This is a genomic window from Nocardioides hankookensis (genome assembly GCF_042658885.1).
Classification (GTDB): Bacteria; Actinomycetota; Actinomycetes; order Propionibacteriales; family Nocardioidaceae; genus Nocardioides; species Nocardioides hankookensis.
The window spans coordinates 110,275-166,173 of record NZ_JBHSRJ010000003.1 but is presented as its reverse complement, the minus strand read 5'-3'; the positions used below and the strand labels follow the sequence as shown (position 1 = coordinate 166,173).

The window sequence follows — 55,899 nt, the reverse complement described above, 5'->3', positions numbered from 1 at the left end:
CGGCGGCGAGGAAGCCGGCCCCGCTGCGCGGGAGCCCGACGTGGAGGTAGACCTTGCGTTTCGCCATGCCAGCACGGTGGCAGCCGTCAGCGGCCGATGGGTGAACGCAGGGTGTCGCGCGTCGACACTAGAACGTGTTCCAGTTCACGCCTAGGATGCCCGCATGATCACCTCCGACGCCATCACCTGGACCGCGCCGAACGACGACCACCCGGCGCGCGCGGCCTCGCAGCGGTCCTACTCCGCCGTCGCCAAGGGCGACCTGGCCGAGTGGCTCACGGTGTACGCCGAGGATGCCGTGCTCGAGGACCCGGTCGGCCCGTCGATGTTCGACCCGGAGGGCAAGGGGCACCGCGGGCACGAGGGCATCGCGGCCTTCTGGGAGAAGGCGATCGCACCGATCGACACGTTCGAGTTCGAGATCTACGAGTCGTTCGCCAACCCGGGCAGCAACACCTGCGCCAACATCGGCCGGATCAAGACGTCCTTCCCGGACGGCAGCTACACGATCACCGAGCTGATCATGGTCTACGTCATCCACGACGACGGCCGGGTCGCCTCGATGAAGGCGTTCTGGGAGCCGGACCGCACGATGGCGTCGTTCACGAAGGCTTAAAGCCTGGCCGCCCGGCTCATACTCCCGAGTATGGCGACGGAGGAGGAGCCCGGGCGGGCGACCGACTGGCGCGAGCTCGTCGCGGTCGTGCTGCTCTCGGTGACCGCGATCGCCACGGCCTGGACGGGCTTCCAGGCGAGCAAGTGGGGCGGTGCCATGTCGATCTCCTTCAGCCAGGCCTCCTCGGCGCGGATCGAGGCCAACCGCCAGCAGACGATCGCCAACCGGATGCAGACGATCCAGGTCGGTGTCTTCGGGCAGTGGCTCCAGGCCTACTCGTCGGGCGACGACCAGCTGGCCGACTTCCTCGAGGCACGCTTCCCCGCGCCCCTGGATGCCGCGTTCCCGGTCTGGCTGGACAGCAAGCCGCTGAAGAACCCGGATGCGGCACCGACGCCGTTCGACCTGCCGGAGTATCGCCTGGAGCCGGTGGACAAGGCCGCGGCCGCCGATGCCCGGGCCGACGCCAAGTTCGCGGAGGCGTTGCGCAACAACCAGCGCGGCGACAACTACACGGTCCTGACCATCGCGTTCGCGACGGTCCTCTTCTTCGCCGCGCTCTCGGGTCGGATGCGATCGATCCGGGCCCAGTGGGGCCTGCTGGCGATCGGCGGCGCGGGGTTCATCGCTTCCGCGATCGTGCTGCTGACACTGCCCAAGCTGGTCTGAGGGCCGGTCGGTCGTCAGGCCGGCCAGCTGCGCAGGGTGGCGTCGAGGGCGTCGAGGATCGCCCCCCAGCTCTCGTCGGCCGGCGGCTGGCTGTGGGCGAAGCCGCCGCTCTGCTCGAGGTCGGCGAAGCCGTGGAACACGCTGCCCAGCAGGCGTACGGCGTGCACGGACGTCGTCTCGTCGAGGTCGTAGCCGCGCAGGATCGAGCGGGTGAGGGCCGCGTGCCGGCGACCCGACTCGACCGCGGGGGAGTCCGCGGCGAGCGGGATCCGGGTGGCGGCGTACCGACCCGGGTGCTCGCGCGCGTAGTCGCGGTAGGTGGTCGCGAAGGCAACCAGTGCGTCTCTGCCGGACCGGCCGGCCAGCGCGTCGGACGCGAGGTCGGCGAGCTCGTCGAGCGCGAGCCGGGCGATCCCCTCGCGCAGGTCGGCGGAGCCCGCGACGTGGGAGTAGAGGCTGGCGACCTTGACGTCGAAGCCGCGCGCCACGGCGGAGAGGGTCACGGCGTCCAGCCCGGCCTCGTCGGCGAGCTCGGCGCCGGCCCGCACGACCCGCTCCGTCGTCAGTCCCGCTCGTGGCACGGCACTCCTTGATCAATAGGGATTTGCCTAAAGGTTATAGGAAACGTACCGTCGGTGCACGTGGAGCCGCTGACCGAGACCCAGATCCGCGCCGCCTTCGTGAACTGCTCGAAGGGCGAGGCGCAGCGGCTGAACCTGCCCCGCGACCTCGCCGACGTGGCGTGGGACGACCTGGACTACCTCGGCTGGCGCGACCCGCAGGCGCCGGCGCGCGGCTACCTCGTCGCCGAGCACGACGGACGCCCGCTCGGCCTGGTGCTGCGGGCTCCCGGGGTCGGCGTCGGGCGCCGCGCGAGCATGTGCTCGCTCTGCATGACCGTGCGCTCCGGCGGCGTCGCGCTGATGGTGGCCCCGCGGGCCGGGAAGGCGGGCCAGCGCGGCCACTCCGTCGGCACGCCGATGTGCTCGGACCTGGCCTGCTCGGCGTACGTGCGCGGCCGGGCCTCGGCCTCGAGCCCGGTGCTCCAGGAGACGCTGACGACCGAGCAGCGGATCGAGCGACTGGTCGCGAACGTCGAGGTCTTCGTGGGGCGGGTGCTGCGCGAGGAGTAAGACCCCGCTCACATGCTCGCGTGGGTCGCGCACCACTCGACGAGCGGCCGCATCGCCCGCCAATCGGCGCGGACCAGGTCGAGGACGTCGGGCGTGTGGATCACCGGCTCGAAGCCGAGCGGGTGGCCGACCGTGAGCGACCGGTGCCGCAGCAGCTCGATGCGCGGGTGGTCGGCGGCGTACCCGCGCGGGCTGGTCTTGAGGGTGTCCCCGCCGACCTCGAAGCCCTTCCTGCGCAGGGACTTCAGGATCTTCTCGAGCTCCGGCCCGAAGCGGTCGTGGGCGACCGCCTCCCGGAAGGCCGCCAGTCGCGGTCCGCTCGCCTCGTAGAAGCCGGCGCCGGTGCGCAGGCCGCGCGGCGAGAGCTCGACGTACCACCCGGTGGACTCGCCGACCCGCACGAACGCTCCCTGGTGGGTCTTGTACGGCGTCTTGTCCTTCGCGAACCGGACGTCGCGGTAGGGCCGGAAGATCTTCGCCGCGCCGAACTCGGGCTCGAGCTCGGCGCACAGCGCGGTCATCGGCGCCTTGACCGCGTCGGCGTACACCGCCTTGTGCTTCTCCCAGTAGGACTTGGTGTTGTCGACCTCGAGGTCGTCGTAGAAGTCGAGGGCCGCTGACGGGAAACCGGTGAAGCTCACCGGCTCAGCCTAGGTCGGCGGTCACCTGCTGGTCGCCGGAGGAGGTGCGGGCGGTCAGCGTCATCGTGTCGCCGCCGCAGCGGGGCGCCTCGACGAACGCCTGGCCCTTCGGCGACTCGTAGACGACGCTCAGGCCGTCGTCGCTCGTCCACCGCATCAGGGCTGCCGGGCCGCCCTTCACCTCCGGGTCGCGCACGAAGTACGCCGCGCCGTCGCACTCGGTGAGGCTGCCGGCGACGCCGGGGCCGAGGTCGAAGTAGCCGTCGCCGACGCGCGCGACGTACTCCGCCTCCTCGATCCGCTGCTCGCGCGGGATCGTCGACCAGACGGCACCGTCGTCGGTGACCAGGCCCTCCCAGGCCTTGCAGTCGGCGGGGCCGGTGAACGGGACGGCGTCGCCGCCGTCGATGGTGACGACCGTGCGGCACGAGGGCTGGGAGTCGTCGAAGCTCAGCACGGAGATTCCGGCGTCGGTGACGTGGGCGGCGTTGAAGCCCTGCCGCTTGGGTGCGCACCAGGCGACGGTCGACTTCTGTGACGCGAGGTCGACCTCGGCGAGGCAGTAGGCGCCCCGGTCGTACGTCGCGTGCACGAGACGGTCGTCGCCGAGGGCCCAGGTGCCGCCGTTGGTGGTGGGGACGTCGGAGCGGCCGTTCAGCTCGTAGGCCTTGCCCGACTCGAGGTTGGTGACCGTGGCGCGACCGGGCCGCTGCTCCTGCTCGTCCTGGAGGACGACGACCGCCCAGTCGTCGTCGAGCAGCGTGTCGCTGACCTGCCAGCCCGGGGTGGCCGTCGCCGTGCCGGAGCTGGTGACGCCGGCCGACTTCTGCAGTCGCCAGGTCGAGCCGTCGTCGGCGACCGTGAGCGTCCAGTCGTCGCCGCGGGTCACGGTGTCGTCGACGGAGCCGTCGACCGGCTGCCAGTCGAGGAGGTCCGTCCGCGGCGTCGCCGGTGCCGGGGCGTCGGCCGTGCCGCCCGGCTGGCTGGTCCCGGTGGGGGTGGGTGAGGCGGACGAGGACGACGTCGACGGGGCCGAGGTGCTGGCGCTCGGCGTCGTACCCGCGTCGGGCTCGTCGTCGGAGCCGTCGGACGCGCCGCACCCGGTCAGGGCGAGCACCAGTGCCGCTGCGCCGGCGGCGTACGGCAGGGTCCGAGAGGTGCGCATCAGACGCCGACGTTGTGGAGGAAGTGGTCCTCGTTGGCGCGGTAGCTCTTGTAGGCGCTGCGCCACTGGACGCGGTCGATGTAGGGCTCCGAGGGGTCGAAGCGCTGCTGGTTCCACGGCTCGAAGTAGCCGAGCATGGCCGGCTTCTTGCCGTTCTTGTCGAAGCCGCGGCCCACTTGGTAGTGGCCGGAGGCGTCGTCGTCGAGGTAGGGGTAGTAGCGCTTGAGCAGGATCGGGTGCAGCACGACGGGGGCGTGGTAGTCCGCGACGTGCCGCATCATCAGCAGCATCCACTGCTTGTAGGACCAGCCGCCGATGTCGAGCGTGACGTACTTGCCGGCGTACGACTTGCGGTCCCAGCCGGTCGCACGGTTGACGACGCGCACCATGTCGGTCATGCCGGTGCCGCTCGTCGTCGTGCCGAGCCGGTGCGCCCAGTAGTCCTGGCTGCGGGCCTTGCCGGCCCAGCCCCAGGTGATCATCTGCATCGAGGTCGGGCCGCAGTAGTAGGTGCGGGTCTGCTCCGAGGTCTGGTTGGTCTTCAGGATCTCGACGCGGCGCGGGTAGTCGCGGCCGGTCTTGGCGACGACCGTCGGGGCGGCGGTCGGGGTCGCGGTGGCGCTGGCCGTGGCGGCGGCGTTGGCCGTCGGCACCGCGGCGGTGGTCGGGCTGGCGGACGCGGTGGGCGTGGCCGTCGGGGTCGGGGTGGGGGTCGGCTTCTTCGTGGCCGCTGGCGCCGCCCGCCGGGCCTCGGGGTGCTCCGCGAGGAAGTCGTCGGGCAGCGGGACGCCTTGGATCTCGTGGCGGAGGAGCCAGACCTTGGCGACCGCGGTCGCTGCCGACTCGAGCTCGGCGCGGTCGGCCGCCGCGCGGGCCTTCGGGGTCATCCGGGCGGAGCGGGCCAGGACGGCGGGCGCGTCCAGGTCGCCGGTGCTGATCTGGCCGGTACGCCGCTCGGCGGCGCGGGCGGCGGAGGCGACCCGGGCGCGGACCTCGGCCTCGGTGTCGTCGGTCCAGCCGACGCCCAGGCAGTAACGCTGGCCGTCGAGGTCGGCGCAGCGGACCAGGTGGGAGTCACTGCGGGCGAGGGCGGCCTTGGAGCCGGTGCGCCCGATCGATCGGCCCTCGGCGACGACGCGGTCGATCTCGGACTGCATCGCCGGCGAGATCCGCGACGGGCCGACGGCGTTCGCGCTCCGCAGCATCGCGGCCTTGCCGGGGCGGTCGCCCGAGGGGCGCAGCGCGCCGTCCTCGTCGCCGCCGCGCGGGATGAAGGGGGTGAGGGCGAGCAGGACGGCCAGGACGCCGATGGCTACGACGAGGGCGCGGGGGCGGGACATCAGGACCTCGAGTCCGAACGGGGAAGGGGACGCGGCCCGACCACTGTCACCCCGGTCACTTGAATAGTCAAGCGCACCACAAGTCACAACAGTCACAGACCACCAGGCACATCGGCCGGAAGGGTGGCGTGCCTGAGCGCGGCCTCCCGTCAATCGTCGAGAGACATGAAAATGCCCTCTGGAGGTGATCCAGAGGGCGATCTTGCGTCACTCGACAACGACGTGGAGCGGATGACGAGATTCGAACTCGCGACATCGACCTTGGGAAGGTCGCGCTCTACCAACTGAGCTACATCCGCACGACCGGGGCCTGCGCCTCGGTCGCGGCGATACTAGTCGATGGGCGCGAGCGTCGGACGCTTCGGGTCGAGTCCGTCACCGGAGGAGCGGCCGGTCAGCCGCCGGTGCACCCAGGGGATCGCCATCTCGCGGACCCAGGTCAGGTTCTCGCGGCGCTGCTCGGCCCGGGTGGCCGCCGGACGGTCGACCAGGGGGAGCGGCGCCAGGTCGTGGGGTACGCCGAGGGTGTCCAGCACCTCGATGGCCATCCGCTGGTGGCCGGCAGGCCCGAGGTGCATCCGGTCCGGGTCCCAGTAGCGCCAGTCGCGGTACTCCCGCATCGTCCAGAAGTCGACAACGGTGGCCCCGTGGGCGCGGGCGCTGGTGCGCACGAGCTCGTTGTAGAGCGCGAACCGGCCGCGCAGCGGGCGGTAGATGGCGGAGCCGCCGGGGTCGAACGCCGTGAACACCACGAGCCGGGCCCCGGTGGCCGCGAGCCGGCCGAGCGCCACGTCGTACCTCTCCACGATCGTGTCGATGTCGACGCGCGGTCGCAGGATGTCGTTGGCGCCGGCGTAGACGGTGACGAGGTCGGGGGCGAGCGCGATCGCCGGCTCGAGCTGCTCGTCCAGGATGGCGGGGAGCTTGCGGCCGCGGATCGCGAGGTTGGCGTAGCCGAAGTCGCCGCCGGCCGAGCCGAGCACCTCGGCCACCCGGTCGGCCCAGCCGCGCAGGCCGTTGGGGCGGGCGGGGTCGGGATCGCCGACGCCCTCGGTGAAGGAGTCGCCGATCGCGACGTACCGCTCGAAGCTCACGGTCTCATTGTCCGGGTGCCTCGGCGGCGCCCACCGGTAGGGTGCCAGCGTGCTGCTGTCAGACCGCGACATCCTGGCCCAGATCGACGACGGCCGGATCGCGATGGACCCCTGGGACCCGGCCATGCTCCAGCCGTCGTCGATCGACGTGCGCCTGGACCGGTTCTTCCGGGTCTTCGAGAACCACAAGTACCCGCACATCGACCCCGCCGCGGACCAGTCCGACCTCACCCGCGAGGTCGAGCCGGAGGGTGACGAGCCGTTCATCCTGCACCCGGGGGAGTTCGTGCTCGGCTCGACGTACGAGGTCGTGACGCTGCCCGACGACATCGCCGCGCGTGTCGAGGGCAAGTCCTCGCTGGGGCGCCTCGGGCTGCTGACCCACGCGACCGCGGGCTTCGTGGACCCGGGCTTCTCGGGACACGTCACCCTCGAGCTGGCCAACGTGGCGACGCTGCCGATCAAGCTCTACCCGGGCATGAAGATCGGCCAGTTCTGCTTCTTCCGGCTGACGTCGGCGAGCGAGCACCCCTACGGCTCGGAGAAGTACGGGTCGCGCTACCAGGGCCAGCGCGGGCCGACGCCGTCGCGTTCGTTCCAGAACTTCCACCGCACCCACATCTAGGTCGCGACCGGCTGGTCCGGCCACGCGAACGCGTACGCCGGGTCGCGGCCGGTGGCGATCCGGTCGTGGCGGAGCAGCTCGCGGACGATGCCCGCGTTGCCCATCGCCCAGCCCGGCTGGGGCGGCAGGTCGGGCTCGGCCGCGCGGTGCTCGCGGTTCGACCACCGGGCGCCGGCTGCGTCGATCGTCGCCCGGTCCGTCAGGTCGGCGACCAGGCGGTCCGCGAAGCTCGCGTCGTCGCCGCGTTCGACCTGCCGGTCGCTCGCGAGCGCCAGCACGCCCGCCGTACCGCAGCAGCGGCCGTTGTTGTCCCAGAAGCCGGGGCGCAGGCGCTCCGGCAGGCCCGACGTGACGACCGTGTGCCAGCAGCGGTCCTGGAGCTCGAGCCACCGGGCCTGGCCGGTGACCTCGTGCAGGAGCCGGAAGACCTGGGCATCGCCGGTCGGACCGTGGCACCAGCCCAGGCTGTAGCGCTCGAGCAGCGGGTGCACCTGGGCCGGGTCGGAGTGCGGCACCAGGAACCCGTCGGGCTCCTCGTTGCGCGCCACGACGTCGGCGACCGCTTCGAGACCGAGGTCGACGAGGTCGGACCGGCCGGTGGCGCCCCCGACGGCGACCAGCCCGTAGGCGATGCCGAGGGTGCCGTGCGAGATGTGGTGGCGACGAGCGGTGAGGCCGACGCGGTTCTCCCACGTGATCCCGTACGCCGTGCGCTCGGACGTGTGCAGGTAGGGCTCGACCGCGAGCAGGGCCAGCTCGGGGTCGCCGAGCCGGAGGGCGCCCAGGCCGATGCCGGCGTTGCCGCCCATCAGGTCGTAGGCCTCGCCCCAGCGCTCGCCGTCGAAGGCGGCGCGCACGACGTCCCGGCCGCGGTCCGCGGCGGCGACCAGGGGCGCGTCGTCGTACCGCTCGCCGATCTCGCGCAGCACGACCGCGATCCCCGTCGTGCCGAAGTAGAGCGAGTGGTGGTCGAGCGCGTCGACCCGCATGGCCAGGGACCGGGCGCCAGCAACGGCGAGGTCGGCCCAGCGGTCGTCGGCGGTGTGCGTGTGGGCCTCGACGAAGGACACGACGATGCCGGCGGTCCCGCTGTAGAGGTCCGGGTCGTCGGACAGCGGCTGGGCCGCGAGCCAGGCGAGTGCGGCCTCGGCGAGCTCCTCGGTCGTCACGGACCCCACTCTGCCCTGCCAGGGAAGTTAGGTTAGCCTAACTTCATGACCACGACCCAGCAGCCGCTGCCGATGATCCTCGACGAGGTCGAGGTGGTGCGCGTCGACCGGCTCTCGCCCGCCTTCGTCCGGGCCGAGCTCGGTGGAGCCTGCCTCGCCGAGTACGGCGTCGACGGACCGTCGTACGACCAGCGGATCAAGCTCGTCTTCCCGGGCGTGCCCGGTGGCCCCGCCCCGTCGTTCGAGGGCGCCGACGACTCCTGGTACGACACCTGGCTGAAGCGTCCGGCCGAGGAGCGCGGCCACATGCGCACCTACACGATCCGCGACGTGCGCGGCGAGGGTGCGGACACGCGGCTGGTGGTCGACATCGTCGTCCACCCCGACGACCACGGCGAGCCCGGCCCGGGTTGTGCCTGGGCCGCGCGCGCTGCGGTCGGCGACCGGCTCGTGGTGATCGCTCCCCGGCGTGGTCAGTTCTACGGCGGCATCGAGTTCGAGCCGGGCACGGCGCGACGGCTGCTGCTCGTCGGCGACGAGACCGCCGTGCCGGCGGTCTGCGCGATCCTCGGCCAGCTGCGCCACGACGCCGTCGGCGCGGCCTTCCTCGAGGTCCCGACCGCGGCGGACATCCTCACCGTCCAGCACCCCGAGGGCGTCGAGGTGGTCTGGCTGGCCCGCGACGAGGACGACCACGGCGCCCGCCTGCACCAGGCGGTGCTCGACCACCTCGGTGTCGGCGGTGCGCCCGTCGAGGAGGTCGAGGAGGTCGACCCGGACCTGTGGGAGACCCCGACGTACTCCTCCTCGGGCGAGGACGTCGACGCCGCGACCTCGGTGGTCGGCCACGACCTGGACGACGTCTACGCCTGGATCGCCGGGGAGTCCGCCGTCGTCACCGGCCTGCGCCGGGTCCTGGTGAAGGACCTCGGTGTCGACCGCCGCCAGGTCGCCTTCATGGGTTACTGGCGCCGCGGCGTCGCGATGCAGTCCTGACCGCGGCTGCCGTGGTTTCGAGGCTCAGGCCTGGCGGCCTTCGCGCCTCAACCACCGATGGCGGTGGTTGAGGTGCGAGGAGCGCTAGCTCCGAGCCTCGAAACCACCACCTCGTCGCTCAGTTGTCGACGCGGTCGGCGAGGCGGCGCAGCCGCTGGGCGAGCAGGTGCCGGTGCGAGGTGGACGAGATGCGCGGGGTGGCGGCGCGGGCGATCCGCTCCGCGATCTGCTGACGGTTGGCCTCGGCGTCGAGGATGACGTTGCTGTACTCCATGACAATTCTCCTCTGGTGCGCGTGCGGGTGGGGGTGGGTGGAGCTGGTCAGGCCTCGGCGAGCACGATGTCGCCGCTGACGGTGCGGGCCCGGACCTCGACGTGGTCGGCGCCCGCCTCGGGCTGACCGGTGCCGCTGAGGGTGGAGCGGATGGCGCCGGTGACAGTGGTGATGTCGGTCCACACGGGGACGCCGGCAGGGATCCCGATCCGGACGTCGCCGGAGGCGCCCTTCGCGCTCACCTTGCCCCGGTGGGCCCGGCTCACGACCAGGTCGCCCGAGCCGGTGGTCAGCGAGACGTCGCGGGTCGCGTCGCCGACCTCGAGGTCGCCGGACCCGGTCTTGACGACGGTCTGCCCGTGGGCGGTGGCCATCCGGACGTCGCCGGAGCCGGTCGAGATCGAGGTGACGGCGTCGATCTGGCCGATGACGATGTCGCCGGACCCGCTCTTGATCTTGAGCGCCTCGTGGGCGGCCTCGATCCGGATGTCGCCGGAGCCGGTCTCGACGAGCAGCGGGCCGGTGGCCACGTCGAGCCGGACGTCGCCGGAGCCGCTGCGGACCTTGGCGTTGCCCACCGTGCCGTGCACGGTGATGTCGGCGCTGCCGGTCCGGACGACCGGGTTGCTGCCCGCCGGGACGGTGATGCGTACGTCGAGGCGCGACTCGCCGCCGAAGAGGCCGCCGCGCTTCGGCCCGATGACCGAGATCTGCTCGCCGTCCTCGCGGACGATCGTCTGCTCGGCGTCGCGGCCGGTGACCTCGACCTGGGTCTCGGTGGTGTCGGTCGCGGTGATGTCGACGGTGCCCTTGGCGATCTCCACGAAGAGCTCGACGGGCTTGGGGGTGTCGAAGCTGTGCTGGGTCATGACGGTGCTCCTGGTGTGGGGTGTGTTCGTCCACGGGGCCGGCGGTGCCGGTCCCGGAGGAGGGGTAGCGGGTCGTGCCTAGACCCAGCCGGACATGCGCTTGCCGGGCCGCTTGCCGCCGAACGGGTCGCCGCCGGTGGCGAACGGGATGCTGGAGAGGTCGATGTCGACGTTGATCGCGCCCTCCCGGGTCGCGCCGCGGACGATGTTGACCAGCCACGTGTTGAGGGAGTGGCCCGACCTGCTGGCGAGCTCCTCGGCCTTGGCCTTGACCGACTCGGGGATCCGGAGGGTGATCCGGGCGACGCTGCCGTCGTCCTCGGGCTCGTCGACGTCCACCGGCGCCGGCGTCGGGGCCGACGGTGCGACCGTGGGCGGTGCGTGCACCGCGAACTCGAGCTCGCGACCGTTGAGCCGTACGTCGACGCCGCCGTCCGGGAGCTCGGCGGTGATCTCGGCGGCGGCCTGCGAGATGGCCTCCATCAGGGCCAGCCGCGCGGCGGGGTCGAGGGCGTAGCTCAGTCGCTCGGTCGCGGCGCGGGCCTCGGGGCCGGCGGCGTCCGCGGCGGCGAGCAGGTCGCGACGCAGGCTCTCGACGTACGGGGTGATGTCCATGTGCACCACGATGACATCATCGTGACGTCACGTCAAGTGTCATGTGACGTCATCGTGCGTCACGATGCCGCGGAGTTCGGCACCGGATGGACGGAAGGGGTTTGTGGGGCGCGGGGGCTGGGCACGAGGTCCGATGGTCCTTCCGGGTGCCCGCCACCGGATCGGTGCACGAAAGGCGCACTAGATGTCGAGTCCGACAGTTTTGGCCAGTCCTACGGTGATGGCCAGCACGATCATCGACGCGAAGTTCGTCGACTACCTGATGATCTTCATGTACTTCGCGGTCGTCCTGGGGATCGGTGTTCTCGCCCGACGGCAGATCTCCGACTCGCTCGACTTCTTCCTCTCGGGGCGCTCGTTGCCGGCCTGGGTGACGGGTCTGGCGTTCATCTCCGCCAACCTCGGCGCGGTCGAGATCATGGGCATGTCGGCCAACGGTGCCCAGTTCGGCATCCCGACGGTCCACTACTTCTGGATCGGCGCTATCCCCGCGATGCTCTTCCTGGGCGTCGTGATGATGCCCTTCTACTACGGCTCGAAGGTCCGCTCCGTGCCGGAGTTCATGTACCGGCGGTTCGGCACCGGGGCGCACCTCGTCAACGCGATCTCGTTCGCCGTCGCGCAGCTGCTGATCGCGGGCATCAACCTCTTCCTGCTGGCGAGCATCGTGCACGCGCTGCTCGGCTGGCCGCTGTGGGTGGCCCTGATCGTCGCGGCGATCATCGTGCTCTCGTACATCACGCTCGGTGGCCTCAGTGCCGCCATCTACAACGAGGTCCTGCAGTTCTTCGTGATCGTGGCCGCGCTGCTGCCGCTGACCCTGATCGGCCTGCACCGCGTCGGTGGCTGGGACGGCCTCAAGGACGGCATCACCTCGGCCGCCGGCGCCCACCCCGACACGATCGCTCCCGCCGAGCAACAGCTGAACTCCTGGCCGGGCAACGCGCTGACCGGCTTCACGTCCGACTTCTGGTCGATCGTCGGCATCGTCTTCGGCCTCGGCTTCGTGCTGTCCTTCGGCTACTGGACGACCAACTTCGTCGAGGTCCAGCGGGCGATGGCCTCCAACTCGATCTCCTCGGCGCGCAAGACGCCCATCATCGGCGCCTACCCGAAGATGTTCGTCCCCTTCATCACGATCCTGCCCGGCATGATCGCCGCCGTCCTGGTCCACGAGGTCGCGCAGGTGAAGGCGGGAGAAGCGGTGCCAGGCGGCTCGTCCGGGGACGGGGTGACCTACAACGACTCGTTGCTCTACCTGATGCGCGACATCCTGCCGAACGGCCTGCTGGGCCTGGCGATCGCCGGCCTGCTGGCGGCGTTCATGGCCGGTATGGCGGCCAACGTCTCGGCCTTCAACACCGTGTGGAGCTACGACCTCTGGCAGCGCTACATCGTCAAGGACCGCAGCGACGGGTACTACCTGCTGGTGGGCCGGATCGCGACCGTGGTGGCCGTCATCATCGCGATCTTCACGGCGTCCCTCGCGTCGAACTACACGAACATCATGAACTACCTCCAGACGTTGTTCGGGTTCTTCAACGCACCGCTCTTCGCCACCTTCATCGTCGGTATGTTCTGGAAGCGGATGACGCCGACCGCCGGTTGGGTCGGCCTCGTGTCCGGCACCGTGGCGGCGGTGATCGTCGGCATCGCCAGCGAGGACGCGCTCGGGTCCCTCAGCCAGGGCTGGATCGGCATCAGCGGCCAGGGAGCGTCGTTCGTCGCCGCCGGTGCGGCGTTCGTCGTCGACGTCGTGCTCAGCATCGCGGTCTCCGGCTTCACGAAGCCGAAGCCCGTGGAGGAGCTCCGCGGCCTGGTCTACTCGGAGACCCCACGCGAGGACCTCGTCGATCCGGACGAGGCCGGCCGTCCGTGGTACCAGCGCACCCTGCCGCTCGCCGGCATCGCGCTGGTGCTGGTCATCATCCTGAACGTGATCTTCTGAGGAGCCTGTCATGCCACGTAACCAGCACACCGCAGGTGCCTTCGACATCCGCAACATCATCGGCGGCCTGATCGGCGCGTACGGCGTGATCCTCACGTTGATGGGGATCTTCGGCGACAAGGAGCTCGACAAGACGGGTGGCGTCAACGCCAACCTCTGGGCGGGCGTCGTGATGCTCGTGATGGGAGCGGCGTTCCTGATCTGGGCACGCCTGCGTCCGGTCGTCGTGCCCGAGCACGACGCCCCGGCTCCGGCTCAGGACGACGCGGGGTAGAGCGTCACGCTCTCGATCCGGCGGTCGTCGTCGCGGCCGACCTCGAGCCGCAACGGACACCCGGTCCGGTCGGCCGACCTCACCACGAAGGTGATGACGTCGGCCGGCCCGGCCGTCGTCGGGTCGGGGGCGGCACAGGTCCCGAAGCCGTCGCTCGCGCGCACCACGCGCACGGCCGGCACGGCGTACGTCAGCGGGTGCTCCTCCACGAGCTCCACCTCCGAGGACGCGGCGTGCAGCGCCTCGAGGACGCCTGACTCCCGCCACGCGTCCGGGTCGGCCGCGGCGGCGCCGGTGAGGACCTCGCGCGGGGCGTCTCCCGAGTAGACGGAGACCTGGGGCGCGAAGGCCGGCGCTCTCCCGTGCCCGTTGGCGAAGTCGAGCAGCTGCCACGCGACCTCCCGCTCGCCGTAGTCGGTGAGGCAGGAGACGTCGGCCGGCAGTGCGGTGTAGACGACCACACGATCGCCGCGGTCGTACGCCGCCCCGGCCGCCGGCGCGCTGGCGACCACCCGGTCGCGGACCTCGCAGGAGCGGAACGGCCGCAGCGACACCTCCAGCCCGCGCTTCTCGAGGAGGGCGCGCGCCGCCTCGCCGTCGTACCCGAAGAGCGACGGGATCTGGTCGGCCCGCAGGTGGTCGGTCGGCGGTGGCTCCGGCCGGGTCAGGGCGAGGACGACGCCGACGGCGACCAGTGCCGTGGCGAGTCCGGCGACGGCGAGCCGACGGCGGCCGTGCTCGCGCGGCACCGGTGACGGCGGCCCGAGGACGGCGTCGGCGAGGGCCGCGTGCACCAGCGGGTCGGGGTCCTCAGCGCGCCTGATCCGCCGCTGCTCCCGGACCAGCACCTGCTCGACCAGTCCCGGTGCGGCCTCCGGATCCACCCCGAGATCCTCCGCCGCGCGCAGCAGCGAGTGCCAGCGCGCGTCGCGGTACTCACGAGGATCCATGTCGACTCCTGTTCGGAGCCGACGCTACGCCCGGATGTGTGCTGCCCGGGAGGCCGAGGTCAGAGGTCGAAGAGCGACCCGGCGCCGTGGATGTCGACGTCGGTCTTCGGCTCGTGCGCGTCGCCGCTGGCGGCGGGCTTCGGCTTCTCCTCGGGCTCGGGCTCGGGCTTCTCCTCGGGCTCGGGGTCGGGGTCCGCCTTGGTCTCTGCCTTCGCCTCGGGCTCCGGCGCCGGCTCGGGATCGGCTTCCTCGGCCGAGTCGTCGCTGGCGGCGGCCGTGGCTGCGGCACTGAGCGCGGCGCCGTCCGGGACTGCGGCCGGTACCTCGTCCTCGGGCTCCGGCTCGGCCTCGGCCTTCGGCTCGTCCGCCTTCTCCTCGGCGGCGGGCTCGGGCTCGGGCTCCGGCTCCGCCTCGGGCTCGTCCTCGGGCTCGGCGGGCGTCTCGGCCTTCGGCTCCGGGGCAGCCGCCGGCTCGGGGGCGGCGATGTCGAACAGCGATCCGCCCTCGGGGATGGAGGCGGTCGGCTCGGCCGCGGGAGCGGCCTCGGCCTTCGGCTCGTCCGCCTTCTCCTCGGCGGCGGGCTCGGGCTCCGGCTCGGGCTCGGGCTCCGGCTCGGGCTCGGACTTCGCCTCCGGCTCGGGCTCCGGCTCGGCGGGGGTCTCGGCCTTCGGCTCCGGGGCAGCCGCCGGCTCGGGGGCGGCGATGTCGAACAGCGATCCGCCCTCGGGGATGGAGGCGGTCGGCTCGGCCGCGGGAGCGGCCTCGGCCTTCGGCTCGTCCGCCTTCTCGGGCTTCTCCTCGGCGGCCGGCTCCGGCTCGGGCTCGGACTTCGCCTCCGGCTCCGCCTCTGCCTCGGGCTCGGGCTCGGGCTCGGGCTCGGGCTCGGGCTCGGCGGGCGCCTCGGCCGGCGGGGCGGGCTCGTCGGCCGCGATGTCGAAGAGCGAGCCGCCGGAGCCCAGGTCGGCCTGCTTCGCCGCAGGCTCGGCCGGCTCGGCTGCTGCCTCGGGCTCCGGCTCGGGCTCCGGCTCGGAGGTCTTCTCCGGCTCCTTCTCCGCGGCCGGCTCGTCGCCACCCACGTCGAAGAGCGAGCCGCCCGAGCTGAGGTCGGCCTGCTGGGCGGCGGGCTTCTCCGGCTCCTTCTCCGGCTCCGGGTCGGTCTTCGTCTCGGGCTCGGCCGGGGCGTCATCGCCGCCCAGGTCGAACAGCGAGCCGCCCGACGCGGCTGGCTTCGCCTCGGCCGGCGCCTCCTCGGCCGGCGCCTCCTCGGCCGGCGCCTCCTCGGCGGACTCGTCCTGCGCGGGGGCGTCGTCGAAGAGCGACGAGCCGCCGGAGGCCTTGGCGGCCGGACCGGCGTCCTCGGTCTCGACGACCGTGTCCTCCGTGATGGTCTCGTCGCCGACCTCGGGCTCGGCCTTCGTCTCGACCGACTTCTCGGCAGGCTCCTCGGCAGGCGCCTCCTTGTCAGCGGGGGCGGCCGGGGCGGCCGTCGTACCGGCGCCGGGCGCCAGCTTGGTGGCCATCTCGCCCTTCACGGACGCCAGCAGCATCTGCGCGACGTCGAGGATCTCGACCTCCTCGCGCGCCTCGCCCGCGGCCTGCTGGGCGGTGAGGCCGTCGGAGAGCATCACCCGGCAGAAGGGGCATCCGACCGCGATCTGGTCGGCGCCGGTGCCGACGGCCTCCTTGGTGCGGTTGACGTTGATCCGCTCGCCGAGCTTCTCCTCCATCCACATCCGGGCACCGCCGGCGCCGCAGCAGAAGGACCGCTCGGAGTTGCGCTCCATCTCGACGAACTCGGCGCCGGGCAGGATCTGGAGCAGCTCGCGCGGCGGCGTGTAGACGCCGTTGTGGCGGCCGATGTAGCAGGGGTCGTGGTAGGTGATGGAGCGCTTGTGGGCGCCGTCGCCGTCCTGGACCGGGGTCAGCTTGCCGTCGCGCACCAGCCGGTTGAGCAGCTGGGTGTGGTGCACGACCTCGAGCTCGACGCCGAACTCCTTGTACTCGTTCTTGAGCGTGTTGAAGCAGTGGGCGCAGGTCGAGACGACCTTCTTGACCTTGTACTCCTGGAACGTCTCGACGTTCTGCTGCGCGAGGCCCTGGAACACGAACTCGTTGCCCGCGCGCCGGGCCGGGTCGCCCGTGCAGGTCTCGCCGTTGCCGAGGACGCCGAACGAGACGCCGGCCATGTCCAGCAGCTCGGCGACGGCGCGGGTGGTCTTCTTCGCGCGGTCCTCGTAGGCGCCGGCGCAGCCGACCCAGAAGAGCCAGTCGACCTCGTCGAGCGACTCGATGCTCTCGCCGACGACCTTCACCTCGAAGTCGAGGCCCTTGGCCCAGTCCATGCGGGCCGAGGCCGACATGTTCCACGGGTTGCCCTTGTTCTCCAGGCCCTTGAAGAGGCCGTTGAGCTCGGCGGGGAAGTTCGACTCGACGAGCACCTGGTAGCGGCGCATGTCGACGATGTGGTCGACGTGCTCGATGTCGACGGGGCACTGCTGGACGCAGGCGCCGCACGACGTGCAGGACCACAGCACGTCCTCGTCGATGACGAAGTCGCCGTCGGTCGGGTTGTAGAACCAGTCCGTGACCTCGGTCCCGGCGCCGGCCGCCGCCTCGGCGTCGGTCTTGCCGATCAGCGCGCGCGGCTCCTCGCCGTCGGCGGCAGCACCGGCGTACGCCGCTTCGCGCAGCCCCATCATCAGGAGCTTCGGCGACAGCGGCTTCTCGGTGTTCCAGGCCGGGCACTGCGACTGGCAGCGACCGCACTCGGTGCAGGTCGTGAAGTCGAGGATGCCCTTCCAGCTGAAGTCGCTGATCGACCCGACACCGAGGGTGGAGTCCTCGTCGAGGTCGTCGATGTCGTCGAGGGTGATCGCCTTGCCGTCGGAGGTCAGCGGCTTGAGGGCGCCCAGCGCCGTACGGCCCGTCGCGTCGCGCTTGAACCAGATGTTGAACCAGGCCGTGAAGCGGTGCCAGGCGACGCCCATCGTGAGGTTCCGCGCGATCACGATCAGCCAGACCATCGCCGAGAGGATCTTGATCATCGCGATGAGGACGACGATGTTCTCGAGCGCGTCGTGGCCGTCGGGGTAGAGCAGGTCGCCGAGGTAGGAGCTGAACGGGTAGTGGAAGCGGGTCGCGTCGTCGTCGAGCTTCCACTCCGCGCCGCGGATGAAGAGGATCGCGGAGCCCTCGAGCAGCGCCATGAACTCGACGAAGTAGGCCTGCCAGAAGGTGGAGCCGAAGAAGCGGCTGTTGCGACCCTCGAGCCGCGGGTGGTGCTTCTGGCGGTAGACGATCAGGAAGACGATGCCGATGGTGCTGAGCACGCCGAGCGCCTCGCACACCCACTCGTACAGGAAGAAGTGACCGAGGACCGGCAGCACGAACTCGGGGTCGAACAGCTGGAAGTAGCCCGTGAAGACCGCCGTGCTGAGCACGATGAAGCCGAGGTAGACGAACCAGTGCATGATCCCGACCCAGTGCCACTGGAGCATCCGGGTGTGGAGGAACGTCTCCTTCAGCATCGTCAGGGTGCGCGCCCCCTTCGCGTCGCTGCGGCCCGGCGCTGCCTGGCCCTGGCGCAGGACGGCGAGCATCCCCCGGACGGCGACGACCATGGCCGCCACGGCGACGACCGTGATGGCGAGCGAGACGACGATGGCGAAGATCTGCATGGAGCGGGACTCCCTCGAGCGGCGGCAGTCGGGCGGGTGCGACGCCGTACGGCGCGCCGTGAGCCTAGTTCCCCGTGGATCGCGGCGTCAGTCCCGTCCGGGCGTGAGAAGAATCCTACCCGTAGGTAACTTCGGGGCAGGCTCCGGGCAGGTTCCGAGCCCGGAGGAACGGGGTAGGACGCCGGCATGTCCGACGACGCAGCCGGCACCGTGACTCCGCCGGAGGGCGAGTGGCTCGTCGTCCGGCGAGAGGAGCGGCACCTCGTCGGCGCGTTCGGCCGCCGGAGCTTCCGTGTGTACGAGGAGGTCGCGACCCAGGACGAGGCGAGCCAGCTGATCACCCGCCTCCGGGCGACACCCCTGCACCGGGTCGGCGCCGCGTTCTCCGCGGCCGACCAGGCCCGCGGAGAACGCACGGCGGCCGAGCTCCTCGCCCGCAGCCGTGCTCGCAACGAGCGCCCCGCCCCCGCAGAGCTGCAGCCTGGCGACCTGCTCGACTGCGTCGGCCCGGAGACCGGGCACCACCTCTACGCGCTGGGCACGCCGTTCTCCCAACGCTCGCAGCCGCCGAGCGACGTCGGCGCCGCCCGGTTCGCCTTCCAGCTCGCGCGTCCCTTCCCGCCGGAGGTCCAGGAGGGGATCGCCGCGCCCTGGTTCGGCCAGCCTGGCGGCGGAGCGATGGTGGTGCTCGACCGGCCGATCCGGTGGTACGTCGACCAGGGCTACCTCGACCCGATCGGGGAGCCGATGCCGCAGCGTTTCGTCGACTTCCTCAACGGGTTGGACAAGCTGCCGCCCTGGACCGGCCTGAGCTTCCGCGGTCTGCCGCCCGGACCGTTCCCCGAGGAGGGGGCGACCATCCTCGCCCAGGGCGTCACCGCCACCTCCCGGGACCCGCGGGTCGCCACCGAGAACTTCGCGGTGCGCGGCCTGTGGGCGATCAGCGGCCGCAGCGGCCGCGCGATCGAGGAGCTCTCGGCCGCGCCCGACGACCGCGAGGTCGTCTTCCGCCCCGGCTCGTTCTTCAAGGTCCTCAAGGTGGCCCGGCTCGGCGACCTCGCCGTGGTCCTCATCGACGACGTCGCGTTCTGGGCCACCGGACGTCAGCCGGTCACCGCCACGCCGCTCGCGGACTTCGCCAGGTTGGCGAAGGCTCGCATCGAGGACGCGCTGCAGGAACCGCCCGTCCAGGTGGGTGTCCCCGGCAAGTTCGTCGGCCCGATCTACTGACCGATCAGGTCCTCTTGACCGCGGTGACCTTGCCGCCCTTCGAGAACGACACCTTGACGACGACCCGCGGGTCGGTCGCGCTCTTCGCGCAGAAGCGGTACGTCGAGCCGAGCCGCTGGTAGGGCTGGCCGACGGCCTTCATCACGGCGGTGGTCGTCATGCCGCGCCGCAGCAGGTGGCTGACCCGGCCGACGCCCTTGCGCAGACCCGGGTTGCGGCAGGAGTCGGGCTTGACGCCGTCGGCCCGCTCCCACATCTGGAGGTAGGCCTCGGCCCCGCGGGCCATGTCGTCCTCGATCTTGGCGCCGTCGCCGCGCTTCTGCTTGTCGGCGACCTTGGTGAGGTCCTGGATCCAGTCGGGGTAGAGGCCGTACTGCGCGACGCCGTCGGCGTTGATGTCGTAGACCCGCTGGCCGGCGTGCTGCTTGTCGATGGTGACGCCGCCCAGACCCGTGAAGGGGTAGGTGACCGGGTTGGACACGTCGGTGCCGCGCGGGTCGCCCTGGGCGCCGAGGCCGTTCATGTCGGCGCCGTACCCGATCCCCCAGTAGTAGCGGGGATCCGCCCACCCGACGTGGGTGCGCCACTTCTCGACGAAGCCCGTCGAGTCGCCGGCGTACGGCGTGATGAAGCCGCCCTCCTGGTAGATCCGCGGGTAGGCGTCCGGGGTCGCCCACGAGTGGCTGGAGACGACGCCGTGGTAGCCGAGGTCGTCGATCTGGTCGAGGGCCGAGGCCCGCGCCTTCACGCTCATGTGGTCGGGGTCGAAGATCATGTGCCGCTTCGCCAGCCCGGCGATGGTGTGCTCGCCGAGCGTGGTCAGGCCGCGGGAGTTGCAGTGGTGCGCGGGCCCGTAGACCGGCAGCGCGGTGTGCAGCGCCGAGAAGAGCTCACCGACGGCGCCGAAGAGCGCGTCCTGCTGCTCGGCCGAGATCTCGGGCGCCGCGAGCTGGTCGCGGTCGTGGGACTCGCCGTCGGCGGGCTCGCAGTGCCGCATGTCCCAGAACGAGCCGGTTTCCAGGAAGTTCGCGGCGTTGACCGCGACGCCCACGGCTCCGTTGTCGCCGGCCACACCGGCCAGGGCGTTGTCGAACTTGTTGACCAGCTCGACCTGCCGCAGCCCCATCCGCTTCAGGCTGTCGAGCTGCTCGTCGATGTCACCGATGTCGCACTGCGGCACGTCGAGCTTCATCGTGCAGCCGAAGGGGACGCTGGTCTCCATGCCCATGACCACCGCCATCTTCCCGGCGTTGATCACCTTGCGGGCCTGGAAGGGGTTGGTGACGATCCGGTAGAAGCCCTTGCCCGGCCCGCCGAACTGCGCGTCGATGTAGTCCTGCATCTCCCGCATGTCCTTGGCCTGCCGGCGCACCGACTCCATGTCGTCGCACTTGGCGTACTCCGGGCTGCGCTTCAGCGGGTAGATCTTGCAGAGCTGGTCGTTCTCGACGAGCAGGTTGACGAAGATCCGCTGGCCGCCGCGCCACGACCGCTCGAGCCAGCGGTAGTAGGTGCCCTCGTGGGTCAGCGACTCCGGGGCCGGCCAGTCCTTGAAGGTCGGCCAGCCGATCGGGTCGTGGTGCGGCTGGCCCGACAGGACGGACTCCAGCACGCCGCCGTACCCGCCCGTCGCCGTGTGGTCGGGGCAGTCGACCAGGGCGTACGGCGCGCCGTACTGGTCCCAGGGCTTGCCGCAGTGGGCGGCGCCACCGAGGAACTCGAAGGCCATGCCGTGGGTGTGCGCGTCGACGTAGCCGCGCACCTCCTGGTAGGGCGTGACGCCGGCGTGCGGGCGACCGGAGATGTCGATCTGCGACTCCGGGTAGGCGGCGCAGCCGCTGGTGCGGGTGAGGCGGAACGCGCTGGCGCCACCGATGGTCAGCGGGGAGCCGTTGTTGCTGAAGGTCATCGCGGCGCCGGAGCGCCGGGCGGTCCACACGGTCGACGGTCCGGGCGTCGCCGCCCGCTTGCCGCCCGCGGTGACGAACGTCCGGTCGGCGGCGTAGAGCAGGTAGTCGCCCAGGTCGGTCGGCTTGAAGAAGATCGGGGTGCCGGCCAGCGTGTAGCAACCGTTGGCCATCGCGTAGCGGTCCGCGGGGTGCAGGGTCCGCGGCTGCGTGACCCGGGCGCTGGTCAGCTGGGGATCGGGCATCCGGCGCTCGCGTTCGACGTACGACGCGCTCGCGGTCCGCTGCGCGGCGGTGGTCGGGTCCTTGGTGGACTTCCCGAGGTCGCCGGCGCGGGACAGGGCATTCTTGTCGGCCTTCATGGTGGCCAGCGCGTTCTGGGCGAAGGCGTAGCGCGACTGGAGGCCGCCCTCGCGGACCCCGGCGGCCCCGCCGAGCGCTACGGCGCCGACGACCAGCGCCGTGGCGGCGGAGATGGCGACGACGAGACGGCGGGTGGGACGCGATCGAGGCACGGCTGGCTCCTTGGAGGTTGCTCTGAGCAACCAACGAACCGACTACCCCGGAGGTACGGGCGTCGAAACCACCTCGGGCTCCCGACGACCCAGCCCGGCGACCGCCAGCAGGATCAGCGCGGTCCCGGCGATGCCGGCCACGCCGAGCCGCTCGTCGAGCCAGAGTGCGGCGACGACGGCCGCGGTCACCGGCTCCAGCAGGGTCGCGACGACGGCGGCGCTGCCGGGTGTCGTGCGGAGCCCGGCGTAGAAGAGGCCGTACGCGAGCGCCATCGTGAAGACGCCGAGGTAGACCAGCGTCAGGCTGACTGTCGGGTCGTCGAGGCCGACGGTGAGCGAGCCGCCGAAGGCCGCGCAGACCATGAGGGCGACGGCACCCACCGTGGTCGTCGCCGTGGTGAGGGTCAGGGGCGTGGTGGTCAGCGTGAGCGATCGGCCGACGGCCGTCGTGGCGGCGTACGTCGCGCCGGAGCCGACCGCGAGCAGCACCCCGAGGACCGGGTGCGGGCCCGGGTCGTGGGCGCCCGCGGCGAGGCTGACCAGCACGAGCCCGGTGAGCGCCAGCACGAGCACGCCGACCTGCCCGAGCCCGGGCGCGGACCGGCGGCGTACCGACTCGACGATCGTCAGCAGCACGGGCGCCAGGCCCAGGCTGACGACCGTGGAGACCGAGACGCCGACGGCGACGACCGACCCGAAGTAGAGCGCCTGGTAGGCCGCCGTCCCGCAGCCCACGAGCACCACGCGCTGGGGGTGCGCGCGGGCGAGAGCGACCAGCGCCGGCAGCTGTCGCAGCACGACGAGCACCACCAGCAGGACGACCGCGGCGATCGCCATCCGCCAGGCGCTGATCGTCAGCACCGGCATCTCGACGTGGTCGCGGATCACCTGGACGCCGAGCCCGCCGGTGCCCCACAGGACGCCGGCCAGGCAGATCTGGAGGAGGCCGAGGCCGGCACGCGGGGTCGGCGTCGTCACCGCACCATCCAACCGGCTGGTGCTCAGCCGGTCCAACCGCTTATCCGCCGGGTCAGACCGGCGGCCGTCGCGCTCACCTCGGCGGCGAGCCTGGTCGCGTCGGTGGACCCGGCGGGCTGGTCGGGGTAGGTCACGGCGACCGCCGCCACCGGGTGCTGGTTGTGGTCGGACACCGCCACGGCGACGCTCGCCAGCCCGGGCGTCACCTCGCCGTCCTCGACGGCGTGCCCCCGCTGGCGGGCGTCGGCGAGCACCCGGCGCAGTGCGCTCAGGGTGCGCGGCCCGTGGCCGTGCCGGTCCACGAAGTCGGACGGCTGCGAGTAGAGCGCGCGCACCTGCGGGGCCGGCAGCTGCGCGAGGATCGCTCGGCCGCTCGCCGTCAGGTGTGCCGGCAGCCGGACCCCGACGTCGGTGACCAGCGGCGGTCGTCCGGGGGCGCGCTCCTCGACGACGTACAGGACCTCTCGGCCGTGCAGCACGGCCAGGTGCGCCGAGTGGCCGACCCGGTCGACGAGGGCGGCCAGGGGCCGACGGGCCAGGCGCTGCAAGGGTTCCTGGCGCGCGTAGCCGCTGCCGAGCTCGAACGCCGCGAGGCCGAGGCCGTAGCGGTGCTCGTCGGCGAGGTGGACGACGAAGCCCTCCTCGATCATCGCGTTGAGCAGGTGGTACGTCGTGCTCCGCGGCAGGTCGCACGCGCGCATGATCCGGTCGAGTGGGACCGGGTCGGGCTGGCCGGCCAGGAACCGCAGGACCCGCATCGTGCGGGTCGCCGCAGGCACCTGGCTCATGCCCGAAGGCTACGGCTCCCGGCTCCCGGCGGCGCCAGGACGGTAGTCGTCGGCCCGGTGGTCGACGTCCGGGTCGATCGCGTCGGCCGCGCGCAGGGAGTCCTCCTGGCGGGCCTCCTCGACGTGCAGGCCCTGCCGGGCCTGCGCCGCGTCCTGCTCGGCGCGCTCGGCCTCCGCGCGGGCGACCTCGGCGCGGGCCTCGGCCGCGGCGGCGTCGCGCTGCGAGCTGTCGATCGCCTCGGACTGGGCGGCAGCCTCGGTGCGCAGGTGTCCGGCGTGCTCGCGTCGCTGCGCCGTACGCCGGCGGCTCAGTGCGACCGCGAGGCCGGCGACGACGAGCACGACGACCACGATGACGATGATCGTGACGGTGGTGGACATGGGTTCCTCCCTCTCTCCGAGGGATCCCGTACCCACTTGACCCTCAGCTCAACGCGCGCTCCTCGCGCACGGGGACCAGCGGCGCCGCCACGAGGGGGAAGAGCGCGCCGAGGGCGAACGCCGCGGCGTACCCGAGCTCGCCGATCGCGAGGCCGGCGAGCGGGGGTACGGCGGAGCCGGCGAGGAACTGCGCCGTGTTCTGGGCGCCCAGCGCCCGGCCGGACCAGAACGGACCGGCGCGCTCGGCGACGGCCGTGAACGCGAGACCGTTGTCGGCCACCGTCACCAGGGTCGCGACCACCACGAGCAGCACCGCGACGGCGAGGTCCAGGGCGGCGGTCAGACCCAGCAGCGCCATCGTCACCGTCGCCGCCAGGGCGACCCAGCGCAGCGGCCGCAGCCGGCTGCCGACCATGTCGGAGAGCTGGCCGACCGCGATCCGGCCCAGCGCCCCGGCGACCTGCGCGACCGCGACCAGCGACCCGGCCGCGGCGGGCGACCAGCCGCGCTCCTGCACGAGCCAGACCAGGGCGAAGGACCACACGAGGAACTGCGGGACGACGAGCAGCACCGAGACGCCGTGGATCCGGGCCAGGAACGAGTCCTGACGGTAGGGGTTGGCGACCGGCGTACCGGCCGTCCGCTCCGGCCGGGGCGGGTCGATGACCACGGCCGCGGCCAGCAGTGCGGCCAGGGCGCAGGCGACGGTGGGGACCCAGAGGGCGGCCTGGATGCCGTGCCCGTCGGCGACCACGGCGATCGAGATCGCGGCGACGCCGACGCCGATGGGCTGCGCCATCTGGCGGATGCCCATCGCGAGGCCCCGTCGCTGCGGTGGGAACCAGCCGACGACGACCCGGCCGCTCGCGGCGTTCGTGCTCGCGGCCGCGGCGCCGGCCAGGAAGAGGGTGACCACCAGGAGGGGGAGGCTCTCGGTCAGCGCGCTGGCGATCCCGGCCAGCGTCGTGGCGCCGAGGCCGGTCAGCATCACGAAGCGCTCGCCGCGCCGGTCGGTGACCCAGCCCCAGGCGACCAGGGTCAGCATCACGCCGATGGTCGGGGCCGCGGCGACCAGGCCGGCCTCGGCCAGGCTCAGGCCCTCCCGCTCGTGGAGGGTTGGGATGAGGAACGCGGGCCCGTGGATCATCACCGCGGCGGCGGCCTGGGCCAGGGTGCTGGCCGCCAGCATCGACCACCGGCGGGCGGTGGAGACGGTGCGGACCGGCGCGGTCGGCAGCTGACGGAGGCTCACGCCCCTAGTCAACGCCGCGCCGGTCCGCCCTTCATGCTCCGTCTTGCAGGGTGACCTGTGAGATCGGCGACCAGGTCAGTGGACGATCTTGTTGAGCCGCTTCACGACGAGTCGGGCGTTGCCGAGCTCGATGACCGCACCGGTGCCGTCGAGCACCGTGATCCGCAGCGCCGTCACCTTGATCCCGCCCGGGATCCGCGTCGTGACCATGGGCTCGAGCTTGGCGACGCCGGGGATCTCGAGGCCCTGCGCCGGGAGGGTGCGCGTCTCCCCGTTGACGATCAGCCGCCCGAGCGTCGAGCCGCGGGTGTTGGCCTTGAGCTTGGTGCGGTTGGGCCCGAAGCGGGCGACGTTGACCTGGCCGACGATGCCGGTGACCTGGAGGGCGCCGGCGAGGTTGATCGACGCCACCCGGCTGCGCTCGCGGCCCCAGGCGCGCTTGGCGTTCTGGTCACCGACCGACGAGCTCGACGCGGCGCCGACGACGACCTGACCACCCAGGTCGAGGCCCCCCAGCTCGCGGTGGCGGACCACGCCGTTGGTGCCCTGGCAGGGCATCTTCATCAGCGGGTTGCGGCCGAGCCGGACGATGTCGCCGGCCGCGTTGCCGCCGATCGCGTAGGACTCACCCGAGAACACGCCGACCGTCGCGCCCCGCGCGATCTGCGCAACGGCGTGCGCCACGCGCACGACCGACCCGGTCTGGTAGAGCCGGATCTTGAGGCCGTTGGCGAAGACCTGGGCGCCGTTGGCGGAGGTGTTGGCCTTCTTGTGGGCGATGATCACCTTGCCCACCTGCGGGATCTCGACGGGCTGGCTCGGCGTCGGGAGCGGGAGGTCCATCGCGGGCCCGACCGGCGGCTTGAACTGCAGGCGGGCGAGGTCGGTGTTCGCCTCGGTCTTGAAGCCGGATCCGTCGTGGAAGGCGTGCGCGGTGGTGGAGACGGCGGAGAGCGTCAGGGTGCCCAGCGGCGAGTCGCTCAGCACCACCTTGCCGATGGTGTTCTCGGCCCACGACGAGACGACGCCGCCCGACCTGGTCGTCCAGACCCGGGTCTTGACGCCGCTGATGGTGCCCAGGCCGGGCAGTGCGACGTCGGCGACCTGGTTGGTCTTGTCGATGCCGGCGAGGTTGGTGCAGCCGATGACCTCGTACGCCGGGACGCCGGACTGGGCCGGCGCCTGACCGCCCTGGACCCGGGTGCCGTAGCCCCAGCTCTTGAGGGCGAACGGCGTGGCGGCGGGGTTCGTGGACCGCTCCTGCGCGGCCGGTGCCGCGTCGGCGACGGTGAGGCTCGTCCCGGCGAGGGCGAGGGCCACGGCGGCAGCCATGGTCCCGATCAGAGTGCGTGTGCGTGCCATGGCGGCAGTTCCCTCCAGTTGCCGGTCCGTCCCCACGGACCGCCCGATGAATGCCCCCCACCTGTCCCCTCTCAACGGGCGCGACAGTCCCGAAGTCACTTGTGACACCCGTCACGTCTCGGATCCCAGACGGTCGTCGGGTCGCCGGACCTGTCCGGCGCGGGCCGGCGCGGCGAGGATGGACCCATGACGACCGGCACCAGTGACCTGACCCAGACCGTCGAGATCGGCGTCGGTGCGGTCTCCTTCGACGACCTGATCGCCGTGGCCCGCGAGGGGTCTGCGGTGCGGCTCTCCGACGACGCGCTGGCGGCCATCGACCGGGCGCGGGCGGTGGTCGACGAGCTCGCCGGGGCCCCGACCCCGGCGTACGGCATCTCGACCGGGTTCGGTGCGCTCGCCACCCGGCACATCCCCACGGAGATGCGGGCCCAGCTGCAGCGCTCGCTGGTGCGCTCGCACGCCGCCGGCTCGGGTCCCGAGGTCGAGCGAGAGGTGGTGCGCGCCCTGATGCTGCTGCGCCTCTCGACCTTGGCGACCGGCCACACCGGCGTACGCCGGGGGACGGCGGAGCTGCTGGCCGGGCTGCTGACCCACGGCATCACGCCGGTGGTGCGCGAGTACGGCTCGCTCGGCTGCTCGGGCGACTTGGCGCCGCTGTCGCACTGCGCGCTGGCGCTGATGGGGGAGGGCGAGGTCCGCGACGCGGCCGGCACGCTGATGCCGGCGGCTGACGCGCTCGCCGCCGCCGGGCTGGCGCCGGTCGAGCTCGCCGCGAAGGAGGGCCTGGCGCTCATCAACGGCACCGACGGGATGCTCGGCATGCTGGTGATGGCGATCGCCGACCTGCGGATGCTACTGAGGACCGCCGACATCGCCGCCGCCATGTCGGTCGAGGGTCAGCTCGCGACCGACCGGGTGTTCGCCCCCGAGCTGCAGGCGATCCGGCCGCACCCCGGGCAGGCCGCGTCGGCCGCCAACCTGGTCGCCCTGCTCGCCGGCTCGGGCGTGGTCGCGTCGCACAGAGGTCCCGACTGCAACCGGGTCCAGGACGCCTACTCGCTTCGCTGCTCGCCGCAGGTGCACGGGGCCGCGCGGGACACCGTCGACCACGCCGCGCTGGTCGCCGGGCGCGAGCTGGCCTCGGCGGTCGACAACCCCGTGGTGCTGGCCGAGGAGGGACGCGTCGAGTCCAACGGCAACTTCCACGGGGCGCCCGTCGCCTACGTGCTCGACTTCCTCGCCATCGTCGCGGCGGACGTCGCGTCGATCAGCGAACGGCGTACCGACCGGTTCCTCGACAAGGCCCGCAACCACGGGCTGCCGCCGTTCCTCGCCGACGACCCGGGCGTCGACAGCGGCCACATGATCGCGCAGTACACCCAGGCCGCGATCGTCTCCGAGCTGAAGCGGCTCGCCGTCCCGGCGTCGGTCGACTCGATCCCGTCGAGCGCGATGCAGGAGGACCACGTCTCGATGGGGTGGTCGGCCGCCCGCAAGCTGCGCCGGGCGGTCGACGGCCTCATGCGCGTCGTCGCGATCGAGGTGCTGACCGCGGCGCGGGCGCTGGACCTGCGTGCCCCGCTGACCCCGTCGCCGGCGACCGGTGCGGTGGTCGCCCTGCTGCGGGGGGCCGGCATCGAGGGTCCGGGGCCGGACCGGCACCTGTCCCCGGAGATCGAGGCCGCCGTGGCGCTCGTGGGCTCGGGGGCGGTGCTGCGCGCCGCCGAGGAGGTCGTCGGCCCGCTGCGCTGGTGACCGACGCTCAGGTCCAGGCGGGAGCGGTCGATTCCACCTGCTGACTCGGATCGACGGACGATCCGAAATGGAGGTGGATCGTGTCCCAGTCGTCCCTGTCGTCGCTCTCCCTGAGGGCGAGGCTCCTCGCGGCGTTCCTCGTGGTCTCGTTGACCAGCGTGGTCGTCGCCGGCTTCGCGCTCACGCGGATGAACACCATCAGCGACCGCGCCCAGGCCGTCTACGAGCAGGGCACCGTCCAGCTCGACGGCACCCGGAACCTCCAGGTGCTGTGGTGGGAGTACGAGACCCACGACGCCCGTCTCGCGATCACGGCGCTGCCGCCCGAGACGCTGGCCGCGGAGCAGAAGCTCCAGGCCGCCTCGCTCCAGGACCTCAACAAGAGCGTCGAGACGGTCAAGGGGATGGACCTCCCGAAGGACGTCGCCTCCAACGTCGACGCCTTCGCGACGGCGATCCAGAGCACCATCGACGAGGTCGACAAGCTGAAGTCGGGTGATCTCACGCCCGCCGAGTCCGGCGCGGTCCTCCAGCAGCTCAACACCCTCGCCGTCGACGCCCAGAAGGCGATCGACGCGGCCAACGCCGCGGAGCAGAAGGCCGCCGCCGCCCAGGCGCAGTCGGCGCGCGACGCGTTCGAGTCCGCGCGCACCCTGACCATCGTGATCATCCTCGTCGGCCTGGCGCTGAGCGTCGGCCTCGGCGTCGCCTGCGCCCGCAGCGTCGCCGGCCCGATCGACCGCACCCGCGACCTGCTCGCCCGGGTCGCCGAGGGTGACCTCACGGTCCGCGTCGACGAGACCGGCCCCCGCGAGATCGCCGAGATGAACCGGTCGCTGAACGCCACCCTCGAGGCCCTCGGTGCCGTCATGGTGCTCGTGCGGGACTTCGCCCAGCGGCTCGCCGGGTCGTCCTCGGAGCTGCGCGGCACGGCCGACGCCATCGCCGGCAACGTCGAGGGCGTCGCCCGCCAGGCCGACGTCGCGTCGTCCTCCGCAGGCGAGGTCTCCAAGAACGTCGGGACCGTCGCCGACGGCTCCGAGCAGATGGAGTCGGCGATCCGCGAGATCGCCCAGAGCGCGAACGCGGCCGCCCAGGTCGCCGGCAACGCGGTGGGCATCGCCGAGAACACGACCGAGACGGTCGGCAAGCTCGGCGCGTCCTCGCAGGAGATCGCGTCCGTGGTCAAGGCGATCACCTCGATCGCGGAGCAGACCAACCTGCTCGCGCTCAACGCCACCATCGAGGCCGCTCGTGCCGGTGAGGCCGGCAAGGGCTTCGCGGTCGTCGCCGGTGAGGTCAAGGAGCTCGCGCAGGAGACCGCGCGGGCCACCGAGGACATCTCGCGCCGGGTCGTCGCGATCCAGGCCGACACCAGCGGCGCCGTCGAGGCGATCAGCCAGATCAGCGCCGTCATCGCGGAGATCAACGACTTCCAGATGACGATCGCCTCGGCCGTGGAGGAGCAGACCGCCACCACGAACGAGATGAACCGCAACGTGCTCGAGGCCGCCAACGGCTCCGAGGGCATCGCCGACAACGTCGCCGGCATCGCCGGGGCCGCGGCCCAGACCCTCGCGAGTGTCAACGACGCGCAGCGCTCGGCCGGCGAGCTCGCCGACATGGGTGCCCAGCTCGAGGAGGCGGTCGGCCGCTTCCGCGTCTGAGTGGCGGCGTCTCGGATGTGAGACACGAGGGGGTCCGGTGCATCTGGCGCCGGGCCCCCTCGGCTCGTTCACTGGACCCATGGCCTCGAACCCACGACTGCCCATCCACGCCGCCCACGGCACCGCACTGACCGCGAGGTCCTGGCAGACCGAGGCGCCGCTGCGGATGCTGATGAACAACCTCGACCCCGAGAACGCCGAGCGCCCCGAGGACCTGGTCGTGTACGGCGGCACCGGCAAGGCCGCCCGCAGCTGGGAGGCGTACGACGCGCTCGTGCGCACCCTGACCACGCTCGCGGACGACGAGACGATGCTCGTGCAGTCGGGCAAGCCGGTCGGCGTGATGCGCACCCACGAGTGGGCGCCGCGCGTGCTGATCGCCAACTCCAACCTGGTGGGCGACTGGGCGAACTGGGAGGAGTTCCGCCGGCTCGAGGACCTCGGCCTGACGATGTACGGCCAGATGACCGCCGGCTCCTGGATCTACATCGGCACCCAGGGCATCCTCCAGGGCACGTTCGAGACCTTCGCGGCCGTCGCCGACAAGAGGTTCGGAGGGACGCTCGCCGGCACCATCACCGTGACCGCGGGCCTGGGCGGCATGGGTGGCGCGCAGCCGCTCGCCGTCACCATGAACGACGGCGTCGTGATCTGCGTCGAGTGCGACCAGTCGCGCATCCAGCGCCGGATCGACCACCGCTACCTCGACGTCCAGGCCGACTCCCTCGAGCACGCCGTGGCGCTGGCGATCGAGGCCCGCGACGAGCGACGCCCGCTCTCGATCGGCGTGCTCGGCAACGCCGCCGAGCTGCTGCCCGCGCTGCTGGAGATGGACGCGCCGATCGACATCGTCACCGACCAGACCTCGGCCCACGACCCGCTCTTCTACCTGCCGGTCGGCGTGCCCTTCGAGGAGTGGGAGGCCCGTCGGACGGCGGACCCGGCCGGGTTCACCAAGGAGGCGCAGGCCGCGATGGCCGCGCACGTCCGGGCGATGGTCGAGCTCCAGGACAAGGGCGCCGAGGTCTTCGACTACGGCAACTCGATCCGTGACGAGGCGCGCAAGGGCGGCTACGACCGGGCGTTCGAGTTCCCCGGCTTCGTGCCGGCCTACATCCGGCCGCTCTTCTGCGAGGGCAAGGGTCCCTTCCGCTGGGCGGCGCTCTCCGGCGACCCGGCCGACATCGCCGCCACCGACCAGGCGATCCTCGAGCTCTTCCCGGAGAACGAGCGGCTCCGGAAGTGGATCACCATGGCCGGCGAGCGCGTGCACTTCCAGGGCCTGCCCGCCCGGATCTGCTGGCTCGGGTACGGCGAGCGCCACCTGGCCGGCCTGAAGTTCAACGAGATGGTCGCGTCGGGCGAGCTCAAGGCGCCGATCGTGATCGGTCGCGACCACCTCGACTGCGGGTCGGTCGCCTCGCCGTACCGCGAGACCGAGGCGATGCTCGACGGCTCCGACGCCATCGCCGACTGGGCGCTGCTGAACGCGCTGGTCAACACGGCGTCGGGTGCGTCGTGGGTGTCGATCCACCACGGCGGCGGCGTCGGCATGGGCCGCTCGATCCACGCCGGCCAGGTCTGCGTCGCGGACGGCACCGACCTGGCCGCGCAGAAGATCGAGCGGGTCCTCACCAACGACCCCGGCATGGGCGTCATCCGCCACGTCGACGCCGGCTACGACCGAGCGGTCGAGGTCGCTGCCGAGCGCGGCGTGCGGATCCCGATGCAGGAGGGCTGACCGGCCCCTACAGTGGGCGCGTGAGCCAGCAGCCGGCCCGCTCTCGGGCGACGTTGACCGACATCAGCTCCCGCGCGTGGGAGCACCCCGCCGACCGGGGCGCCCTGGTCGCCCTGCGGAAGCTGAAGGGCTTCGACTCGCTGCTCAAGGCGATGTCCGGGTTGTTCAACGAGCGCGCCGTGCGCCTGGTGTTCCTCGGCTCCGCGATCCGCGTGGACGAGCGGCAGTTCGCGCGCCTGCACCGGCTGCTCGGCGAGGTCGGGCGCACCCTCGACGCGCCGGAGCTGCCGGAGCTCTACGTGGTCACGAACCCGATGCCGGGCGCGATGACGATCGGCATGAACAAGCCGATCATCGTGCTCAACTCCGGCCTGGTCGACCTGCTCGACGAGGACGAGCTGCGCTTCGTCGTGGCCCACGAGCTCGGCCACGCGATGAGCGGGCACGCGGTCTACCAGACCATGCTCCAGCGGCTGATCCAGTTCAGCGGGGTGCTCACCGCGATCCCGCTGAGCGGCCTGGGCGTGCGGGCCATCATCGCCGCGCTCTACGAGTGGTCGCGCAAGTCCGAGCTGTCGGCCGACCGTGCCGGGCTGCTCGCGACCCAGGACCCGGCCACGGCGTTCCGGGTCCACATGAAGCTCGCGAGCGGCGGCCACATCGACGACCTCGACGCAACGTCCTTCTTCGCCCAGGGGCAGGAGTACGACGAGGCCGACCTGCGCGACTCCGTCCTCAAGATGCTGCTGGTCGAGAACCGCTCGCACCCCTTCCTCGTCGTTCGCGCGACCGAGCTGCGACGTTGGGTCGACTCGGGTGAGTACACCGCGATCCTCGGCGGCGACTACCCGCGCCGCCAGGACGACGAGCAGGCCAAGGTCAGCGACGCCGCCAAGGCCGCGGCCGCGTCGTACTCCGAGAGCTTCCGGCAAAGCCAGGACGCCGTCGGCAAGATGGTCCACGACGTCGCCGGCGTGCTCGGCAGCGTGAAGGTCTGGCTGGACGAGACGTTCCGCCGGGGCGACGCCTGAGCCCGCTCGCCGACCTCGTCGGGCGGGTGCCCGAGGGCTGGTCGTCGGCGACGTACGACGGGCGGCGGTACGGCGTGATCAAGACGCTGCGGGCCGACGGCCGGGCGGTCTCGGTGTACGCCGAGGAGCTCGGCGGCACCGACGTGGTGAGCACGAACGTGTACCTGGCGGGGGACAGCGTCGAGCTCCGGCCCTGCGAGATGCCCGCCGAGAAGGTGCTCGCGTTCCTGCGTGACGCGGCCTTCGACGCGTCGGTGCCGGATCAGGCGGACTGACGGGCCAGGAAGGCGGACAGCGGCCCGGGCATCTCGGCCGCCCGCTCGCCCCAGTCGTAGACCGACGAGGTGCCGGCGATCAGGTCGTGCAGGGCGCGGTGCTCGCGCTGGACCAGGATCATCAGGAAGCCGAGGCCGAAGAGCAGCGCGCTGAGCGGGAAGACGAGGGTGCGGACGAACGCCTGCCGCACCGACAGCGGGCTGCCGTCGGCGCCGACGACGCGGATGCCCACGATGCCCTTGCCGAGGGTGCGGCCCGCGACGGCGTGCGAGCCGAACGAGTAGAACCACGCCCACACGGCCAGGGTCGCGACCGCGAGCGGGCCGCGGCCGCTGAGGTCGTCGAGGGAGCTGCCGAAGAAGATGCCGGACAGGAAGGCGAGGCCGGCGATGCCCAAGGTGTACGACGTGGTGATGATCGCGACGTCCGCCGCAGCCGCGACGCCCCGGGTGACCGGACCGGCGTAGTGGCCGCTGACCGAGAGCCGCGCGCCACCCCTCCGAGCCACCGCCGGCTCCACCGCCGGGGCGACCTGCAGCAGCGGCGGCCCGACCGGCTGGGCGTCGGGGTCGCGCCGCATCAGCCGGTTCAGGATCCGGTCGATCACGACGTCGAGCGCGACCAGCTGGCGGCGGACCAGGTCGAGCGCCGACCCGGCGAGCTGGTTGGTGCTCTCCGCGACCAGCTCGGGCACCCCGGAGCGGCGTACCAGCGCCTCCAGGTCGACGTCGGCCAGCAGCGCCTCGATGTCGACCTTGGCCAGCAGGGCGTTGAGGTCCACGCGGTCGAGCAGGGCGTTCATGTCGACGCGACCGATCAGCGCGTCCGGGTCGACCCGCGCCATCAGCTCGTTCGGGTCGACGCGGGCGAGGAGGGCCGCGACGTCCACCCGCGCCATCAGCTCGTTCGGGTCGACGCGGGCGAGCAGCGCGCCGACGTCGACGCGCGCGAGCAGGCGGTCGGGGTCCACCCGGTCCAGCAGGTCGTCGGGCTCGATGCGGTCCAGGAGGGCGTTGACGTCGACCCGGGCGAGCAGGGCGTTCATGTCCACGCGGGAGAGCAGTGCGTCGGCGTCGATGCGGTCGAGGACGGCGTTGACGTCCACCTGCTCGAGCACGATGTCCGGGTCGATCACACCGACGACGCGCTCGGTCACCCCACCGGTGATCCGGTGGAAGAGCCCTCGCCCCTCCGCGTGCGCGTCCGCCATGGGGCGACGCTATCGGTCCGACGGGCTCTCGAGGACCATCGTGATCGGCCCGTCGTTGACCGACGTGACCTGCATGTCGGCGCCGAAGGCGCCGGTCTCGACCTGGGCGCCGAGCTCGCGGAGAGCGTCGCAGACCGCGGCGTACAACGGCTCGGAGACCGGCCCCGGCGCGGCCGCCTGCCAGGTGGGCCGCCGACCCTTGCGGGCGTCGCCGTACAACGTGAACTGGCTGACGACCAGGACCGGCGCCGCGACGTCCGAGGCCGACTGCTCGTCGCGCAGGATGCGCAGGTCCCAGATCTTGCGGGCGATCCAGGCGACGTCGGCCGGGCCGTCGTCGTGGGTGACGCCGAGGTAGACGAGCAGCCCGGCGCCCTCGATGGCGCCGACGGTCTCGCCGCCGACCGTCACGCTCGCGCCGAGGACGCGCTGGACGACCGCCCTCACGCCTGGAGGGCCTCGATGGCTTCGTGGATGTCGAGGATGCGGCGGGCGGACTCGACGTGCAGGTTCTCGACCATCCGGCCGTTGTAGGTGACGACGCCGCGACCGGCGCCGTCCTCGAAGGCCTGGATCAGGCCGCGGGCGTCCTCGACCGCCTGCTCGGAGGGGGCGAAGGCGCTGTTGGCGCCCTCGACCTGGCCGGGGTGGATCAGGGTCTTGCCGTCGAAGCCCATCTGGCGGCCCTGGTCGCACTCGGCGAGGAAGCCGTCGACGTCCTTCACGTCGTTGTAGACGCCGTCGAGGATCGCGATGCCGGCGGCCCGCGCGGCCAGCAGTGCGGTGTGCAGGCTCGGCAGGATCGGGGCGCGGCCGGGCACGTGCTCGGCGTACAGCTCCTTGACGAGGTCGTTGGTGCCCATCACGAAGCAGGTCAACCGCTCGGAGGAGCGCGCGATGCTGAGCGCGTCGAGGATCGCGACCGGCGTCTCGATCATCGCCCAGAGCTTGGTGTGGTCGGGTGCGCCGTACCGCTCCAGTGCGTCGACCAGCTGGGCAACCTCGGCGGCGCTGTTGACCTTGGGGACGACGACCGCGTCCGGCCCGGCCTGGGCAGCGGCCTCGAGGTCGGCGTCGTGCCACTCGGTGCCGATGCCGTTGGCGCGGATGGTGAGGGTACGGCGTCCGTACTCGCCGCTCGCGACGGCAGCGGCCGCCGCTTCGCGGGCGCTGGGCTTGGCGTCGGGGGCGACGGCGTCCTCGAGGTCGAAGATGACGGCGTCGATCGCCAACGTCTTGGCCTTCTCCAGCGCCTTGGCGTTGGAGCTGGGCATGTAGAGGACGCTGCGCAGCGGGGTGAACTCAGACATCGGCCACCTCGATGGCGTCGTACGCCTTCTTGAGCTCCGGGTCGATGGCGGCCAGCTGCTCGGCCAGCTCGACCATCACCAGGCACTGCTTGAGCGAGGCGTCGTCCTCCATCTTGCCGTCGAGCATCACGGCACCGGTGCCGTCACCCATCGCGGCGGCGACCCGCCGCGCGTGCGCGACGTCCTCGACGCTGGGGCTGAAGACCTTGTTGGCGATGGCGATCTGCTTGGGGTGCAGGCTCCAGGTGCCGACGCAGCCGAGCAGGAAGGCGTTGCGGAACTGGTCCTCGCACGCGACCACGTCGCTGATGTCGCCGAACGGGCCGTAGTAGGGGTAGATGCCGTGCATCGCGCAGGCGTCGACCATCCGCGCGATCGTGTAGTGCCAGAGGTCCTGCTGGTACGTCGCGCGGGTCGCCTCGAGGTTGGCGACGCCGTTCTCCCGGGGCGGGTCCTGGCGGACCAGGTAGCCCGGGTGGCCGCCGCCGACGCGCGTGGTCTTCATCCGGCGGTCGGCGGCGAGGTCGGCCGGGCCGAGGCTGAGGCCCTGCATGCGCGGGCTGGCGCCGCAGATCTCCTCGACGTTGGCGACGCCGCGGGCGGTCTCGAGGATCGCGTGCACCAGGATCGGCCGCTCCAGGCCGGCCTTCGCCTCGAGCTGCGCGAGGAGTCGGTCGACGTAGTGGATGTCCTCGGCGCCCTGCACCTTCGGCACCATGATCACGTCGAGCTTGTCGCCGATCGCCGGGACCAGGGTGGTGAGGTCGTCGAGCCCCCACGGGCTGTCGAGCGAGTTGATCCGGGTCCACAGCTGGGTGGGCGCGCTCTGCCCTCCGAGGTTGGCGGTGTCCTGCGCGATCTTCACGAGGCCCTCGCGAGCGGCGACCTTGTTGTCCGCCTTGACCGCGTCCTCGAGGTTGCCGAGCAGCACGTCGACCGTGCCGACCATGTCCGGGATCTTCGCCGCCATCTTCGGGTTGCTGGGGTCGAAGAAGTGGATCGCCCGGCTCGGCCGCGCCGGGATGTCCATCAGGGGCGTCGGCGCCCCGACGGCCAGGGGTCGGAAGAAGTCCTTCGGGCTCTGCGATCCGCTCATGCCGCGGAAGGTAGCAGCGGATGGCTACCCGCCGGTATGACCGATCTGACAGTCAGGCGTAGGTGTAGAACCCGCGACCGGTCTTGCGACCCAGCAGCCCGGCGTCGACCATCCGCTGGAGCAGCGGCGGCGCGGCGTACAGCGGCTCCTTGAACTCGTCGTACAGCGACTCGGCGACGGCCTTCGTCGTGTCCAGGCCGATCAGGTCGGCGAGGGCCAGCGGGCCCTGCGGGTGCGCGGCGCCCAGGACGAGGCCGCGGTCGATGTCCTCGGCGGAGGCGAAGCCGGACTCGAACATCCGGATCGCCGAGAGGATGAAGGGGATCAGCAGCGCGTTGACCACGAAGCCCGCGCGGTCCTGGCAGTCGATCGCCTGCTTGCCCAGCGAGCCCTCGACCCACGCGCGCGAGCGCGCGGTGGTGTCCTCGGAGGTCAGCAAGGAGGGGACCAGCTCGACGAGCTGGAGCACCGGCACCGGGTTGAAGAAGTGGATGCCGATCACCTGGGTCGGGCGGGTGGTGACCACGCCCAGCTTCATGATCGGGATCGACGAGGTGTTGGACGCCAGGATCGCGTCGGGCGCCTCGACGATCGCGTCGAGCGACTTGAAGAGCGCCACCTTCGCGGCCTCGTCCTCGACGATCGCCTCGACGACGACCTCGCGGTCCGCGACCGCGCCGAGGTCGGTCTCGACCCGGATCAGGCCGAGCACGTCGGACGCCGACGCGATCTTGCCCTTCGCCTCGGCGCGCACCAGCGACTTCTCGAGCCGCCCCAGCGCCGCCTTCGCGGCGTCGTCGCTGGACTCGACCACGATCACGTCATGGCCCGCTCGGGCGCTGACCTCGGCGATGCCCGACCCCATCAGGCCACCGCCGACAACTGCCACGTTCTTCATCTGACTCCCTCTCGAGGCCCCCTCGGCCATCAGCGACGATTCCACCAGTGCCGCTTGCGGGGCGGGACAGCGGGTTCGCTCCGTGGGACGCGGCGGGCCGCGCGGCGCTCCCGCCAGGCGGCGACGGTCTCGTCCACGTCGCGCGGCATCGTGATCAGCGGCGGGCCGGCGGAGAGGGAGTAGCGCGCCCGGATCACGCGCTCGTTGAACTCCTCGACCTCACGCCGTACGTCGCGCTCCACGTTGATCGTGTCGAGCCGGTCGTCGAGCTCGGCGTCCTCCTTGCGCAGCGCGATGCTCGGCGGCAGCACGGCGATCCGCTCGCGCTCGACCAGCTTCTTCAGCCACCAGTCGGGGTCGTGGTCACCGCCGAGGCCCTCGATGGGCTTGCCGGCGCCGGGCAGGTTCTCGAACTCGCCGCGCTCCTGGGCCTGGCGGATCTGCAGGTCCACCCAGGTGTTCTGGTGCTGGATGCGAGCCGCCGCAGCGGCTCGGTCGGCCTCCCTGCTGCGCGGCTGTGACTGCTCGCCTGACTGCTCCTGGGACTCGGTCATCGGCCATCACCTCCGGCCCCGCCAGGATAGCCAGGGACGAAATGGCCCTTGGTCGCCCTCCTGAAGGGCCGTTTCGCAGCTGGCTATCCCGACGGCCCGCCAGCCAGTCCTACTGAACGAGCGGGAGGGCCGGCTCCTCGGCGACGTTCTTGGGCAGCATCAGCAGGGCGAGCGCGGCACAGAGGGCGGCGACCGCGCAGACGGTCCAGACCGTGAGGTAGCCCGACAGCGGGGCGTGGCCCTCGGTCGGGTCGTCGATCGAGCCGGTGGCCGACAGCGCGATGGCGAAGATCGCCGACGCGATCGCACCGCCGATGGTCTTGGTCGCGTTGGTCATGCCGGTGGCGAAGCCGGTGCGCTCCGGCGGCGCCGCGGCGGCCGCCGTCGCGGGCAGGGCCGCGACCAGGGCACCCGAGCCGAGGCCGGCGACAGCCATGTTGATCAGCGCCTGCCAGGTCTCGTGGTGGAAGGGAAGCCACAGCGCGTAGCCGAGGGCGACCAGCAGCGACGACATCACCAGCGCGCCGCGCGGGCCGAGGACCCGCGACGTCAGCGGCAGCGTGAACGCGCCGATCGCCAGGAAGATGACGTAGACACCGATCAGGGTCGACACGAAGCCGGCGCTCGCGCCCAGGCCGTAGCCGGCGACGTCGGGGTCGGTGCGGGCGAAGGTCGACAGCGGGATCTGCGCGCCGAGCACCGACATGCCGAAGAGGAACGCCGTCAGCTGCACCGGCCACTGGCCGGCCGTCTGGAGGAGACGTACGTCGACCAGCGGCTCCTCCTGGGCGAGCTCGTACCGGCCGAAGACGTAGAGCACGACGAGGCCGAGCACGATCAGCGCCCATGGCAGCGGGCTGCCCGGGCCGTCCAGGCGGATCGCGATCAGGCCGCCCATCACGAGGCCGATCGACGAGGTGATCAGCACCAGGCCGCCGAGGTCGATGCCGCCGGTGGCGGTGCCCTCCATGTCCTCGATGCCGAACCAGATGACGACGAAGCAGAGCGTCACGGCGATGGCCGGCAGCGCGAGCAGGACCGTCATCGACGTCGCCTCGACGAGCGCGCCGGAGGTGAGCGCGCCGATGATGACGGCCAGCTCGAGGGCGCCGACCAGGATCGCGGCGGACCGACGGGTGAGATGGTTCTGGCGCGGGGAGCCCGCCGTACGCCGGTAGATGATCGCGACCTCGAGCGGCAGCCACACGACGTACGCACCCTGGAGCGCCGAGCCGACCAGGAAGGTCGCGAACGACGGCGCGAACGCCATGACCCACGAGCCGAGGGCCGTGACCGCCGTCGAGAGGAGCAGCACCTTCTTGTGGCCGACCAGGTCGCCCATCCGGGCCAGCGGCGGCACCACGAGGGCGGAGACGATCAGCTGCGCGGCCTCGAACCAGTTCACGTCGGCGTCGGCGATGCCGAGGTGGTCGGCGATGTCGCTGAAGATCGGCGTGTAGTAGCCCTGCAGGATGCCGCTGGCGAGCTCCACGCAGACCAGGAACCCGACGATCGCGAAGAGACCCTTCGCGCGCGGGTCGTGGGTGATGGTCGTCATCGGGGGATCCTCTCGATCAGCAGCTGGTACCAGCGCACGCCGTCGACGAAGGCGTCGACCCCGAGGTGCTCGTCGTACGAATGGATCGACTCACGCTGCGCCTTGGTCATCCGGAACGGGGCGAACCGGTAGACCCGGGAGCAGATTTCGGTGAAGAACCGCGAGTCGGTGGCCGCCATCATGACGTACGGCGCGGGGATCGCGTCGGGAAAGACCTCGGCGATCGTGGACTCGATCAGCGCGAAGGCATCGTCGTCGATCGGGGAGATCGGGCTCGGCTCGTTCTCCTCGACCACGGTCACCTGGACCTGGTCGTCGTTGATCGTCCTGCGGACGTGCTCCAGCACCCCGGTGACGGTGTCGCCGACCATGATCCGGATGTTGACGCCGGCCTTGGCGGTCGACGCGATCACGTTGAGAGCGGGCGAGCCGGAGAGCGTGGTGATCGCGAACGTCGTGCGCGTCATCGCGGCCGGCTCGGGGCCGGCGGCGATCAGCGCCCGGGTGAGCACGGGGCGCAGCCGGGTCGCGTTGGCCATCAGCGGCCGCAGCGCCTTGGGGGCGTGCGGCGCCATCCGGCGGAAGAGCTCGATGGTCGGGTCGGGGACGCTCGCGGACATCGGGTGCTTGTCGAGGCGGGCCAGCGCCTTGGCGAGGCGCACGGTCGGGCCGTTCTTCGCCGGGGTCGAGGCGTGCCCGCCGCGACCGTCGACGCGCAGCTCCAGCGAGGTCACGCCCTTCTCGGTGACGCCGACGACGCCGACCGGCACCGCCACCCCCGGGAACGCCTCGGCAGCGATCGCGCCGCCCTCGTCGATGACGAACCACGGTCGTACGCCGCGGCGGGTGAGCTCCTCGACCGCCAGCACCGCCGACGTGCCGGAGACCTCCTCGTTGCAGCCGAAGGAGAGCCAGACGTCCTGGGCGGGGGTGAAGCCCTGCTCGAGGAGTGCCTCGACCGCGACGCAGATCGCAACCAGCTCGCCCTTGTCGTCGAGCGTGCCGCGGCCCCAGATGGAGCCGTCGTGGATCTCCGCGCCGAAGGGCGGGTGCTGCCAGGGGGCGTCCTCCTCGACGGGGACGACGTCGAGGTGCGCCATCAGCACGACCGATCGCTCCGCGCTGTCGCCCGCCCAGTGGAAGAGCAGGCCGTGGGTGTCCACCCGGGTCAGCTCGAGGCTCTCGTGCAGCAGCGGGAACTGCCGCGCGAGCTCGGCGACGAACTCGTCGAACGCCGCGACGTCGATGAGGTCGGGGTCCCGGTTCGAGACGGTCGGGATGCGGACCAGGGCTTGCAGCTTGGCGACGGCGGGATCGATCACGGCCGGAGACTATTCGTCTCGGATGTGAGACTGCCGGCCGGCCTGGCTCGTTGACCCGACGGCGCTGCGCCGATGGACTGGGCGGGTGCCCTCAGCCGTGTGTCCAGCGCCCGCGATGGACCACGTCCGCCGCCGGCTTGCGCTTGCGCCGGGTGGGCGAGCCCGCGGCGCCGTCGCCTCCCCCGTTGTCCACAGCCTGGTGGCCGATCGTCACCACGCCGACCGGGTCGAAGTCGTCGGGGATCCCGAACTCCGCGCGGACCGCGGTGTCCTTGTCGGGCGGCACGCCGATGAAGCACGAGGCGAGGCCGGCATCGGTCGCGGTCTGCAGGATCAGCAGGCTCGCCATGGCGGTGTCCATGTCCCAGAACGGCTTCGGCCAGCGCGCCTCGTCCTGGTCGGTCCAGCCCTTGTCGTCCTCGGCGTAGCGCCGCAGGTACGCCGCCTTGCTGGAGCACGGCAGGATCACGACCGGCGCCTTCATCATGCCGGTGAGCCACTCGTCGGGGTGGTCGAGGTCGTCGGCGGTCGCGACCCAGAAGCGGCGTACGTCGTCGGGGGTGTCGAGCACCAGGAACGCCCAGCCCTGGCTGAAGCCGGCGTTGGGCGCGCGGGTCGCGTTGTGCAGGGCGAGGTCGACGACCGCCGGGTCGACCGGCTCGGTCGAGTAGTTGCGGACCATCTTGCGGTGACGGACGACGTCCTGGAACTCCATGGTCGCCAAGGATAGGGAGAGCGATGCCTGACGACTTCGAGCGGATGTGGACCGACCTGGCCCCGGTCGGGCGGTCGGCGACGTCGGGCGGCTACTTCCGGCAGCCCTTCGCGTCCGCCGAGCGCGAGCTGGCGGCGTGGTTCGTCGAGCAGTGCGCCGCGCGCGGGCTGCGGGTCGAGAGCGACGACTTCGGCAACGTCGTGGGCTGGTGGGACGTCGGCGACGGCCCCGCCGTGCTGACCGGCTCGCACCTCGACTCGGTGCTCGACGGTGGCGCGTACGACGGTCCGCTCGGCGTCGTCGCGGCGCTGGCGGCGGTCGACCTGATGCGGTCGCGCGGCGTCGTGCCGAACCGGCCGGTCGGGGTGTCGGTGTTCGTGGAGGAGGAGGGGTCGCGCTTCGGCCTGGCCTGCCTGGGCTCGCGGCTGGCGACCGGCGCGACCTCCTGGGAGTCCGCGCGCGAGCTGCGGGACCGCGACGGCGTCCCGCTCGGCGACGTGGTCGGTGGCGGGTCCTCCACCTTGTTGGACGGTGTCGGGACCTTCGTCGAGCTGCACGTCGAGCAGGGCCGCGACCTGGTCGACCGGGGCGCGGCCATCGGGGTGGCGAGCGAGATCTGGCCGCACGGGCGCTACCGCTTCGACTTCACCGGCTCGGCCAACCACGCCGGCACGACGCGCATGGAGGACCGCCAGGACCCCATGCTCACCTACGCGATGACCGCCCTGGCCGCCAACAAGCAGGCGCGGGTGGCGGGCCAGCGGGCGACGTTCGGCCGCATCGCCGTCGAGCCCAACGGCACCAACGCCGTGCCGTCGCGGGTGACGGCCTGGCTGGACGCGCGATGCTCGACGGACGACGCGCTCGCGTCGCTCGTCGACGAGATCACCCGCCAGGGCTCGGAGCGGGCCGGCCGCGACGGCACGTCGCTGTCCGTGACCGCGGAGTCGGTGTCGGGGTCGGTCGCCTTCTCGCCCGCCCTGGCCGCCGACGTCGCCGCCGACCACGAGGGCGGGGACTGGCCGGTCATCCCGACCCAGGCCGGCCACGACGCCGGCATCCTGTCCGCGGCCGGGATCCCGACCGCGATGCTCTTCGTCCGCAACCCGACCGGCATCTCGCACTCGCCGCTCGAGGAGGCGTCGGTCGCCGACTGCCTCGTCGGGGTCTCCGCCCTCGCCGACACGCTCGACAGGCTCGCCCGGTGAGCGCGTCGTACCTCCTCGAGCGCGCGTGGGTCGACGGCGCCGTGCGCGACGACGTGCTGGTGGAGATCGAGGACGGGCGGTTCACCGCCGTCACGCCGGGAGGTGTCGGTGGGACGCGCCTCGCCGGCCTCACCCTCCCGGGCCTGGCGAACTGCCACAGCCACGCCTTCCACCGGGCCCTGCGCGGCCGCACCCAACGTGAGCGCGGGACGTTCTGGACGTGGCGCGAGCAGATGTACGCCGTCGCCGGGCGGCTCACGCCCGACACCTACTTCGAGCTGGCCCGGGCGACCTACCGCGAGATGGTTGCGGCCGGGATGACGAGCGTGGGGGAGTTCCACTACCTGCACCACCAGCCCGACGGGTCGCCGTACGCCGATCCGAACGCGATGGGGCACGCGCTGATCGCGGCGGCGGCGGAGGCCGGGATCCGGATCGCGCTGCTCGACACCTGCTACCTCAGCAGCGGGTTCGGTCGACCGCCCGAGGGTGCCCAGGTCCGCTACACCGACGGCGACGCCGGCCGCTGGGCAGAGCGCGTGTCCGCGATCGACCACGACCACGTCGGTGCGGCCATCCACTCCGTGCGGGCGGTGCCGAAGGGCCAGCTGGGCACCGTCGTCGAGGCGACGGCCGGCAGGCCGCTGCACGTGCACCTGTCGGAACAGGTAGCGGAGAACGATGCCTGCCTCGCGACGTACGGCGTGACCCCGACCCAGCTGCTGCACGACGTCGGCGCGCTGGGGCCGCGCACCACTGCTGTGCACGCCACCCACCTCATCGGCGCCGACGTCACCCACCTCGGCACCACGCAGACGCGGGCCTGCTTCTGCCCGACCACCGAGCGCGACCTCGGCGACGGCATCGGCCCCGGCCGTGCCCTCGCGCTCGCGGGGGCCGTCCTCACCCTCGGGTCCGACAGCCACGCGGTCATCGACCCGTTCGAGGAGATGCGCGCGCTCGAGCTCGACGAGCGGCTGGCCACCCAGTCGCGCGGGCACTGGACCGCCGCCGAGCTGCTCGCGGCCGGCACGGCGCACGAGTCCCTCGGCTTCGACGACGCCGGGACCATCGCGGTCGGCCAGCGGGCCGACCTCGTCACCCTCAGCACCGAGACCACCCGGACCGCCGGGACCGGAGCAGACGAGGCCACCGCGGTCTTCGCGGCCACCGCCGCCGACGTCACCCACGTGGTCGTCGACGGCCGCGTCGCCTACACAGCCGGCGACGACGAGGAGATCGGGCGCGAGCTCGCGGCCGCGATCGGGAAGGTCCACGCATGAGCAGCACCGTCATCACCCACATCGGGGAGCTCTTCACGAGCGATCCCGAGGGACCGATGACCGTCGAGGACGCGGCGATCGTGATCGAGGGCGGCAAGGTCGCCTGGGCCGGGTCGAGCACCGACGCCCCGGCGGCCGACGAGCAGGTCGACGTCGGCGGTCGCGCGGTCATCCCGGGCTTCGTCGACTCCCACTCCCACCTGGTCTTCGCCGGCGACCGCTCCGCGGAGTTCGCGGCCCGGATGACCGGGACGCCCTACGCCGCCGGTGGTATCCGCACCACCGTCGCCGCCACCCGCGCCGCGACGGACGAGCAGCTGACCAGCCACGTCGCGCGGCTCGTCGACGAGATGCGCCGCCAGGGCACCACGACCGTCGAGATCAAGAGCGGCTACGGGCTCACCGTCCGCGACGAGGCGCGCTCGCTCGCCGTGGCCCGTCAGTTCACCGAGGAGACGACCTTCCTCGGTGCTCACGTGGTGCCTGAGGGCGACCCCGCGGCGTACGTGGACCTCGTGACCGGCCCCATGCTGGAGGCCGCGAAGGAGCACGCCCGCTGGATCGATGTCTTCTGCGAGCGGGGAGCCTTCGACGAGGACCAGGCTCGCGCCGTGCTGGCCGCCGGCGACGCCGCCGGTCTGCGCGGACGGCTGCACGCCAACCAGCTCACCTACGGTCCCGGCGTCCGGCTGGCCGCCGAGCTCGGTCTCGTCGCCGTCGACCACTGCACCTACCTCGCCGACGAGGACGTCGCCGCGCTCCGCGACTCGGGCACCATCGCGACGCTGCTGCCCGGCGTCGAGTTCTCCACCAAGCAGCCCTACCCCGACGCGCGCCGCCTGATCGACGCCGGCGTCCGGGTCGCGCTCGCGAGCGACTGCAACCCCGGCTCGTGCTTCACCAGCTCGCTCCCGCTGTGCATCGCCCTCGCCGTCCGCGAGATGGGGATGACCCCCACCGAGGCCGTGCACGCCGCGACGTACGTCGGCGCGCAGGCGCTCGACCGCGACGACGTCGGAGCGCTCACCGTCGGCAGGCGGGCCGACCTGGTCGTCCTCGACGCGCCCAGCCACGTGCACCTGGCCTACCGGCCCGGCGTGCCCCTCGTCGCCGCGACCTGGCTGGGCGGCCGCCCGACCACCTGACGGTCAGGTCATGGCGGCGAGGGCCTCCCGGATCGTCTGCGCGTCGGCGTCGAGCAGCGCCCGCTCGCGTGCGGGTGGCGACTCGGTCCCGAGGGTCCAGCCGTCCCCCAGGTAGCGGGGGATGACGTGCGGGTGGAAGTGGAAGACCGTCTGGAGCGCGGCCTCGCCGTCACAGACGAGGACGTTGATCCCGTCGGGGCGCAGGTCCGAGCGGCGCAGGGCGCGCGCCAGCCGGTGCCCGACCGACCAGATGTGGGCGCCCGTCGCCGTGTCGAGGTCGCCGAGGCCTGCCGAGTGCTTCCGCGGGACGACGACGAGGTGGCCCGGTGTGACGGGGCAGAGGTCCATGAAGGCCACGGCGGTCTCGTCGTCGTGCACGACGCTGGCCTCGGCCCGCCGGTCGGCGATGGCGCAGAAGACACACCGCTGTGTCGTCGGTGTCGCGTCCGGTGTCATGCGCGCCATGCTCCCGGGTGCGTGAGGGCGGGCGCTACTCCGTTGCACGCACGTGTGTTCACCATGAACGCACGTGCGTGCAACCGCGGAAGGCGGGGTGCGGCGCACCGATGAGTTCCGGCCGGCCGGGCGATCATGACGACCATGAAGCTGCTGCTGACGTCCGGAGGCGTCACGAACCCGACCATCCACGCCGCGCTCGTCGAGATGCTCGGCAAGCCGATCGAGGAGTGCACCGCGCTGTGCGTCCCGACGGCGCAGTGGGGGCACCCGATGTGCGGCCCGGTCGGGGCTCGCGGGTTCGTCGTGGGAGGGCCTCCGTGGCTGCTCGCCGGCATGGGGTGGAGGTCGGTGGGCCTGCTCGAGCTCACCGCGCTGCCCACCATCGGCGCGGAGCGCTGGGTCCCGTGGGTCCGTGAGGCAGACGTGCTGCTGGTCGACGGCGGCGACGCGACGTACCTCGCCCACTGGATGCGGGAGTCCGGGCTGGCCGACCTGCTGCCCGAGCTGACCGAGACCGTCTGGGTGGGCATCAGTGCCGGCAGCATGGTGATGACGCCCCGGATCGGCGACCTCTTCGTCGAGTGGGCGGGTGCGCCCGACGACCGCACGCTCGGCGTCGTGGACTTCTCGATCTTCCCGCACCTCGACGTCTTCCCGAGCAACACGATCGAGGCGGCGGAGCAGTGGGCGGCCGAGGTCGGCGTGCCGGCGTACGTCCTCGACGACGAGTCGGCGATCCGGGTCGTCGACGGCGCCGTCGACGTCGTCTCCGAAGGGACCTGGTGCCGCATCTAAGGCAGGCGTGACGTCGGATAAGGCACCTGTCCGATGTGCCGGCCTACCTCAGACGACGAACCTCGTCTCATCGCCCCACCCGTAAGGCGAGGAGCTGAGGAGCCCACCATGTACGACAACACCGTTCACCGCGACTACGTGAAGTCCGAGCTGGACTACCGCCTGAACCGCATCCAGTCCGACATCGCCGGCCGCCGCAAGCGGCGCCGGATCAACCGCAGCGAGGACGTCGGAGGCCTCACCTGGAACAAGCTGCGCTGATCGGGCGCGCGCAATGACAAGCCCCGAAATAGGCGAGCAGACGACAACAGAACACGGGATCATGGCCGACGTGGCAGCACACACGAGTCGGACCCTGGTCGGGCGAGACGCCGAGCTGACGGAGGTTGCTTCGTCGCTCGGCGTCGGTCCGTCCGGAGGCGGTACGCCGCAGCCGGGTGGTGTCGTGCTCCTGTCGGGTGATGCCGGCGTCGGCAAGACCCGCCTGCTCGTGGAGCTCCGCGACCTCGCCTTCACCGAGGGCTGGCAGGTCTTCGCGGGCCACTGCCTCGACTTCGGCGACAGCGCGCTGCCCTACCTCCCCTTCTCCGAGGTGCTCGGCCGGATCGCCGCGGACCTGCCGGACGTCGTCGAGCAGGTCGCCACCCAGTACCCCGCCCTGACCCGGCTCCAGCCCGGCCGCCGGGTGCTCGGCTCCACCACACGAGGGGCCGACAGCTCCTCCGGCGAGGGTGGCGCCCTCGACCGTGCCGACCTCTTCGAGGCCGTGCACACCCTCCTCGAGACCGTCGGTGCGCTCACGCCGGTCCTGCTCGTCATCGAGGACACCCACTGGGCCGACCAGTCGACGCGCGACCTCCTCAGCTTCCTCTTCTCCCGCCCCTTCGACGGCCCGGTCGCGGTCATCGCGTCGTACCGCTCCGACGACCTGCACCGCCGCCACCCGCTCCGCCGTCAGGTCGCCGAGTGGTCGCGGATCCGCGGCGTCCAGCGGGTCGCGCTGCCGCCGCTCAACGACGACTCCGTGCGCGAGCTGATCGCCGAGCTGGTGCCCGAGGGGCTGGCCGAAAAGGAGCTCGTCGGCATCGTCGACCGCGCCGAGGGCAACGCCTTCTTCGTCGAGGAGCTCACCAGTGCGGCCGCCGGCCCCGGCCGCTGGGTGCCCGACGACCTCGCCGACGTGCTCCTCGTCCGCCTGGACCGCCTCGACGACGCCGCCCGGCTCGTGGTCCGGACCGCGAGCGTCTCCGGTCGTCGGGTCTCCCACGACATGCTCGCGGCGACGTCCGGTCTCGACGCCACCGCCCTCGACGAGGGGCTGCGCAAGGCCGTCGAGATGAACATCCTGCTGGCCCAGGACACCCGCTACTCCTTCCGGCACGCGCTCCTCGGCGAGGCGGTGTACGACGACCTGCTGCCCGGCGAGCGGGTCCGGCTGCACGCGCGGTACGTCGAGGCGCTCCAGTCCGGTGCGGCCCGCGGCACCGCCGCCGAGCTGGCCCGGCACGCCCGGCTGGCGATGGACCTCGACACCGCCCTGAGCGCCAGCGTCCAGGCGGGCGACGAGGCCGCCATGGTGGCCGGTCCGGACGAGGCGGCCTTCCACTACCAGCAGGCCCTCGAGCTGCTCAGCGACCCGCGCCGCTGCGAGAGATCCGAGATCGAGGTCGACAAGCTCGTCATCGCCGCCGCCGAGGCGCTCAGCGAGAGCGGCGACCCGCAGCGCGCGGTCGCGCTGATCCAGGAGCAGTTGGACCGGCTGCCCGACGACGCCCCGCCGCGCTGGCGCTCGCGGATGCTGACCGCCCGCGCCGGGATCCTGATCGTGGTCGACACCGACGAGGACCCGACCGAGATCTCCGCCGAGGCGCTCGCGCTGGCTCCCGAGGGCGAGAACAAGTGGCGCGCCCGCGCGCTCACGGTGCACGCGCGGGTGCTCGCCGGCATGGGCCGCTACGAGGAGGCCCAGACCGTGGGCATGGAGGCGCTCGCACTCAACGAGCGGCTCGACCTGCACCGGCTCGCGTCCGAGGCGATCACCACGCTCAGCGGCCTGAAGAAGACCGGCCCCAAGGAGGGTCTGCGCGAGGCGCTCGTCGAGGCGGTCGCCCGCGCGGAGCAGGCCGACGCCATCCACGCCGAGCTGCGCGCCCGCTTCCTGCTCGGTCGCTCGTTCGAGGACTGGGCGGAGTTCGACCAGTCCGAGGAGTGGTTCCGCAGCGCCATCGACCGGGCCGTCGGCGCGGGGCTGACCTGGGCGCCGTACGCCCTCGAGTCGCGCGTCCAGCTCTCCTGGATCCGCTGGGTCCGCGGCGCGTGGGACGACGTGCTCGACCTGACCCACCTGCACGGCGAGACGCCGCCGCCGATCCCCCGGGCGATCCTGTCGTCGCTGCGGATGAGCGTCGAGCAGGGCCGCGGCGCCGACGTCGCGGCCGAGGCCCGCAAGCTGCGCCGCTTCTGGGCGCGCGAGGGTGCGGTCGCCATCCACTCCGCCGCCCTCGAGATGGTGCAGGCCGGACGTCGCGGCGACGCCGCCGGTGCCGTCCAGGTGTACGACGACGTGGTCACGGTCCTGGGCCGCACCTGGCACGAGTGGTTCAGCGCGCGGATCCGCTTCGGCGCCATCGCGGTCGCCGCCGTGGCCCGGTCGATGGCGGACATGTCCGCGGCCGAGCGCGCGGCGTACGTCGACAAGGTCGAGCGGATCAGCGAGGACGGCCACCAGGTCGTGCAGCGCTACTCCGACCCGTCCGGCCACTGGGGACCCGAGGGGCGGGCCTGGAAGAAGCGGCTCGACGCCGAGACCCTGCGGGTGCGCTGGCTCACCGGCGTCGGCGCGCCGCCGCAGGACGTGCTCGTCGAGACCTGGCGCGAGGCAGTGACGTGCTTCGAGGACTTCGGCCACGTCCACGAGCTGGCCCAGGTGCGCACGACCTACGCCGGCATCCTGCGTGCGACCGGCGACACCGCCGGTGCCCGGGAGCAGGGCGACCTGGCCCGCGAGGTCGCGCACCGGCTCGGCGCCCAGCCCCTGCTCGACGAGCTCAAGGCGATCGGGTCGACGGCGGTGCGGTCCGAGAGCACCTCCGACTCGCTGACGCCCCGCGAGACCGAGATCCTCACGCTGGTCGCGGACGGCCGGTCCAACGGCGAGATCGCCAAGCAGCTCTTCATCAGCGCGAAGACGGTCTCCGTGCACGTCTCCAACATCCTCGCCAAGCTCGACGCGTCCGGGCGCACCGAGGCCGCCGCGATCGCCCGCCGCAAGGGGCTGCTGCCCGGCTGAGGTTGACCCGCGCCCGCGCGGGTAGGAGGCGCGGGTGACCACGGAGCCGACGCCGCTGCGCTTCCGCCAGCGCGGCGAGGGGTGGCACGTCGAGCCGCGCCGCAACCTCCTCTTCAAGGCCGCAGGCGTCCTGGTCCTCGTCGTGCTCCTCGTGGCCGCGGTCGGTCGCCTCGCGGCCGGTCAGCCGTTGCTCGCAGCCGGGCTGGCGGTCGTCGGTGCCGCGTTGGGCGTGGTGCCGTTCGAGCGCAACACCGGGCGGCTGCCGGCCCGCACCGTGGTCGTCGACGGGCAGCCCGGTCTGCTCGTCCCGACGCATCCGGCGAAGCGGTCGACCGTGCTCGCGCTCGCGGTGCTCGGCGCGCTGCTGCTGGCCGGCTCGGTCGCGGCGGTCGTCCTCGGGATCCGCGACGGCGAGGTCGGTGCCGCGATCGGCGGCGTCGTCCTGGTGGCGTTCGGCCTGCTGCTCCTCGCCGGTGCCGTGGGCGCCGCACGCGGCCGGCGCGCGCAGGACCGCGGGCTCGTGCTGCTGCCGACGGGCATCGTGCTCCGCACCGGCCAGCGCACGCCCACCCTCCGGTGGGAGGAGATCGCCGGGTTCCGCGACCACTGGTCGCGCCCGGGCCGCAAGATCCTGTGGACCGAGGTCACCGACCAGGTCGACAGCTGGCTGACGGTCGAGCCCGTGCCGCAGGCGAGCTGGCCGTCGGACCCGACGATCAGGGTCGCCACCCTCGCGGTCGACCCGGTCGTCGTGCTGACCGTGCTTCGTCTCTACCTCGCGCACCCCGAGCTCCGCGCGGAGCTCGGGACGGAGCGCGCCGTACAGCGGGTGAACGGCTGACGTTCACCCGTCGGCACGGTGTACGGCGGGGTCGCGTGGGTACATGATCGACACCTACGCACCCGACCCCAACACCGGATCCAGGGAGGACCCATGACCCCCGAAGAGCCCCTCAACGACGACGAGATGACCACCGGCCCGGGCGGCGACGTACCGACGGGTGGCGGCGACGCCGACGGCACCGACGGTGACGGCACGGACGGCGACGCGACCGACACCACGGACGGCGACGGCTCCGACGGCGACGGCACGGACGGCGACTCGTCCGACGGTGACGGCACCGACGGCGACGGCACCGACGGCGACGGCTCCGACAGCGACGGCACCGACTCCTGAGAGACCTCCCCTTGAACCACGGGGCTCTCGACCTGCTGAGCGGTGACGCCCGGACCTTCCTGGAGAAGGTCTGGGCGTCCCGCGTGCACCTGCACCGCACCGACCCGGCCGACCTCGTCGGCCTGCTCTCCCTCGACGACGCCGACCACCTGCTGACCTCGACCGCGATCCGCACACCCGCGATCCGGGTCGCCAAGGACGGCAGCGTGCTGCCGGAGTCGTCGTACACCCGCAGCGCGACGCTCGCGGGCAAGCCCGTGACCGGGCTCGTCGACGCCCGCAAGGCGCTCGACCTCTTCGACGGCGGCGCCACGATCGTCTTCCAGGGCCTCCAGCGCTACTGGCAGCCGCTGACCGACCTGGTCGCCGAGCTGGAGCTGGAGCTCGGCCACCCCTGCCAGGCCAACGCCTACCTGACGCCGCCGGGCGCGCAGGGCTTCGCCGTCCACTCCGACACCCACGACGTCTTCGTCTTCCAGACGGCCGGCTCCAAGCAGTGGGAGGTCCACGGACCCGACGGCCCGGAGGAGGTGCTGCTGGAGCCGGGGCTCTCGATGTACCTGCCCACCGGCACCCCGCACGCCGCCCGCGCCCAGGAGACCGTCTCCCTCCACGTGACGCTCGGCATCAACCAGCTCACCTGGCGCGGCCTCGTCGAGCGCAGCGTGAAGCCGGTGCTCGCCGAGGTGCCCGACGACCATCTGCCGGCCGGCTACCTCGACGAACCCGGTCAGCTCGCCGACGCGCTCGCCGACCGGCTCGAGGCGCTCGCCGACGCCGTACGACGCGTCGACGCGCCCGCCGCGGTGGAGGCCGAGATCGGACGGTTCCTGACCTCGCGCCCGCCGCGGCTCGCCGGTGGCCTGCGCGACGTGCTCGGTCGTGAGGCGATCGACGCGACCACCCGGCTGCGTCGCCGCCCTGGCCACCCCTGCGTGCTGCTCGACCGCGGCGACCGGCTCGAGGTGCTGCTCGGCGACCGGACCATGACGGCGCCGGCCCGGATCCGCGGCGCCCTCGAGGAGGTCCGCGCCCGCGGCGAGCTGACCCCGGCCGACCTGCCGCTGGACCCGGAGAGCAACCTGGTGCTGTGCCGACGACTGATCCGCGAGGGCCTGCTGGAGATCGCGTGAACCCGTCCGGACCGGGGTTCCGCTGCGCCGCCGCCAGCCTGCTGCGCGACGAGTCGGTCCTCGGCACGGCCACCCATGTCCGTACCTGGCTGCTCCTCGAGCACGTCGGCCCGTGGGGCGACAAGGCGCTGCGCGACGCGCGCCTCCCCGACGGACTGGGCGCCGAGCTGCAGCGCCGGGCTGCTGAGCACAAGGCCAAGATCCTGCTGATCCGCCGCTTCAGCTCGACGCCCGACGGTGACGGGCTGCGCGTCTTCGCGGCGTACGCCGACCCCGCGCGCCCGCGCCTCGAGGCCGGCCGGCTCTCCGACCCGCGCGAGGTGCTCGACGTCGACCTGGGCTCGCTGCGCGCAGGCGGGTCCAGCGGGCTCACGGCGTACGACGGCTCGGTCTTCTGCGTCTGCACCAACGGGCGCCACGACGCCTGCTGCGCCGAGCGTGGCCGGCCGGTGGCGAAGGCGCTCGACAGCGCGCACCCGGAGGAGACCTGGGAGGTGTCGCACGTCGGCGGCGACCGGTTCGCCGCCAACATGGTGGTGCTCCCGCACGGGCTCTACTACGGGCGCCTCGACCCGGTGGCCGCGATCTCCGTGGCCGGCTCGCACCTCTCGGGCCAGCTCGACCTCGACCACCTGCGGGGTCGGTCGTCGCAGCCGATGGCGGTGCAGGCCGCCGAGATCTTCCTGCGCCGCGAGCTCGGTGAGACCCGCGAGGACGCGGTCGTCCTGGTCGGGCGGACCGCCGGCGGCGCCGCCTTCGACGTGGCCGGTGCGACGTACGACGTGCAGGTGCGCACCGTCCGCGACACCACCGCGCGCCTCACCTGCAAGGCCGGCCGCGACAACCCCGTGCCCGCGCACGAGCTGGTGTCGGTCAGCCGCCGTTCCTGACGCCGGCCAGCACGCCGGAGCCGCCGTCCCAGGCGCCGGTGAGGACCGCGTCGACGTCGAGCTCCTCACCGACCCGGCGGACGACGACGGTCTCGAGGTCGGCGGGCACCTCGGTGCCGAGCGCACCGGTACCGGCGACGGCGACGCTGGGCTCGCGCGTCTCGCGCTCGCCGTCGACCTCGAAGTACTCCTCCGCGCCGACGCCGCCGGTGAGCACCGTCGTCGCCAGGGTCGAGCGCCACACCGGGTCGGCGGGCGCGTCGTAGACCCAGCGCGTGCCGAGCGCCGAGTGCTCCGTCGTGCCGACCAGCGCCGCGTCGGCGCCGTCGAGCGGCGCCGAGCGGTAGGTCAGCGGGACGTGCAGCACGGTGCCGTCGTCGCTGCGCACCAGGATGCCCTCCAGGCCGACCTCGCCCTCCGGGTCGTCGAGGCGGTAGCTGCCGAACGGCTTCAGCCCGCTCAGCCCCTCCGCCCACGGCTGGCCCGGCAGCCAGGCGGCGAGCAGCTCGGACTTCGACGGGGTCAGCGACGCGTGGTGGAGAAGGGCCATGGTCCGACCCTAGACCGCGCCCCCGACGTGCAGACTGGGGTGATGGCCGTCACCCCGGACCTCGCAGACCTCGCCCCGCTCGTCGCCGCCCTGCCCGACGGAGCCGTCGTCACGGATGCCGAGCGGATGGACAAGTACCGCTGGGACCGGGCGCTCGACCCGGCCGCAGGTGCGCCGCTCGCGGTGGTCCGCGCGACGTCGACCGCTGACGTGCAGGCCGCCGTACGCTTCGCCGCCGAGCACGGCATCGGCGTCGTGCCACGCGGTGCCGGCACCGGGCTGTCCGGCGGGGCGACCGCGCAGGACGGCTGTCTCGTGGTCTCGACCGAGCGGATGACCTCGATCGAGATCGACCCGACCACGCGCACGGCCGTCGTCGAGCCGGGCGCGCTCAACGCGGCGGTGAAGCAGGCCGCCGCGGCGCACGAGCTCTGGTACCCGCCCGACCCCTCGTCGTACGAGATCTGCTCGATCGGTGGCAACGTCGCCACCAACGCCGGCGGCCTGTGCTGCGTGAAGTACGGCGTCACCACCGACTACGTCCTCGGCCTCACCGTCGTGCTCGCCGACGGCACCGCTGTCGAGCTCGGCGGGCCGCGGCTCAAGGACGTGGCGGGGCTGTCGCTCACCAAGCTCTTCGTCGGCAGCGAGGGGACGCTGGGGATCATCACCCGGGTCGTGCTCCGGCTGGTGCCGGCGCTGCGCGCGCCGTCGACGCTGGTGGCGACCTTCGGGTCGCTCGACGCCGCGACCGCCGCCGTCCTCGACCTGACCCGTCGCCTGCGGCCGTCGATGCTCGAGCTCATGGACCGTACGTCGATCAACGCCGTCGAGGACCTGACCCGGATGGGCCTCGACCGCGGCGCCGAGGCGATGCTGGTCATGCAGTCCGACGAGCCGGGCGCCCGGGCCGCGGAGGAGATCGCCGAGATGGCGAAGGTCTGCGACGGCAACGGCGCGGCCGAGGTCTTCCACACCGACGACCCCGAGGAGGGCGCGGCGTTCGTCGCGGCCCGCCGGATGGTGATCCCGGCGATGGAGCCGCACGGCTCGCTGCTGCTCGAGGACGTCGGCGTACCCCTGCCCCAGCTGGGCGCCCTGGTCCGCGGCATCGAGCGGATCGCCGCCGAGCGCGAGGTGCTGATCGCCGTCGTCGCCCACGCCGGCGACGGCAACACGCACCCGCTGATCGTCTTCGACCCCGCCGATGCCGACCAGGCCGCCCGCGCGACCGCGGCGTACGCCGACGTGATGGACCTCGGCATCGCCCTCGGTGGCACCATCACCGGCGAGCACGGCGTCGGCCGCCTCAAGCGGCCGTGGCTCGCCGACTACCTCGGCCCCGACGCCCTCGCCCTCAACGAGCGCATCAAGCACGCCCTCGACCCCCACGGCATCCTCAACCCCGGCGCGGTGTTCGACGTCGGTGGTTGAGGTGCGAGCGCAGCGAGCCTCGAAACCACCGTCGAGTACTCGGAGGTTTCGAGGCTCAGGCGCCAGGGCGCCTTCGCACCTCAACCACCGAGCATCGCGAGGACGTGCTTGTTGAGGTCCGGGTAGCGCATCAGGTGGGCGCCGCCGTTGATGTCGAGCACCTCGCCCGTGACCCACTGTGCGTTGGCGAGGTAGAGCGCGGCCTCGGCGATCTCGTCGGGCGTGCCGGAGCGGCCCAGGGGAGTGTTGGCGAGGTAGTCGTCCTCGATGCCCGCGATGTCCATGGCCGGCTGCGTCAGCGGCGTGACGACCAGGCCGGGCGCGATCGCGTTGACGCGGAAGCCGCGCGACCCGAGCTCGAGTGCAGTCACCTCGGTGAGCATCGAGAGGCCCGCCTTCGCGGCGCAGTACGGCGCGAGGCCCGCGCCCGGCTGCCGGGCGTTGAGCGAGGACAGCGAGATGATCGAGCCGCCTGCCGAGAGCCGCTGGCCCGCGTGCTTCATCACGATGAACGCCCCGGTCAGGCAGACGTCCACGACGCGGCGCCACTCCTCGACGGCGAGGTCGGTGACCAGGCCGAGCGTCGAGACGCCGGCGCTGTTGATGACCGTGTCGAGGCGTCCGTGCGCCGAGACCACGCCGTCCAGGAAGGCGGCGACCGTGGCCTCGTCGGTCACGTCGACCGTCGGCAGGTCCGCGATCTCGACCCGCCACCCCTCCGCCGTGAACCGGGCGGCGATGGCCGCCCCGATGCCCGACGCTCCACCGAAGACGACCGCCACGCGGTCGGACTGCTCGCCCATGTCTCTCCCTCTGGATTAGTTGACGCGTGTCAACTTAGGGCCTAGCGTCCCCTGCGTGCTACCCACCACGGCGGTCATCGGTGCAGGCATCAGCGGGCTCACGGCCAGCAAGATGCTCAACGACTACGG

The 55,899-nt window shown here is 72.4% G+C and carries 55 protein-coding genes and 1 tRNA gene (2 of these 56 cut by a window edge); 25 read left to right on the top strand and 31 right to left on the bottom strand.

Annotated features, from left to right (window positions below; translation table 11 throughout):
• A protein-coding gene (locus ACFPYL_RS05990; RefSeq protein WP_379151642.1) for a hypothetical protein crosses the window boundary here: on the bottom strand, positions 1-67 show its 5' portion. The gene continues 797 nt to the left of window position 1, outside the view; 67 of the gene's 864 nt are visible here — the first part of the coding sequence; its start codon is at positions 65-67; its stop codon lies off the left edge, out of view.
• 96 nt (positions 68-163) lie between these two features.
• Here ACFPYL_RS05990 and ACFPYL_RS05985 point away from each other — a divergent pair, with 96 nt between their 5' ends.
• Both ACFPYL_RS05985 and ACFPYL_RS05980 read left to right on the top strand, forming a co-directional pair.
• Positions 164-616 carry a nuclear transport factor 2 family protein gene (locus ACFPYL_RS05985; protein WP_379151640.1) on the top strand — a complete coding sequence of 151 codons (453 nt, stop codon included), beginning with the start codon at positions 164-166 and terminating at the stop codon, positions 614-616.
• 30 nt (positions 617-646) lie between these two features.
• Complete coding sequence (locus tag ACFPYL_RS05980) at positions 647-1,285, top strand: hypothetical protein (protein WP_379151637.1); 639 nt, start codon at positions 647-649, stop codon at positions 1,283-1,285.
• A gap of 14 nt (positions 1,286-1,299) precedes the next feature.
• On the opposite strand, the gene ACFPYL_RS05975 is transcribed toward ACFPYL_RS05980, so the two are convergent.
• Complete coding sequence (locus ACFPYL_RS05975) at positions 1,300-1,866, bottom strand: TetR/AcrR family transcriptional regulator (protein ID WP_379151634.1); 567 nt, start codon at positions 1,864-1,866, stop codon at positions 1,300-1,302.
• A 60-nt stretch (positions 1,867-1,926) separates the two neighbouring features.
• On the opposite strand from ACFPYL_RS05975, the gene ACFPYL_RS05970 reads away from it, so the two are divergent.
• Complete coding sequence (locus ACFPYL_RS05970) at positions 1,927-2,418, top strand: FBP domain-containing protein (protein ID WP_379151631.1); 492 nt, start codon at positions 1,927-1,929, stop codon at positions 2,416-2,418.
• An 8-nt stretch (positions 2,419-2,426) separates the two neighbouring features.
• Here the strand turns inward: ACFPYL_RS05970 and ACFPYL_RS05965 are convergent, their stop codons facing one another.
• From ACFPYL_RS05965 to ACFPYL_RS05945, 5 genes are all read right to left on the bottom strand, one after another.
• Positions 2,427-3,059, bottom strand: coding sequence for a DUF2461 domain-containing protein (locus tag ACFPYL_RS05965; RefSeq protein WP_379151627.1), 633 nt, complete (start codon positions 3,057-3,059; stop codon positions 2,427-2,429).
• Between the two features lie 4 nt (positions 3,060-3,063).
• A complete protein-coding gene (locus ACFPYL_RS05960; protein WP_379151625.1) occupies positions 3,064-4,224 on the bottom strand; it encodes a hypothetical protein in 1,161 nt (386 codons plus the stop codon).
• Entirely contained in the window at positions 4,224-5,564 is a 1,341-nt protein-coding gene (locus ACFPYL_RS05955) for a C39 family peptidase (protein WP_379151622.1), read from the bottom strand. The genes ACFPYL_RS05960 and ACFPYL_RS05955 overlap by 1 nt, the downstream gene beginning before the upstream one ends.
• A gap of 223 nt (positions 5,565-5,787) precedes the next feature.
• A tRNA-Gly gene (locus ACFPYL_RS05950) sits at positions 5,788-5,863 on the bottom strand.
• 33 nt (positions 5,864-5,896) lie between these two features.
• The gene (locus tag ACFPYL_RS05945; RefSeq protein WP_379151619.1) at positions 5,897-6,658 is read right to left on the bottom strand and encodes an SGNH/GDSL hydrolase family protein; all 762 of its coding nucleotides are present in this window, start codon (positions 6,656-6,658) and stop codon (positions 5,897-5,899) included.
• A 49-nt stretch (positions 6,659-6,707) separates the two neighbouring features.
• On the opposite strand from ACFPYL_RS05945, the gene dcd reads away from it, so the two are divergent.
• Positions 6,708-7,283 (top strand): dCTP deaminase, encoded by a 576-nt coding sequence (gene dcd / locus ACFPYL_RS05940; RefSeq protein WP_379151616.1) that lies wholly within the window; start codon positions 6,708-6,710, stop codon positions 7,281-7,283.
• Here dcd and ACFPYL_RS05935 read toward each other — a convergent pair.
• On the bottom strand, positions 7,280-8,452 hold the full coding sequence (locus tag ACFPYL_RS05935; RefSeq protein WP_379151615.1) for a lanthionine synthetase LanC family protein: 1,173 nt from the start codon (positions 8,450-8,452) through the stop codon (positions 7,280-7,282). The genes dcd and ACFPYL_RS05935 overlap by 4 nt on opposite strands.
• 45 nt (positions 8,453-8,497) lie before the next feature.
• Between ACFPYL_RS05935 and ACFPYL_RS05930 the strand changes: the two genes are divergently transcribed.
• Complete coding sequence (locus tag ACFPYL_RS05930) at positions 8,498-9,448, top strand: siderophore-interacting protein (protein WP_379151613.1); 951 nt, start codon at positions 8,498-8,500, stop codon at positions 9,446-9,448.
• A gap of 118 nt (positions 9,449-9,566) precedes the next feature.
• Here ACFPYL_RS05930 and ACFPYL_RS05925 read toward each other — a convergent pair whose 3' ends face one another.
• From ACFPYL_RS05925 to ACFPYL_RS05915, 3 genes are all read right to left on the bottom strand, one after another.
• Positions 9,567-9,722: a hypothetical protein gene (locus ACFPYL_RS05925; protein ID WP_379151611.1), complete on the bottom strand. Its 156-nt coding sequence runs from the start codon at positions 9,720-9,722 to the stop codon at positions 9,567-9,569.
• Positions 9,723-9,769: 47 nt separating this feature from the next.
• Positions 9,770-10,591 carry a DUF4097 family beta strand repeat-containing protein gene (locus tag ACFPYL_RS05920; RefSeq protein WP_379151608.1) on the bottom strand — a complete coding sequence of 274 codons (822 nt, stop codon included), beginning with the start codon at positions 10,589-10,591 and terminating at the stop codon, positions 9,770-9,772.
• 78 nt (positions 10,592-10,669) lie between these two features.
• On the bottom strand, positions 10,670-11,206 hold the full coding sequence (locus ACFPYL_RS05915) for a pilus assembly protein HicB (protein WP_379151605.1): 537 nt from the start codon (positions 11,204-11,206) through the stop codon (positions 10,670-10,672).
• Positions 11,207-11,423: 217 nt separating this feature from the next.
• Between ACFPYL_RS05915 and ACFPYL_RS05910 the strand changes: the two genes are divergently transcribed.
• Both ACFPYL_RS05910 and ACFPYL_RS05905 read left to right on the top strand, forming a co-directional pair.
• On the top strand, positions 11,424-13,154 hold the full coding sequence (locus tag ACFPYL_RS05910) for a sodium:solute symporter family protein (protein WP_379151603.1): 1,731 nt from the start codon (positions 11,424-11,426) through the stop codon (positions 13,152-13,154).
• A 10-nt stretch (positions 13,155-13,164) separates the two neighbouring features.
• Complete coding sequence (locus ACFPYL_RS05905) at positions 13,165-13,428, top strand: hypothetical protein (protein WP_379151600.1); 264 nt, start codon at positions 13,165-13,167, stop codon at positions 13,426-13,428.
• Here ACFPYL_RS05905 and ACFPYL_RS05900 read toward each other — a convergent pair.
• Positions 13,410-14,378 (bottom strand): hypothetical protein, encoded by a 969-nt coding sequence (locus ACFPYL_RS05900; RefSeq protein ID WP_379151597.1) that lies wholly within the window; start codon positions 14,376-14,378, stop codon positions 13,410-13,412. The two genes, ACFPYL_RS05905 and ACFPYL_RS05900, sit on opposite strands and share 19 nt — an antisense overlap.
• A gap of 59 nt (positions 14,379-14,437) precedes the next feature.
• The gene (locus tag ACFPYL_RS05895) at positions 14,438-18,055 is read right to left on the bottom strand and encodes a heterodisulfide reductase-related iron-sulfur binding cluster (protein WP_379151594.1); all 3,618 of its coding nucleotides are present in this window, start codon (positions 18,053-18,055) and stop codon (positions 14,438-14,440) included.
• A gap of 186 nt (positions 18,056-18,241) precedes the next feature.
• On the opposite strand from ACFPYL_RS05895, the gene ACFPYL_RS05890 reads away from it, so the two are divergent.
• Positions 18,242-19,285, top strand: a complete 1,044-nt coding sequence (locus ACFPYL_RS05890; RefSeq protein WP_379151591.1) for a TNT domain-containing protein — start codon at positions 18,242-18,244, stop codon at positions 19,283-19,285.
• Positions 19,286-19,289: 4 nt separating this feature from the next.
• Here the strand turns inward: ACFPYL_RS05890 and ACFPYL_RS05885 are convergent, their stop codons facing one another.
• The 6 genes from ACFPYL_RS05885 to ACFPYL_RS05860 all read right to left on the bottom strand — a co-directional run bounded on the left by ACFPYL_RS05885 (position 19,290) and on the right by ACFPYL_RS05860 (position 26,438).
• A complete protein-coding gene (locus ACFPYL_RS05885) occupies positions 19,290-21,707 on the bottom strand; it encodes a hypothetical protein (RefSeq protein WP_379151589.1) in 2,418 nt (805 codons plus the stop codon).
• Positions 21,708-21,749: 42 nt separating this feature from the next.
• Positions 21,750-22,685 (bottom strand): DMT family transporter, encoded by a 936-nt coding sequence (locus ACFPYL_RS05880; protein ID WP_379151586.1) that lies wholly within the window; start codon positions 22,683-22,685, stop codon positions 21,750-21,752.
• Positions 22,686-22,708: 23 nt separating this feature from the next.
• Positions 22,709-23,473 (bottom strand): IclR family transcriptional regulator, encoded by a 765-nt coding sequence (locus ACFPYL_RS05875; protein WP_379151584.1) that lies wholly within the window; start codon positions 23,471-23,473, stop codon positions 22,709-22,711.
• Positions 23,474-23,482: 9 nt separating this feature from the next.
• Positions 23,483-23,854, bottom strand: coding sequence for a hypothetical protein (locus tag ACFPYL_RS05870; RefSeq protein ID WP_379151581.1), 372 nt, complete (start codon positions 23,852-23,854; stop codon positions 23,483-23,485).
• Between the two features lie 43 nt (positions 23,855-23,897).
• Positions 23,898-25,106, bottom strand: a complete 1,209-nt coding sequence (locus ACFPYL_RS05865; protein WP_379151578.1) for an MFS transporter — start codon at positions 25,104-25,106, stop codon at positions 23,898-23,900.
• A 75-nt stretch (positions 25,107-25,181) separates the two neighbouring features.
• A complete protein-coding gene (locus ACFPYL_RS05860) occupies positions 25,182-26,438 on the bottom strand; it encodes a choice-of-anchor P family protein (RefSeq protein ID WP_379151575.1) in 1,257 nt (418 codons plus the stop codon).
• Positions 26,439-26,654: 216 nt separating this feature from the next.
• Between ACFPYL_RS05860 and hutH the strand changes: the two genes are divergently transcribed.
• From hutH to ACFPYL_RS05835, 5 genes are all read left to right on the top strand, one after another.
• Positions 26,655-28,226: a histidine ammonia-lyase gene (gene hutH / locus ACFPYL_RS05855; protein ID WP_379151572.1), complete on the top strand. Its 1,572-nt coding sequence runs from the start codon at positions 26,655-26,657 to the stop codon at positions 28,224-28,226.
• Between the two features lie 80 nt (positions 28,227-28,306).
• Entirely contained in the window at positions 28,307-29,893 is a 1,587-nt protein-coding gene (locus tag ACFPYL_RS05850; RefSeq protein ID WP_379151569.1) for a methyl-accepting chemotaxis protein, read from the top strand.
• Positions 29,894-29,972: 79 nt separating this feature from the next.
• Positions 29,973-31,634, top strand: a complete 1,662-nt coding sequence (hutU, locus tag ACFPYL_RS05845) for a urocanate hydratase (protein ID WP_379151566.1) — start codon at positions 29,973-29,975, stop codon at positions 31,632-31,634.
• Between the two features lie 20 nt (positions 31,635-31,654).
• Positions 31,655-32,665: a M48 family metallopeptidase gene (locus tag ACFPYL_RS05840; RefSeq protein ID WP_379151563.1), complete on the top strand. Its 1,011-nt coding sequence runs from the start codon at positions 31,655-31,657 to the stop codon at positions 32,663-32,665.
• A 26-nt stretch (positions 32,666-32,691) separates the two neighbouring features.
• Positions 32,692-32,940, top strand: coding sequence for a peptide methionine sulfoxide reductase (locus ACFPYL_RS05835; RefSeq protein WP_379151560.1), 249 nt, complete (start codon positions 32,692-32,694; stop codon positions 32,938-32,940).
• On the opposite strand, the gene ACFPYL_RS05830 is transcribed toward ACFPYL_RS05835, so the two are convergent.
• The 9 genes from ACFPYL_RS05830 to ACFPYL_RS05790 form a co-directional block, all read right to left on the bottom strand.
• Positions 32,928-34,151: an RDD family protein gene (locus tag ACFPYL_RS05830; protein WP_379151557.1), complete on the bottom strand. Its 1,224-nt coding sequence runs from the start codon at positions 34,149-34,151 to the stop codon at positions 32,928-32,930. The genes ACFPYL_RS05835 and ACFPYL_RS05830 overlap by 13 nt on opposite strands.
• A 9-nt stretch (positions 34,152-34,160) precedes the next feature.
• On the bottom strand, positions 34,161-34,598 hold the full coding sequence (gene dtd, locus ACFPYL_RS05825) for a D-aminoacyl-tRNA deacylase (RefSeq protein WP_379151554.1): 438 nt from the start codon (positions 34,596-34,598) through the stop codon (positions 34,161-34,163).
• Positions 34,595-35,461, bottom strand: coding sequence for an HpcH/HpaI aldolase/citrate lyase family protein (locus ACFPYL_RS05820; protein ID WP_379151551.1), 867 nt, complete (start codon positions 35,459-35,461; stop codon positions 34,595-34,597). Before ACFPYL_RS05820 ends, dtd begins: the two co-directional genes overlap by 4 nt.
• On the bottom strand, positions 35,454-36,557 hold the full coding sequence (locus tag ACFPYL_RS05815; protein ID WP_379151548.1) for an HpcH/HpaI aldolase/citrate lyase family protein: 1,104 nt from the start codon (positions 36,555-36,557) through the stop codon (positions 35,454-35,456). The genes ACFPYL_RS05820 and ACFPYL_RS05815 overlap by 8 nt, the downstream gene beginning before the upstream one ends.
• Before the next feature lie 52 nt (positions 36,558-36,609).
• Positions 36,610-37,455: a 3-hydroxybutyryl-CoA dehydrogenase gene (locus ACFPYL_RS05810; protein ID WP_379151545.1), complete on the bottom strand. Its 846-nt coding sequence runs from the start codon at positions 37,453-37,455 to the stop codon at positions 36,610-36,612.
• Positions 37,456-37,484: 29 nt separating this feature from the next.
• Positions 37,485-38,009: a DnaJ family domain-containing protein gene (locus ACFPYL_RS05805; RefSeq protein ID WP_379151542.1), complete on the bottom strand. Its 525-nt coding sequence runs from the start codon at positions 38,007-38,009 to the stop codon at positions 37,485-37,487.
• Between the two features lie 109 nt (positions 38,010-38,118).
• Entirely contained in the window at positions 38,119-39,567 is a 1,449-nt protein-coding gene (locus tag ACFPYL_RS05800; RefSeq protein WP_379151540.1) for an MFS transporter, read from the bottom strand.
• A complete protein-coding gene (locus ACFPYL_RS05795) occupies positions 39,564-40,889 on the bottom strand; it encodes a M20/M25/M40 family metallo-hydrolase (RefSeq protein WP_379151538.1) in 1,326 nt (441 codons plus the stop codon). Before ACFPYL_RS05795 ends, ACFPYL_RS05800 begins: the two co-directional genes overlap by 4 nt.
• A 91-nt stretch (positions 40,890-40,980) precedes the next feature.
• On the bottom strand, positions 40,981-41,604 hold the full coding sequence (locus ACFPYL_RS05790; protein WP_379151535.1) for a nitroreductase family protein: 624 nt from the start codon (positions 41,602-41,604) through the stop codon (positions 40,981-40,983).
• Between the two features lie 23 nt (positions 41,605-41,627).
• On the opposite strand from ACFPYL_RS05790, the gene ACFPYL_RS05785 reads away from it, so the two are divergent.
• The 3 genes from ACFPYL_RS05785 to hutI are packed head-to-tail and all read left to right on the top strand — an operon-like array spanning position 41,628 to position 45,240.
• Positions 41,628-42,812, top strand: a complete 1,185-nt coding sequence (locus ACFPYL_RS05785) for an allantoate amidohydrolase (RefSeq protein WP_379151532.1) — start codon at positions 41,628-41,630, stop codon at positions 42,810-42,812.
• A complete protein-coding gene (locus ACFPYL_RS05780) occupies positions 42,809-44,095 on the top strand; it encodes a formimidoylglutamate deiminase (protein WP_379151529.1) in 1,287 nt (428 codons plus the stop codon). Before ACFPYL_RS05785 ends, ACFPYL_RS05780 begins: the two co-directional genes overlap by 4 nt.
• The gene (hutI, locus tag ACFPYL_RS05775) at positions 44,092-45,240 is read left to right on the top strand and encodes an imidazolonepropionase (protein ID WP_379151526.1); all 1,149 of its coding nucleotides are present in this window, start codon (positions 44,092-44,094) and stop codon (positions 45,238-45,240) included. Before ACFPYL_RS05780 ends, hutI begins: the two co-directional genes overlap by 4 nt.
• A 3-nt stretch (positions 45,241-45,243) precedes the next feature.
• Here hutI and ACFPYL_RS05770 read toward each other — a convergent pair whose 3' ends face one another.
• The gene (locus ACFPYL_RS05770) at positions 45,244-45,696 is read right to left on the bottom strand and encodes an HIT family protein (RefSeq protein WP_379151523.1); all 453 of its coding nucleotides are present in this window, start codon (positions 45,694-45,696) and stop codon (positions 45,244-45,246) included.
• Positions 45,697-45,840: 144 nt separating this feature from the next.
• Here ACFPYL_RS05770 and ACFPYL_RS05765 point away from each other — a divergent pair, with 144 nt between their 5' ends.
• The 7 genes from ACFPYL_RS05765 (at position 45,841) to ACFPYL_RS05735 (ending at position 52,983) form a co-directional block, all read left to right on the top strand.
• The gene (locus ACFPYL_RS05765) at positions 45,841-46,494 is read left to right on the top strand and encodes a Type 1 glutamine amidotransferase-like domain-containing protein (RefSeq protein WP_379151520.1); all 654 of its coding nucleotides are present in this window, start codon (positions 45,841-45,843) and stop codon (positions 46,492-46,494) included.
• Positions 46,495-46,602: 108 nt separating this feature from the next.
• Positions 46,603-46,755: a hypothetical protein gene (locus ACFPYL_RS05760; protein ID WP_379151517.1), complete on the top strand. Its 153-nt coding sequence runs from the start codon at positions 46,603-46,605 to the stop codon at positions 46,753-46,755.
• 70 nt (positions 46,756-46,825) lie between these two features.
• Positions 46,826-49,783, top strand: a complete 2,958-nt coding sequence (locus ACFPYL_RS05755; RefSeq protein ID WP_379151514.1) for a helix-turn-helix transcriptional regulator — start codon at positions 46,826-46,828, stop codon at positions 49,781-49,783.
• A 34-nt stretch (positions 49,784-49,817) separates the two neighbouring features.
• The gene (locus ACFPYL_RS05750) at positions 49,818-50,624 is read left to right on the top strand and encodes a hypothetical protein (protein WP_379151512.1); all 807 of its coding nucleotides are present in this window, start codon (positions 49,818-49,820) and stop codon (positions 50,622-50,624) included.
• A 93-nt stretch (positions 50,625-50,717) separates the two neighbouring features.
• Positions 50,718-50,960 carry a hypothetical protein gene (locus ACFPYL_RS05745; RefSeq protein WP_379151509.1) on the top strand — a complete coding sequence of 81 codons (243 nt, stop codon included), beginning with the start codon at positions 50,718-50,720 and terminating at the stop codon, positions 50,958-50,960.
• An 11-nt stretch (positions 50,961-50,971) separates the two neighbouring features.
• A complete protein-coding gene (locus ACFPYL_RS05740) occupies positions 50,972-52,093 on the top strand; it encodes a cupin domain-containing protein (RefSeq protein WP_379151506.1) in 1,122 nt (373 codons plus the stop codon).
• On the top strand, positions 52,090-52,983 hold the full coding sequence (locus ACFPYL_RS05735) for a sucrase ferredoxin (protein WP_379151503.1): 894 nt from the start codon (positions 52,090-52,092) through the stop codon (positions 52,981-52,983). The genes ACFPYL_RS05740 and ACFPYL_RS05735 overlap by 4 nt, the downstream gene beginning before the upstream one ends.
• Here the strand turns inward: ACFPYL_RS05735 and ACFPYL_RS05730 are convergent.
• Positions 52,967-53,533: a CG0192-related protein gene (locus ACFPYL_RS05730; RefSeq protein WP_379151501.1), complete on the bottom strand. Its 567-nt coding sequence runs from the start codon at positions 53,531-53,533 to the stop codon at positions 52,967-52,969. The two genes, ACFPYL_RS05735 and ACFPYL_RS05730, sit on opposite strands and share 17 nt — an antisense overlap.
• A 42-nt stretch (positions 53,534-53,575) precedes the next feature.
• Between ACFPYL_RS05730 and ACFPYL_RS05725 the strand changes: the two genes are divergently transcribed.
• The gene (locus ACFPYL_RS05725; protein WP_379151499.1) at positions 53,576-54,967 is read left to right on the top strand and encodes an FAD-binding oxidoreductase; all 1,392 of its coding nucleotides are present in this window, start codon (positions 53,576-53,578) and stop codon (positions 54,965-54,967) included.
• A gap of 80 nt (positions 54,968-55,047) precedes the next feature.
• On the opposite strand, the gene ACFPYL_RS05720 is transcribed toward ACFPYL_RS05725, so the two are convergent.
• A complete protein-coding gene (locus ACFPYL_RS05720) occupies positions 55,048-55,770 on the bottom strand; it encodes an SDR family NAD(P)-dependent oxidoreductase (RefSeq protein ID WP_379151496.1) in 723 nt (240 codons plus the stop codon).
• A 55-nt stretch (positions 55,771-55,825) separates the two neighbouring features.
• Here ACFPYL_RS05720 and ACFPYL_RS05715 point away from each other — a divergent pair, with 55 nt between their 5' ends.
• On the top strand, positions 55,826-55,899 hold the 5' portion of the coding sequence (locus ACFPYL_RS05715; protein ID WP_379151493.1) for a flavin-containing monooxygenase. It continues 1,270 nt past the right edge of the window; only the first 74 of its 1,344 coding nucleotides appear in the window; the start codon lies at positions 55,826-55,828; its stop codon lies beyond the right edge, outside the window.

Coding starts and splice junctions, on each gene's coding strand:
- ACFPYL_RS05985 (WP_379151640.1), top strand. CDS start 164: ATGATCACCTCCGACGCCATCACCTGGACCGCGCCGAACGACGACCAC.
- ACFPYL_RS05980 (WP_379151637.1), top strand. CDS start 647: ATGGCGACGGAGGAGGAGCCCGGGCGGGCGACCGACTGGCGCGAGCTC.
- ACFPYL_RS05960 (WP_379151625.1), bottom strand. CDS start 4,224: ATGCGCACCTCTCGGACCCTGCCGTACGCCGCCGGCGCAGCGGCACTG.
- ACFPYL_RS05955 (WP_379151622.1), bottom strand. CDS start 5,564: ATGTCCCGCCCCCGCGCCCTCGTCGTAGCCATCGGCGTCCTGGCCGTC.
- ACFPYL_RS05930 (WP_379151613.1), top strand. CDS start 8,498: ATGACCACGACCCAGCAGCCGCTGCCGATGATCCTCGACGAGGTCGAG.
- ACFPYL_RS05925 (WP_379151611.1), bottom strand. CDS start 9,722: ATGGAGTACAGCAACGTCATCCTCGACGCCGAGGCCAACCGTCAGCAG.
- ACFPYL_RS05920 (WP_379151608.1), bottom strand. CDS start 10,591: ATGACCCAGCACAGCTTCGACACCCCCAAGCCCGTCGAGCTCTTCGTG.
- ACFPYL_RS05915 (WP_379151605.1), bottom strand. CDS start 11,206: ATGGACATCACCCCGTACGTCGAGAGCCTGCGTCGCGACCTGCTCGCC.
- ACFPYL_RS05905 (WP_379151600.1), top strand. CDS start 13,165: ATGCCACGTAACCAGCACACCGCAGGTGCCTTCGACATCCGCAACATC.
- ACFPYL_RS05900 (WP_379151597.1), bottom strand. CDS start 14,378: ATGGATCCTCGTGAGTACCGCGACGCGCGCTGGCACTCGCTGCTGCGC.
- ACFPYL_RS05895 (WP_379151594.1), bottom strand. CDS start 18,055: ATGCAGATCTTCGCCATCGTCGTCTCGCTCGCCATCACGGTCGTCGCC.
- ACFPYL_RS05890 (WP_379151591.1), top strand. CDS start 18,242: ATGTCCGACGACGCAGCCGGCACCGTGACTCCGCCGGAGGGCGAGTGG.
- ACFPYL_RS05875 (WP_379151584.1), bottom strand. CDS start 23,473: ATGAGCCAGGTGCCTGCGGCGACCCGCACGATGCGGGTCCTGCGGTTC.
- ACFPYL_RS05870 (WP_379151581.1), bottom strand. CDS start 23,854: ATGTCCACCACCGTCACGATCATCGTCATCGTGGTCGTCGTGCTCGTC.
- ACFPYL_RS05860 (WP_379151575.1), bottom strand. CDS start 26,438: ATGGCTGCCGCCGTGGCCCTCGCCCTCGCCGGGACGAGCCTCACCGTC.
- hutH (WP_379151572.1), top strand. CDS start 26,655: ATGACGACCGGCACCAGTGACCTGACCCAGACCGTCGAGATCGGCGTC.
- hutU (WP_379151566.1), top strand. CDS start 29,973: ATGGCCTCGAACCCACGACTGCCCATCCACGCCGCCCACGGCACCGCA.
- ACFPYL_RS05830 (WP_379151557.1), bottom strand. CDS start 34,151: ATGGCGGACGCGCACGCGGAGGGGCGAGGGCTCTTCCACCGGATCACC.
- ACFPYL_RS05820 (WP_379151551.1), bottom strand. CDS start 35,461: ATGTCTGAGTTCACCCCGCTGCGCAGCGTCCTCTACATGCCCAGCTCC.
- ACFPYL_RS05815 (WP_379151548.1), bottom strand. CDS start 36,557: ATGAGCGGATCGCAGAGCCCGAAGGACTTCTTCCGACCCCTGGCCGTC.
- ACFPYL_RS05810 (WP_379151545.1), bottom strand. CDS start 37,455: ATGAAGAACGTGGCAGTTGTCGGCGGTGGCCTGATGGGGTCGGGCATC.
- ACFPYL_RS05805 (WP_379151542.1), bottom strand. CDS start 38,009: ATGACCGAGTCCCAGGAGCAGTCAGGCGAGCAGTCACAGCCGCGCAGC.
- ACFPYL_RS05800 (WP_379151540.1), bottom strand. CDS start 39,567: ATGACGACCATCACCCACGACCCGCGCGCGAAGGGTCTCTTCGCGATC.
- ACFPYL_RS05790 (WP_379151535.1), bottom strand. CDS start 41,604: ATGGAGTTCCAGGACGTCGTCCGTCACCGCAAGATGGTCCGCAACTAC.
- ACFPYL_RS05785 (WP_379151532.1), top strand. CDS start 41,628: ATGCCTGACGACTTCGAGCGGATGTGGACCGACCTGGCCCCGGTCGGG.
- hutI (WP_379151526.1), top strand. CDS start 44,092: ATGAGCAGCACCGTCATCACCCACATCGGGGAGCTCTTCACGAGCGAT.
- ACFPYL_RS05770 (WP_379151523.1), bottom strand. CDS start 45,696: ATGACACCGGACGCGACACCGACGACACAGCGGTGTGTCTTCTGCGCC.
- ACFPYL_RS05765 (WP_379151520.1), top strand. CDS start 45,841: ATGAAGCTGCTGCTGACGTCCGGAGGCGTCACGAACCCGACCATCCAC.
- ACFPYL_RS05760 (WP_379151517.1), top strand. CDS start 46,603: ATGTACGACAACACCGTTCACCGCGACTACGTGAAGTCCGAGCTGGAC.
- ACFPYL_RS05745 (WP_379151509.1), top strand. CDS start 50,718: ATGACCCCCGAAGAGCCCCTCAACGACGACGAGATGACCACCGGCCCG.
- ACFPYL_RS05730 (WP_379151501.1), bottom strand. CDS start 53,533: ATGGCCCTTCTCCACCACGCGTCGCTGACCCCGTCGAAGTCCGAGCTG.
- ACFPYL_RS05725 (WP_379151499.1), top strand. CDS start 53,576: ATGGCCGTCACCCCGGACCTCGCAGACCTCGCCCCGCTCGTCGCCGCC.
- ACFPYL_RS05720 (WP_379151496.1), bottom strand. CDS start 55,770: ATGGGCGAGCAGTCCGACCGCGTGGCGGTCGTCTTCGGTGGAGCGTCG.